The sequence below is a fragment of the Rhodococcus sp. WB9 genome, from assembly GCF_007558985.1.
Taxonomy (GTDB): domain Bacteria; phylum Actinomycetota; class Actinomycetes; order Mycobacteriales; family Mycobacteriaceae; genus Rhodococcus_F; species Rhodococcus_F opacus.
Map to the genome: position 1 here is coordinate 3,580,405 of NZ_CP041769.1, position 56,285 is coordinate 3,636,689.

56 protein-coding genes and 1 pseudogene (2 of these 57 only partly in view) are annotated in these 56,285 nt (G+C 67.9%); 36 read left to right on the forward strand and 21 right to left on the reverse strand.

The genetic code is table 11. The features are described from left to right. The 7 genes from FND50_RS16630 to FND50_RS16660 all read left to right on the forward strand — a co-directional run. Window positions 1-455 carry the 3' portion of an HIT domain-containing protein gene (locus tag FND50_RS16630; RefSeq protein ID WP_005240964.1) on the forward strand. The gene continues 121 nt to the left of window position 1, outside the view, so the window shows 455 of its 576 coding nt (coding positions 122-576); its start codon lies off the left edge, out of view; the stop codon is at window positions 453-455. A 79-nt stretch (window positions 456-534) separates the two neighbouring features. Beyond that, window positions 535-1,200, forward strand: coding sequence for a phosphatidylinositol phosphate synthase (gene pgsA, locus FND50_RS16635; protein ID WP_005565703.1), 666 nt, complete (start codon window positions 535-537; stop codon window positions 1,198-1,200). After that, on the forward strand, window positions 1,197-2,102 hold the full coding sequence (locus FND50_RS16640) for a phosphatidylinositol mannoside acyltransferase (RefSeq protein WP_144286397.1): 906 nt from the start codon (window positions 1,197-1,199) through the stop codon (window positions 2,100-2,102). Before pgsA ends, FND50_RS16640 begins: the two co-directional genes overlap by 4 nt. Then, complete coding sequence (locus FND50_RS16645; RefSeq protein ID WP_005565693.1) at window positions 2,099-3,226, forward strand: glycosyltransferase family 4 protein; 1,128 nt, start codon at window positions 2,099-2,101, stop codon at window positions 3,224-3,226. Before FND50_RS16640 ends, FND50_RS16645 begins: the two co-directional genes overlap by 4 nt. Further along, complete coding sequence (locus FND50_RS16650; RefSeq protein ID WP_144286398.1) at window positions 3,223-4,245, forward strand: NUDIX domain-containing protein; 1,023 nt, start codon at window positions 3,223-3,225, stop codon at window positions 4,243-4,245. The genes FND50_RS16645 and FND50_RS16650 overlap by 4 nt, the downstream gene beginning before the upstream one ends. Before the next feature lie 150 nt (window positions 4,246-4,395). Then, window positions 4,396-5,298 (forward strand): pyridoxal 5'-phosphate synthase lyase subunit PdxS, encoded by a 903-nt coding sequence (pdxS, locus tag FND50_RS16655; protein WP_144286399.1) that lies wholly within the window; start codon window positions 4,396-4,398, stop codon window positions 5,296-5,298. A 159-nt stretch (window positions 5,299-5,457) separates the two neighbouring features. Further along, window positions 5,458-6,279: an acyl-CoA thioesterase II gene (locus FND50_RS16660; RefSeq protein ID WP_144286400.1), complete on the forward strand. Its 822-nt coding sequence runs from the start codon at window positions 5,458-5,460 to the stop codon at window positions 6,277-6,279. Between the two features lie 6 nt (window positions 6,280-6,285). Here the strand turns inward: FND50_RS16660 and FND50_RS16665 are convergent, their stop codons facing one another. Further along, complete coding sequence (locus FND50_RS16665; RefSeq protein WP_144286401.1) at window positions 6,286-6,909, reverse strand: hypothetical protein; 624 nt, start codon at window positions 6,907-6,909, stop codon at window positions 6,286-6,288. Window positions 6,910-6,965: 56 nt separating this feature from the next. On the opposite strand from FND50_RS16665, the gene tesB reads away from it, so the two are divergent. Both tesB and pdxT read left to right on the forward strand, forming a co-directional pair. Next, window positions 6,966-7,820, forward strand: a complete 855-nt coding sequence (gene tesB, locus FND50_RS16670; protein WP_005260880.1) for an acyl-CoA thioesterase II — start codon at window positions 6,966-6,968, stop codon at window positions 7,818-7,820. Next, window positions 7,817-8,425 carry a pyridoxal 5'-phosphate synthase glutaminase subunit PdxT gene (gene pdxT, locus FND50_RS16675; protein ID WP_005240983.1) on the forward strand — a complete coding sequence of 203 codons (609 nt, stop codon included), beginning with the start codon at window positions 7,817-7,819 and terminating at the stop codon, window positions 8,423-8,425. Before tesB ends, pdxT begins: the two co-directional genes overlap by 4 nt. A 74-nt stretch (window positions 8,426-8,499) precedes the next feature. On the opposite strand, the gene FND50_RS16680 is transcribed toward pdxT, so the two are convergent. Continuing rightward, complete coding sequence (locus FND50_RS16680; protein ID WP_144286402.1) at window positions 8,500-9,420, reverse strand: hypothetical protein; 921 nt, start codon at window positions 9,418-9,420, stop codon at window positions 8,500-8,502. Continuing rightward, window positions 9,417-9,773, reverse strand: a complete 357-nt coding sequence (locus tag FND50_RS16685; RefSeq protein WP_144286403.1) for a GntR family transcriptional regulator — start codon at window positions 9,771-9,773, stop codon at window positions 9,417-9,419. The genes FND50_RS16680 and FND50_RS16685 overlap by 4 nt, the downstream gene beginning before the upstream one ends. Before the next feature lie 144 nt (window positions 9,774-9,917). Here FND50_RS16685 and FND50_RS16690 point away from each other — a divergent pair, with 144 nt between their 5' ends. The 10 genes from FND50_RS16690 (at window position 9,918) to FND50_RS16740 (ending at window position 21,372) form a co-directional block, all read left to right on the forward strand. Then, complete coding sequence (locus tag FND50_RS16690; protein ID WP_144286404.1) at window positions 9,918-10,670, forward strand: YebC/PmpR family DNA-binding transcriptional regulator; 753 nt, start codon at window positions 9,918-9,920, stop codon at window positions 10,668-10,670. Window positions 10,671-10,805: 135 nt separating this feature from the next. Continuing rightward, window positions 10,806-11,375, forward strand: a complete 570-nt coding sequence (gene ruvC / locus FND50_RS16695) for a crossover junction endodeoxyribonuclease RuvC (RefSeq protein WP_144286405.1) — start codon at window positions 10,806-10,808, stop codon at window positions 11,373-11,375. Beyond that, window positions 11,372-11,974: a Holliday junction branch migration protein RuvA gene (gene ruvA, locus FND50_RS16700; RefSeq protein ID WP_144286406.1), complete on the forward strand. Its 603-nt coding sequence runs from the start codon at window positions 11,372-11,374 to the stop codon at window positions 11,972-11,974. The genes ruvC and ruvA overlap by 4 nt, the downstream gene beginning before the upstream one ends. Further along, window positions 11,971-13,068: a Holliday junction branch migration DNA helicase RuvB gene (gene ruvB / locus FND50_RS16705; protein WP_005564209.1), complete on the forward strand. Its 1,098-nt coding sequence runs from the start codon at window positions 11,971-11,973 to the stop codon at window positions 13,066-13,068. Before ruvA ends, ruvB begins: the two co-directional genes overlap by 4 nt. A gap of 136 nt (window positions 13,069-13,204) precedes the next feature. Continuing rightward, window positions 13,205-13,582, forward strand: a complete 378-nt coding sequence (gene yajC / locus FND50_RS16710) for a preprotein translocase subunit YajC (protein ID WP_144286407.1) — start codon at window positions 13,205-13,207, stop codon at window positions 13,580-13,582. A gap of 143 nt (window positions 13,583-13,725) precedes the next feature. Further along, the gene (gene secD / locus FND50_RS16715; RefSeq protein WP_144286408.1) at window positions 13,726-15,396 is read left to right on the forward strand and encodes a protein translocase subunit SecD; all 1,671 of its coding nucleotides are present in this window, start codon (window positions 13,726-13,728) and stop codon (window positions 15,394-15,396) included. After that, window positions 15,393-16,625 (forward strand): protein translocase subunit SecF, encoded by a 1,233-nt coding sequence (gene secF / locus FND50_RS16720; protein ID WP_144286409.1) that lies wholly within the window; start codon window positions 15,393-15,395, stop codon window positions 16,623-16,625. The genes secD and secF overlap by 4 nt, the downstream gene beginning before the upstream one ends. Before the next feature lies 1 nt (window position 16,626). Then, the gene (locus tag FND50_RS16725) at window positions 16,627-18,363 is read left to right on the forward strand and encodes an ABC transporter substrate-binding protein (RefSeq protein ID WP_144286410.1); all 1,737 of its coding nucleotides are present in this window, start codon (window positions 16,627-16,629) and stop codon (window positions 18,361-18,363) included. Next, window positions 18,360-18,893 (forward strand): adenine phosphoribosyltransferase, encoded by a 534-nt coding sequence (locus FND50_RS16730; protein WP_051055384.1) that lies wholly within the window; start codon window positions 18,360-18,362, stop codon window positions 18,891-18,893. The genes FND50_RS16725 and FND50_RS16730 overlap by 4 nt, the downstream gene beginning before the upstream one ends. Before the next feature lie 103 nt (window positions 18,894-18,996). After that, window positions 18,997-21,372, forward strand: a complete 2,376-nt coding sequence (locus FND50_RS16740) for a bifunctional (p)ppGpp synthetase/guanosine-3',5'-bis(diphosphate) 3'-pyrophosphohydrolase (RefSeq protein WP_005241006.1) — start codon at window positions 18,997-18,999, stop codon at window positions 21,370-21,372. Window positions 21,373-21,442: 70 nt separating this feature from the next. Here FND50_RS16740 and FND50_RS16745 read toward each other — a convergent pair whose 3' ends face one another. Together FND50_RS16745 and FND50_RS16750 are read right to left on the reverse strand one after the other, a co-directional pair. After that, window positions 21,443-22,237 carry a peptidylprolyl isomerase gene (locus tag FND50_RS16745; RefSeq protein WP_144286412.1) on the reverse strand — a complete coding sequence of 265 codons (795 nt, stop codon included), beginning with the start codon at window positions 22,235-22,237 and terminating at the stop codon, window positions 21,443-21,445. Between the two features lie 22 nt (window positions 22,238-22,259). After that, complete coding sequence (locus FND50_RS16750) at window positions 22,260-23,138, reverse strand: peptidylprolyl isomerase (protein ID WP_144286413.1); 879 nt, start codon at window positions 23,136-23,138, stop codon at window positions 22,260-22,262. A 181-nt stretch (window positions 23,139-23,319) separates the two neighbouring features. Between FND50_RS16750 and FND50_RS16755 the strand changes: the two genes are divergently transcribed. Genes FND50_RS16755 through FND50_RS16765 form a run of 3 tightly spaced genes read left to right on the forward strand, consistent with a single transcriptional unit; the run spans window position 23,320 to window position 25,909 of the window. Beyond that, the gene (locus FND50_RS16755; protein ID WP_186301295.1) at window positions 23,320-24,000 is read left to right on the forward strand and encodes an MBL fold metallo-hydrolase; all 681 of its coding nucleotides are present in this window, start codon (window positions 23,320-23,322) and stop codon (window positions 23,998-24,000) included. Window positions 24,001-24,015: 15 nt separating this feature from the next. Beyond that, window positions 24,016-25,287: a histidine--tRNA ligase gene (hisS, locus tag FND50_RS16760; protein WP_005260893.1), complete on the forward strand. Its 1,272-nt coding sequence runs from the start codon at window positions 24,016-24,018 to the stop codon at window positions 25,285-25,287. After that, on the forward strand, window positions 25,250-25,909 hold the full coding sequence (locus FND50_RS16765) for a hypothetical protein (protein ID WP_186301296.1): 660 nt from the start codon (window positions 25,250-25,252) through the stop codon (window positions 25,907-25,909). Before hisS ends, FND50_RS16765 begins: the two co-directional genes overlap by 38 nt. A 4-nt stretch (window positions 25,910-25,913) precedes the next feature. On the opposite strand, the gene FND50_RS16770 is transcribed toward FND50_RS16765, so the two are convergent. Genes FND50_RS16770 through FND50_RS16780 form a run of 3 tightly spaced genes read right to left on the reverse strand, consistent with a single transcriptional unit; the run spans window position 25,914 to window position 28,407 of the window. Continuing rightward, window positions 25,914-27,314, reverse strand: a complete 1,401-nt coding sequence (locus FND50_RS16770; RefSeq protein WP_144286416.1) for a hypothetical protein — start codon at window positions 27,312-27,314, stop codon at window positions 25,914-25,916. Next, window positions 27,311-27,640 (reverse strand): type VII secretion target, encoded by a 330-nt coding sequence (locus FND50_RS16775; RefSeq protein WP_005260896.1) that lies wholly within the window; start codon window positions 27,638-27,640, stop codon window positions 27,311-27,313. Before FND50_RS16775 ends, FND50_RS16770 begins: the two co-directional genes overlap by 4 nt. A 59-nt stretch (window positions 27,641-27,699) precedes the next feature. Continuing rightward, window positions 27,700-28,407, reverse strand: coding sequence for a TetR/AcrR family transcriptional regulator (locus FND50_RS16780; RefSeq protein WP_144286417.1), 708 nt, complete (start codon window positions 28,405-28,407; stop codon window positions 27,700-27,702). A 221-nt stretch (window positions 28,408-28,628) separates the two neighbouring features. On the opposite strand from FND50_RS16780, the gene FND50_RS16785 reads away from it, so the two are divergent. From FND50_RS16785 to FND50_RS16800, 4 genes are read left to right on the forward strand one after another with little or no spacing between them, the layout of a single operon-like run. Further along, the gene (locus tag FND50_RS16785) at window positions 28,629-30,173 is read left to right on the forward strand and encodes an amino acid permease (RefSeq protein ID WP_144289079.1); all 1,545 of its coding nucleotides are present in this window, start codon (window positions 28,629-28,631) and stop codon (window positions 30,171-30,173) included. A 1-nt stretch (window position 30,174) separates the two neighbouring features. Next, complete coding sequence (locus tag FND50_RS16790; RefSeq protein ID WP_144286418.1) at window positions 30,175-31,020, forward strand: urea amidolyase associated protein UAAP1; 846 nt, start codon at window positions 30,175-30,177, stop codon at window positions 31,018-31,020. Further along, the gene (locus FND50_RS16795; RefSeq protein ID WP_144286419.1) at window positions 31,017-31,673 is read left to right on the forward strand and encodes an urea amidolyase associated protein UAAP2; all 657 of its coding nucleotides are present in this window, start codon (window positions 31,017-31,019) and stop codon (window positions 31,671-31,673) included. The genes FND50_RS16790 and FND50_RS16795 overlap by 4 nt, the downstream gene beginning before the upstream one ends. Further along, complete coding sequence (locus tag FND50_RS16800) at window positions 31,670-33,655, forward strand: 5-oxoprolinase/urea amidolyase family protein (RefSeq protein WP_144286420.1); 1,986 nt, start codon at window positions 31,670-31,672, stop codon at window positions 33,653-33,655. Before FND50_RS16795 ends, FND50_RS16800 begins: the two co-directional genes overlap by 4 nt. A 6-nt stretch (window positions 33,656-33,661) precedes the next feature. Here FND50_RS16800 and FND50_RS16805 read toward each other — a convergent pair whose 3' ends face one another. From FND50_RS16805 to FND50_RS16820, 4 genes are all read right to left on the reverse strand, one after another. After that, complete coding sequence (locus FND50_RS16805) at window positions 33,662-33,973, reverse strand: dihydrofolate reductase family protein (protein ID WP_144286421.1); 312 nt, start codon at window positions 33,971-33,973, stop codon at window positions 33,662-33,664. Between the two features lie 29 nt (window positions 33,974-34,002). Beyond that, window positions 34,003-34,479 (reverse strand): SRPBCC family protein, encoded by a 477-nt coding sequence (locus FND50_RS16810; RefSeq protein WP_144286422.1) that lies wholly within the window; start codon window positions 34,477-34,479, stop codon window positions 34,003-34,005. Further along, window positions 34,476-34,832, reverse strand: coding sequence for a helix-turn-helix transcriptional regulator (locus FND50_RS16815; RefSeq protein WP_144286423.1), 357 nt, complete (start codon window positions 34,830-34,832; stop codon window positions 34,476-34,478). The genes FND50_RS16810 and FND50_RS16815 overlap by 4 nt, the downstream gene beginning before the upstream one ends. Window positions 34,833-34,911: 79 nt before the next feature. Continuing rightward, a complete protein-coding gene (locus FND50_RS16820; protein ID WP_144286424.1) occupies window positions 34,912-35,997 on the reverse strand; it encodes a dihydrodipicolinate reductase in 1,086 nt (361 codons plus the stop codon). A gap of 451 nt (window positions 35,998-36,448) precedes the next feature. Between FND50_RS16820 and FND50_RS16825 the strand changes: the two genes are divergently transcribed. Continuing rightward, complete coding sequence (locus tag FND50_RS16825) at window positions 36,449-38,041, forward strand: HD domain-containing phosphohydrolase (protein ID WP_144286425.1); 1,593 nt, start codon at window positions 36,449-36,451, stop codon at window positions 38,039-38,041. 35 nt (window positions 38,042-38,076) lie between these two features. Here the strand turns inward: FND50_RS16825 and FND50_RS16830 are convergent, their stop codons facing one another. After that, window positions 38,077-39,804, reverse strand: a complete 1,728-nt coding sequence (locus FND50_RS16830) for an ATP-binding cassette domain-containing protein (RefSeq protein ID WP_397494073.1) — start codon at window positions 39,802-39,804, stop codon at window positions 38,077-38,079. 137 nt (window positions 39,805-39,941) lie between these two features. Here FND50_RS16830 and FND50_RS16835 point away from each other — a divergent pair, with 137 nt between their 5' ends. The 3 genes from FND50_RS16835 to FND50_RS16850 all read left to right on the forward strand — a co-directional run bounded on the left by FND50_RS16835 (window position 39,942) and on the right by FND50_RS16850 (window position 42,675). Next, window positions 39,942-41,066, forward strand: a complete 1,125-nt coding sequence (locus tag FND50_RS16835; RefSeq protein ID WP_186301297.1) for a serine hydrolase — start codon at window positions 39,942-39,944, stop codon at window positions 41,064-41,066. A gap of 405 nt (window positions 41,067-41,471) precedes the next feature. Next, window positions 41,472-41,618 (forward strand): hypothetical protein, encoded by a 147-nt coding sequence (locus FND50_RS36115; protein ID WP_186301298.1) that lies wholly within the window; start codon window positions 41,472-41,474, stop codon window positions 41,616-41,618. A gap of 709 nt (window positions 41,619-42,327) precedes the next feature. After that, entirely contained in the window at window positions 42,328-42,675 is a 348-nt protein-coding gene (locus tag FND50_RS16850; protein ID WP_144286428.1) for a hypothetical protein, read from the forward strand. A 272-nt stretch (window positions 42,676-42,947) separates the two neighbouring features. On the opposite strand, the gene FND50_RS16855 is transcribed toward FND50_RS16850, so the two are convergent. Beyond that, entirely contained in the window at window positions 42,948-43,598 is a 651-nt protein-coding gene (locus tag FND50_RS16855) for a ScbR family autoregulator-binding transcription factor (RefSeq protein ID WP_260850999.1), read from the reverse strand. A 494-nt stretch (window positions 43,599-44,092) separates the two neighbouring features. Here FND50_RS16855 and FND50_RS16860 point away from each other — a divergent pair, with 494 nt between their 5' ends. Continuing rightward, window positions 44,093-45,274: an alpha/beta hydrolase gene (locus tag FND50_RS16860; RefSeq protein WP_144286430.1), complete on the forward strand. Its 1,182-nt coding sequence runs from the start codon at window positions 44,093-44,095 to the stop codon at window positions 45,272-45,274. A 38-nt stretch (window positions 45,275-45,312) separates the two neighbouring features. Here FND50_RS16860 and FND50_RS16865 read toward each other — a convergent pair. Beyond that, window positions 45,313-45,721: pseudogene (locus FND50_RS16865) on the reverse strand (PAS domain-containing protein). 531 nt (window positions 45,722-46,252) lie between these two features. Here FND50_RS16865 and FND50_RS36775 point away from each other — a divergent pair. After that, complete coding sequence (locus tag FND50_RS36775; RefSeq protein ID WP_257237409.1) at window positions 46,253-46,378, forward strand: hypothetical protein; 126 nt, start codon at window positions 46,253-46,255, stop codon at window positions 46,376-46,378. A gap of 201 nt (window positions 46,379-46,579) precedes the next feature. Here the strand turns inward: FND50_RS36775 and FND50_RS16875 are convergent, their stop codons facing one another. From FND50_RS16875 to FND50_RS16895, 4 genes are all read right to left on the reverse strand, one after another. Then, window positions 46,580-47,209, reverse strand: coding sequence for an antibiotic biosynthesis monooxygenase (locus tag FND50_RS16875; RefSeq protein ID WP_007298715.1), 630 nt, complete (start codon window positions 47,207-47,209; stop codon window positions 46,580-46,582). Window positions 47,210-47,407: 198 nt separating this feature from the next. Further along, the gene (locus FND50_RS16880) at window positions 47,408-48,781 is read right to left on the reverse strand and encodes a wax ester/triacylglycerol synthase family O-acyltransferase (RefSeq protein ID WP_144286431.1); all 1,374 of its coding nucleotides are present in this window, start codon (window positions 48,779-48,781) and stop codon (window positions 47,408-47,410) included. Window positions 48,782-48,910: 129 nt separating this feature from the next. Next, on the reverse strand, window positions 48,911-49,192 hold the full coding sequence (locus FND50_RS16885; RefSeq protein ID WP_007298717.1) for a hypothetical protein: 282 nt from the start codon (window positions 49,190-49,192) through the stop codon (window positions 48,911-48,913). Between the two features lie 357 nt (window positions 49,193-49,549). Then, window positions 49,550-49,816, reverse strand: coding sequence for a YdeI/OmpD-associated family protein (locus FND50_RS16895; RefSeq protein ID WP_144286432.1), 267 nt, complete (start codon window positions 49,814-49,816; stop codon window positions 49,550-49,552). A gap of 183 nt (window positions 49,817-49,999) precedes the next feature. Between FND50_RS16895 and FND50_RS16900 the strand changes: the two genes are divergently transcribed. Next, complete coding sequence (locus FND50_RS16900) at window positions 50,000-50,437, forward strand: hypothetical protein (protein WP_144286433.1); 438 nt, start codon at window positions 50,000-50,002, stop codon at window positions 50,435-50,437. A 67-nt stretch (window positions 50,438-50,504) separates the two neighbouring features. On the opposite strand, the gene FND50_RS16905 is transcribed toward FND50_RS16900, so the two are convergent. Both FND50_RS16905 and FND50_RS16910 read right to left on the reverse strand, forming a co-directional pair. Beyond that, window positions 50,505-50,891 carry a VOC family protein gene (locus tag FND50_RS16905; RefSeq protein WP_005562489.1) on the reverse strand — a complete coding sequence of 129 codons (387 nt, stop codon included), beginning with the start codon at window positions 50,889-50,891 and terminating at the stop codon, window positions 50,505-50,507. Between the two features lie 13 nt (window positions 50,892-50,904). Further along, window positions 50,905-51,660, reverse strand: coding sequence for an ArsR family transcriptional regulator (locus FND50_RS16910; RefSeq protein ID WP_144286434.1), 756 nt, complete (start codon window positions 51,658-51,660; stop codon window positions 50,905-50,907). A 324-nt stretch (window positions 51,661-51,984) separates the two neighbouring features. Here FND50_RS16910 and FND50_RS16915 point away from each other — a divergent pair, with 324 nt between their 5' ends. The 3 genes from FND50_RS16915 to FND50_RS16925 all read left to right on the forward strand — a co-directional run. After that, a complete protein-coding gene (locus FND50_RS16915) occupies window positions 51,985-52,695 on the forward strand; it encodes a thioesterase II family protein (protein WP_144286435.1) in 711 nt (236 codons plus the stop codon). Continuing rightward, window positions 52,692-53,522, forward strand: a complete 831-nt coding sequence (locus FND50_RS16920) for an SDR family oxidoreductase (protein ID WP_144286436.1) — start codon at window positions 52,692-52,694, stop codon at window positions 53,520-53,522. The genes FND50_RS16915 and FND50_RS16920 overlap by 4 nt, the downstream gene beginning before the upstream one ends. Window positions 53,523-53,627: 105 nt before the next feature. Further along, a protein-coding gene (locus FND50_RS16925) for a non-ribosomal peptide synthetase (protein ID WP_144289081.1) crosses the window boundary here: on the forward strand, window positions 53,628-56,285 show its 5' portion. 141 nt of this gene lie beyond the right edge of the window; 2,658 of the gene's 2,799 nt are visible here — the first part of the coding sequence; its start codon is at window positions 53,628-53,630; its stop codon lies off the right edge, out of view.

Below are 56,285 nucleotides of genomic sequence, written 5' to 3' on the forward strand. Positions count from 1 at the left end.
ACATCGCCGAGGCGCCGAAGTCGCGGGACACCCCGAACGAGCCGTTCATCGACATCCCGAAGATGGACGACGAGGACGGGTTGATCGTCGCCCGGGGTGAGCACGTCTACGCCGTCCTCAACCTGTACCCGTACAACCCGGGGCACCTGATGGTCGTTCCCTATCGCAAGGTCGCGGCGCTCGAAGACCTGACGGAAGAGGAGAGCGCCGAGTTGATGTCGTTCACGCAGCAGGCTCTGCGTGTGATCAAGCGGGTGTCGCGGCCGGACGGTTTCAACGTCGGCCTCAATCTCGGTGCGGCGGCGGGCGGTTCGCTTGCCGAGCACCTGCATCAGCACATCGTTCCGCGTTGGGGCGGGGACGCGAACTTCATCACGGTCCTCGCCGGGGTCAAGGTCATGCCGCAGTTGCTGCGCGAGACCCGGGGGCTGCTGGCGAAGGCCTGGAATGAATGACTCGATAGATGAATGACGCGCGAGTCGTTGACTCACGCGTTCGGGGTTCCTGGCAGGAAGTGAAGAACGGGGTGGAGAGGTGCTGAGCTTCTTCGGACGGGCATCCGTGTCCAAGGTGACGGCGCCATTGGGGAAGGCCCTGGTGAAGACCGGGCTCACTCCCGATTCCGTCACCGTCATCGGCACCGTGGCGACCGTGGCCGGCGCGGTCACGCTGTTTCCCAGCGGACATCTGTTCTGGGGAGCGATGTTCATCTGGCTGTTCGTCATGTTCGACATGCTCGACGGTGCCATGGCCCGCGCCCGCGGCGGTGGCACCCGGTACGGCGCCGTTCTCGACGCCACCTGCGACCGGGTGGCCGACGGTGCGATCTTCGCCGGTCTCGCCTGGTGGGCGGTTTATCACGAGAACAGCAAGCCGCTGCTGATCGCGACCCTGCTGTGCCTCGTCACCTCGCAGGTGATCTCGTACGCGAAGGCGCGCGCCGAGGCGAGTGGATTGTCCGCCGACGGCGGACTCATCGAACGACCCGATCGGCTGATCATCGTGCTGGTCGGAGCCGGCGTCACGGGGCTCGGAGTCCCGTGGGCCATTCATGTCGCGATGTGGTTGCTGTCGGTGGGCAGCATCATCACCGTGTTCCAGCGGGTATTGGCGGTCCGCCGGTCGCCGGGCGCGCGCGACGTGCTGCCCCTGCCGCCGACGGACACGACGCCGGCAGACGGACAGGCGAGCGAGCAGTGAGCGGCGTGTCGGAACGCATCAGTGACCTGGGGTACGCGATCGGCTGGCGGCTGGTTCGCGCGTTGCCGGAGAAGGTCGCGGTCGCCCTGTTCGACAGGGGAGCCGACTTCGCCGTCCGGAACGGCGGACCGGAGCAGCTGCGCCGCAATCTAGCCCGTGTGCTGGGTGTGCCCGCCGCGGAGGTGCCGGACACCCTGATGCAGGCCTCGATGCGGTCCTACGCGCGCTACTGGCGGGAAGCTTTCCGGCTGCCTTCGATGGACCTCGTGAAGACCGGCGCGGCCCTCGACGAGCTGATCGAGGGGCAGAAGCACCTCGACGCCGCGAAAGAAGCCGGCCGGGGCGCGATTCTGGCGCTGCCGCACAGCGGAAACTGGGACATGGCGGGTGTGTGGTGCGCCCAGCACTGGGGCGGTCTGTCCACGGTCGCCGAGCGGTTGAAGCCCGAGTCGCTGTACCAGCGGTTCGTCGACTACCGCGAAGGGCTCGGTTTCGAGATCTTTCCGCTCAGCGGGGGAGAGCACCCACCGTTCGTGGAACTGTCGGCCCGACTGCGGGACAACGGGATCGTGTGCCTCCTCGGGGAACGCGACCTGGCGAAGAAGGGTGTCCCCGTGACGTTCTTCGGGGAACAGACGCGGATGCCCGCCGGTCCCGCCAAGCTGGCGATCGACACCGGCGCGCCGCTGCTGCCGGTGCACTGCTGGTTCACGGACGGCGGGTGGGGTTTCCGCATCGACCCGCCGATCGACACCACCGCGGGGGTGGCCGCGGCGACCCAGGAACTGGCGGACCGGTTCGAGGCCAACATCGCGGCACATCCGGAGGACTGGCACATGCTTCAGCCGCTGTGGCTCTCCGATCTGTCCCAGGCAAGGCTCTCCCGCATGGAGAACTCGTGAAGATCGGAATGGTCTGCCCGTACTCGTTCGACGTCCCGGGCGGAGTGCAGGCTCACGTCGTCGACCTCGCGGAGGTCCTGATCGAGCGCGGGCACAAGGTGAGCGTCCTGGCGCCGGCCTCCGACGACGTCGACCTGCCCGACTTCGTCGTCTCCGCGGGCCGCGCCCTCGCCATTCCCTACAACGGCTCGGTGGCCCGGCTGAGTTTCGGCCCCGCCGCGAGCGCCCGCGTGCGGCGCTGGATCTCGGACAACAACTTCGACGTCCTGCACATCCACGAGCCCAACGCGCCGAGCCTGTCGATGCTCGCCATGCGCGTGGCCGAGGGACCCATCGTGGCCACCTTCCACACGTCGACCACGAAGTCGTTGGTGCTGAGCACGTTTCAGGGTGTGCTCCAGCCCTACCTCGAGAAGATCAGCGGCCGCATCGCGGTGTCGGAACTCGCGCGACGCTGGCAGGTGGAATCACTCGGCTCCGATGCGGTCGAAATCCCCAACGGCGTCGACGTCTCGGCGTTCGCGAACGCCGAGCCGCTGCCCGGCTACCCGCGTCCCGGAAAGACCATCCTCTTCCTCGGACGCTACGACGAGCCCCGCAAGGGCATGGCGGTGCTTCTCAAGGCGCTGCCCACCCTGGTGGAGAAGTATCCCGACCTCGAGGTGCTGGTGGTCGGCCGCGGCGACGAGGACAAGCTGCGCCGGGAGGCCGGCCCGGTCTTCGGGCACCTGCGTCTGCTCGGCCAGGTCGACGACGCCGAGAAGGCGTCGGCGCTGCGGAGCGCCGACGTGTACTGCGCACCCAACCTCGGCGGTGAGAGCTTCGGCATCGTGCTGGTCGAGGCGATGGCCGCGGGTGCCGCCGTCGTGGCGAGCGAACTGGACGCGTTCCGCCGCGTCCTGCGGGACGGGCAGGCGGGCGTCCTGGTGCCGGTCGGGGATGCGGCGGCGCTGGCCGCCGGGATCGACTCGGTGCTCGGTGACCCCGAGCGGAGCGCTGCGCTCACCGACTTCTCTCGGACGGTGGTCACCGAATACGACTGGCCGGTGGTGGCCGAACAGATCCTGCGCGTCTACGAGACGGTCACTGTCGGCCGCGACGGCGTCCGGGAGGTCGGCTCGTGACGTTTTCCGCCCTCACGATCCTGGTTCTCGCCCTGGTCGCAGCCGTCGTCCTGGCGATCGGCCTGTGGGCGTACGGGACGGCCAACCGCCTCGACCGACTGCACGTCCGCTCCGATCTGTCCTGGCAGGCCCTCGACGCGGCCCTCGCGCGCCGGGCGGTGGTCGTGCGGGCGGCCGCCGCGGCGATGGACCCACCCGAGGGCAGGTCGCTGGCCGCGCTGTCGGCCCGGGCGGAACGGTCGGACCGGGCAGACCGCGAGATCGCCGAGAACGCACTGTCCAGTGCGCTCTCGTCCCTCGACCCGGACACCCTGCGCCCCCAGCTGGTGGCGGAACTCGCCGATGCGGAGGCGCGGGTACTGATCGCCCGCCGATTCCACAACGACGCCGTCCGCGACACCCTCGCACTCCGCGCCCGGCGACCCGTCCGATGGCTGCACCTCGGGGGCACGGCCCCGCTACCGACCTACTTCGAGATCACCGAACGCTCGTCCGCCGCGGCGGTCACCGAGGGTCTGTCACTCGACTCCGTCCGGACCTCGGCCCGGGTGGTGCTGCTCGACGGCCAGGGCCGGGTCCTGCTGCTCCGGGGTCACGACCCCACCGTCCCCGACGTCTACTACTGGTTCACGATCGGCGGCGCCGTCGAGAAGGGGGAGAACCTGCGGGCGGCCGCTGTCCGGGAGATCGCCGAGGAGACCGGGCACACCGCGTCGCCCGAACAGCTGCGCGGACCCATGTGGCGGCGGGTGGCCATCTTCTCGTGGAACGGGCAGCTCATCCGCTCCGAGGAGCTGTTCTTCGCGCTGCGCACCGACGGGTTCGAGCCGCACCACGGAGGCTTCACCGAACTCGAGAACCGCACCATCACCGGTCACCGGTGGTGCACCGCGGACACGGTTCGTCAACTGGCGGCGGCAGGTGAAGCCGTGTACCCGCACGACCTCGCGGATCTCCTCGACGAAGCCGGCGCGGTGGCCTCGGCCGCGGACGAACCCGAGGTGCGCGCGATCACCTGAGCCGCCCGGGAGTCCGAAGAAAGCCAGCAATCGCGGACTGGCTACGGAAGTGGACTGCCGCTCGTCCTAGAATCGGGTACTGCAGCGTGAACGTCGTCGTTCACGCGTGCCGCTATCGAATCAATCCACGCCACAACCCAGGAGTTCGCTGTGAGCACCCCCGACACCACCCCCACCACCGGTACGGCGCGCGTCAAGCGTGGCATGGCCGAGATGTTGAAGGGCGGGGTCATCATGGACGTCGTCACCCCCGATCAGGCGAAGATCGCCGAGGACGCCGGTGCGGTGGCGGTGATGGCGCTCGAGCGGGTGCCCGCGGACATCCGGGCGCAGGGTGGGGTGTCCCGGATGAGTGATCCGGACATGATCGACGGCATCATCTCCGCGGTGTCGATCCCGGTGATGGCCAAGGCCCGGATCGGGCACTTCGTGGAGGCGCAGATCCTGCAGTCCCTCGGTGTCGACTATGTCGACGAGTCCGAGGTGCTGACCCCGGCCGACTACGCGAACCATATCGACAAGTGGCAGTTCACCGTCCCGTTCGTGTGTGGTGCCACCAATCTGGGTGAGGCGCTGCGGCGGATCACCGAGGGTGCGGCGATGATCCGGTCCAAGGGTGAGGCCGGGACCGGTGACGTGTCGAACGCGACCACGCACATGCGGACGATCGGTGGGGAGATCCGCCGGTTGACCTCGCTGAGCGAGGACGAGCTGTATGTGGCGGCGAAGGAGCTGCAGGCGCCGTACGACCTGGTCGTCGAGGTGGCCAGGGCCGGGAAGTTGCCGGTCACGATGTTCACCGCCGGTGGCATCGCCACCCCGGCGGATGCGGCGATGATGATGCAGCTCGGTGCGGAGGGTGTGTTCGTCGGGTCGGGCATCTTCAAGTCCGGTAACCCGGCGGAGCGGGCCGCGGCGATCGTGAAGGCGACCACGTTCTTCGACGACCCGGACGTGCTGGCGAAGGTCTCCCGCGGGCTGGGTGAGGCGATGGTCGGGATCAACGTCGACGACATCCCGGTCCCGCACCGGCTCGCCGAACGCGGCTGGTGATCCCCACGATCGATCTGTGATCGATCGCGGCGCTCCCGGCGCCGCACTGCTTCCGTTCGCACCGCACGAGGCCCTCACAGGGGCCTCGTGCGGTGCGGTGCGCCGGTGCCCGGGACCCGTGTGAGAGTGTCAGCGGACGAGCATCGGAAGGGGCCGTGGATGGCGACGATCGAAGAGATCCTGGAAGTGGAACGCCTCGAGGAGAACATCTTCCGAGGCATAGCGACCGATACCATGCTTCCCCGGACGTTCGGCGGGCAGGTGGCCGGTCAGGCGCTGGTGGCGGCGGTCCGCACCGTCGACCCCCGCTTCATGGTGCATTCGCTGCACGGATACTTCCTCCGCCCCGGAAACCCCACGATGCCGATCGTGTACCTCGTGGACCGCATCCGGGACGGTCGGTCGTTCGTCACCCGGCGGGTCAGCGCCGTCCAGGACGGTCAGGCGATCTTCACGATGTCGGCGTCGTTCCAGGTCGAGGACGAGGGCATCGAGCACCAGGACGAGATGCCCGTGGTGCCGCCGCCCGATACCCTGCCGTTCGCCAGTGACTCCGAGGACCCGGAAATCGCCTGGCTCGCCCAGGAGTGGTCCGACTGGGACATCCGGATGGTCGGCCACGGGGAGGTCGACCGCCGGCGCGGTGCGGCCGCTCAGCAGCAGGCGTGGTTCCGGTCCCGCAAGACGCTGCCCGACGACCCCGTCTTCCACGTCTGCGCACTGGCCTACATGAGCGACATGACGCTGATCGGTTCCGCCATGACCCCGCACCCCGGTGTCGAGATCAACGGTGCCTCACTCGATCACGCGCTGTGGTTCCTGCGACCGTTCCGGGCCGACGAGTGGCTGCTGTACGACCAGACGTCACCGTCCGCCGGTTTCGGTCGGGCGCTCGCGCAGGGCCGGATCTTCGACCGGAAGGGCAACCTGGTCGCTGCCGTCGTGCAGGAAGGGCTGACCCGGTTCCTGCGCACGACGTGAGCGGACTCAGCTGCCCGCCCGGACCGCGGGCCTCGGCGGATGGTCGTACCGCACCATCAGGTCGGGTTCGACCGTGACGTCGGCCGCACGGCGCAGCAGGGCGGGCACGGTCCATCGTTGATCGGCCGGGGTGCGGCGCATCAGGGCTCCCTCGCCCAGATGGAGTTGCACCGTGACGTCGAAGTCGAGGTCCCGGCCGAGCAGCATCGGGCCGGCGACGAGAAGCACCTGACCGTCGGCCGCGGGAACGCGGGCGCAGCGGGCCGAGCGATCCTCGTCCTCGTCCCACAGGCGCGGCAACCACCGGCGGTCGGTGCGGACCGACCGCACCACCTCGCGGTTCAGGGCGTCGTAGTCGAACCAGAGGGTGCGGTAGCTGAGTTCGTCGTCGCGTCCGTGCTCGAACCGCTGGGAGGCGGGACGGACGTAGTCGTGGAGGGACACGACGTCACAGGGGCGGCCCTGCTCCCGCAGCGACGCGCATACCGCGTCCGCGAGGGGCAGGGGCTGCGCGCCGTCGGGCGCGTCGATCGCGACGACGGCGGTGCCGTGAACGGCGAGGCAGCGTTCGGTGACGAGGGCGACGAGACCGTCCGGGCTCGTCGGTGTGAACATCGTCATGGCACCCATCGTGCCTCGAGCCCGAACCGGGCGGATAACCTTGACCAGGCACAGAAGGAGGGCTCATGGCGAGCATCGAGGACGTTCTCGAACTCGAAGCGCTGGAGAAGGACATCTTCCGCGGCGCGGTTCATCCGTCTGTTCTGAAGAGGACGTTCGGCGGGCAGGTCGCGGGTCAGTCGCTGGTGTCCGCGGTCCGTACCGTCGACGAGGCGTTCAAGGTCCACTCTCTGCACGGGTACTTTCTGCGCCCCGGAAATCCCGCGAAACCCACCGTGTACCTGGTCGACCGGATCCGGGACGGCAGATCCTTCTGTACGCGGCGCGTCACCGGAATCCAGGACGGCAAGGCGATCTTCACCATGTCGGCGTCGTTCCACAGCGAGGACGAGGGCATCGAGCATCAGGATACGATGCCGTCCGTCCCCGCCCCCGAAGAGCTCGTCGACGCACAGACCCTCGAGGAGTTCGCCGCCACCGATCTCTACCGGGAGTGGAAGGAATGGGACGTCCGCATCGTTCCGGCCGACTCCACCGGGAAGACGCCCGGAATCGCCGCGCAGCAACGGGTGTGGATGCGGTACCGCAGCAAGCTGCCGGACGATCAGGTCTTCCACATCTGCACCCTCGCCTACCTCAGTGACATGACGCTCCTCGGCGCGTCGAAGGTCCCGCACCCGGGAGTGGTCACGCAGACGGCGTCGCTCGATCACGCCATGTGGTTCCTGCGCCCGTTCCGCGCCGACGAGTGGCTGCTCTACGACCAGACCTCACCCTCCGCCGGCTTCGGACGCGCCCTCACCCAGGGCCGCATGTTCGACCGGAACGGCACCATGGTCGCCGCCGTAGTCCAGGAGGGGTTGACCCGCATCCAGCGCGATCAGGACAAGCGCGACATCGAGACAGGAAACATGGCATGACCCGTCCCCTCGTCGGAGTACTCGCCCTGCAGGGCGACGTCCGTGAACACCTTGCTGCACTGAACGATTCGGGTGCCGACGCCGTCGGCATCCGGCGCCCGGAGGAGCTCGAGAAGATCGACGGGCTCGTCATTCCGGGCGGCGAGTCGACGACGATGAGCAAGCTGCTGCAGATCTTCGAACTGCTCGAACCGCTGAAGGCGCGCCTGCACGACGGGTTGCCTGCCTACGGGTCCTGCGCCGGGATGATCCTCCTCGCGAGCGAGATCCTCGACACGAGGCCCGACGCGCAGCACCTCGGTGCGATCGACATGACGGTGCGCCGCAACGCCTTCGGTCGTCAGGTCGACTCCTTCGAGTCCGACCTCGAATTCGAGGGCATCGTCGGCGACCCGATGCGGGCCGTGTTCATCCGGGCACCGTGGGTGGAGCGCGTCGGCGACGACGTGCAGGTCCTCGCCCGCGTGCCCGAGTCGGGTGGCGCGGCCGCCGGACGGATCGTGGCCGTCCGGCAGGGCTCCGTGGTGGCCACGTCGTTCCACCCGGAAGTGACGGGCGACCGGCGGGTGCACGAGTTGTTCGTCGACATCGTCCGCGGGGTCTAGGGCATCTCTCCCGATCCCCGTTTCGGCGCTCCCGAGTTCGCCAGGTGCATCCGAGAGGGATCGGGAGACACGCCCTAACCCGCCGGGCGGGGCGCGACGAGTGTATTGAGGAGCGCCGCACCCTGCGCGGCGCCGTCCACGGTGACCGCGAACGGGCGGCCGCCGGTGCGGGTCACCACGATGCCCTCGCCGGCGCGGATCACGACCGCGGTCCCGCGCGGCGTGAAGCGGTAGCCCCAGCCGCCCCATTCCGCGGGGCGGATCTCGGTGACCCGGGCCTCGTCGATGGCGTCGAGCGGGATCTTCCGCCAGCGGACGTTCCACGACGAGAGGGTCAGTCCCGTGCGGTCGATCTGCACGGTCACCGAGGCGAAGCCGCCGCCGGCGATCGTCAGGACGAGGAACAGGACGGCGAGCCAGAGCGCCCCCACCAGCGCGGAGACGACGGCGGCCACGGCCATGGCGAGAGCGAGCACGCCCGCCCACCGTCCCCGGGCATATCCGGTCCAGGCTGCCCGCTCGCCGGGCGTCAGGGGGACGGGCAGCGTCGGCGCTGCACCGTTCTCTGCGGAGTGCGACGTCCGGGGGAGCAGGGCGAACGTGGCGATCGCCCACACAATTCCCAAGAGGGGAACGATGATCCACCAGCCCAGCGTCGCCGCTTCGGGCGAGCCGCCCTCGATCGTGGCGGCGACGCTGACGATCCAGGCCGTGGCCACCGTCCACCCGATGAGAACGGTGGCGGGAAGCCAGAGCGCGGCGTCGGTGCGGACCCGCGCCGCCACGGCGCCGGCGATCGCGGTGGCGGCCGCGCAGACGGCGGCAGCGATCCAGAAGTAGGTGGTCGTGTCGCTGAATCGGTCGGGTTCGGTGCCGGACCAGTGGCTGGCCACCACCGGTGGCAGTTCGCCGCTCCAGGCGAGTCTCGCGATCACGAGCGCGAGGAGGGGCACCGCCGAGGTTGCGGCGAGGAGGCGCGTTCGGGAGGTCGTCATTGTCTGGTGGTCTCCTTGATCACGTCGAGCATCTGTTCGGTGTCGAGTCCGAGACGTCGTGCCTCGGACACGAAAGCGCGTGCGGCTTCGGTCAATCCGGTGTGTACCGGGTCCGTGTCGGCGCGGACGACCGCACCCCGGCCCCGGCGGAGGTCGATCAGGCCCTCGTCGCGCAGCGCGGCGTACGCGCGCAGCACGGTGTGGAGGTTGACGTCGATGGACTCGGCCAGCGCCCGGGCGGAGGGGAGCCGATCGCCCGCGCCGATCTCGCCGCGCAGGAACGCGCCGCGCACATTGGCGGCGATCTGTTCACCCAGCGGGGTGGTGGAGCTGTGGTCGACCCGCATCAACATGTTTGCATTCTATGCAAACAATGCCGACTTATGCGAGTTGTTACCCCGGGAACGCGCAGGGGCGGCCGGGCTGCGGGTAACATCGTCAAAGCTGAAACCGCGCATTCGGCGTGCCAAAGGCAGCAGGAAAGGGGCTTGAATCGCATGAGCGGCCACTCCAAATGGGCCACCACCAAGCACAAGAAGGCTGTGATCGATGCCAAGCGTGGCAAAGCCTTCGCGAAGCTGATCAAGAACATCGAGGTGGCGGCCCGTACCGGCGGTGGCGATCCTGCGGGAAACCCCACCCTGTACGACGCCATCCAGAAGGCCAAGAAGACATCGGTCCCCAACGACAACATCGAGCGCGCCCGCAAGCGCGGCGCCGGTGAAGAAGCGGGCGGCGCCGACTGGCAGACCATCATGTACGAGGGCTACGGACCCAACGGTGTCGCCGTCCTCATCGAGTGCCTGACCGACAACCGCAACCGTGCGGCCGGCGAGGTACGTACCGCGATGACCCGCAACGGCGGCAACATGGCCGACCCCGGTTCCGTGTCCTACCTGTTCACGCGCAAGGGCGTCGTCACTCTGGAGAAGGGTGACCAGACCGAGGACGACGTGCTGGTGGCGGTCCTCGATGCGGGTGCCGAAGAGGTCACCGACCTCGGCGACACGTTCGAGATCGTGAGCGAGCCCACCGACCTCGTCGCCGTCCGGAGCGCACTGCAGGAGGCGGGAATCGACTACGACTCCGCCGAGGCAGACTTCCGCGCGTCCGTCGAGGTTCCGGTCGACGCGGACGGAGCCCGCAAGGTGTTCAAGCTCGTCGACGCGCTCGAGGAGTCCGACGACGTCCAGAACGTCTACACCAACGTCGACCTGTCCGACGAGGTGCTCGCGGAACTCGACGACTGATCGCACGACGCACGGGGCGGGGCGGGGGAGCGGTGCTCGCCAGCCCCGCCCCGTCCTGCGTGTTGATGCGCCGACTCGTCCGACCCCACGGCTAAGCTATCGAACAGCTGTTCGGCGTGGGAGAGGTGGCTTTGCGTGCGTGTGCTGGGTGTGGATCCCGGTCTGACTCGGTGCGGATTCGGGGTGGTGGACGGCGGGAGCGGCCGCACCGTCACCCCGATCGCCGTCGACGTGGTCCGGACCCCGGCCGACCTCGAGTTGGCGTCCAGGCTGCTGCGCATCTCCGAAGCGGCCGAATCGTGGATCGATCTGCACCGGCCCGAGGTCGTGGCGATCGAGCGGGTGTTCTCCCAGCACAACGTGCGCACCGCGATGGGCACCGCGCAGGCGGGTGGCGTCGTCGCCCTCGTCGCCGCGCGCCGCGGCATCCCCGTGTGTTTCCATACCCCCAGTGAGGTCAAGGCCGCCGTCACCGGGAGTGGCTCGGCAGACAAGGCTCAGGTGACGGCGATGGTGACGCGCATCCTCAAACTGGCGGCCGCACCCAAACCGGCCGACGCGGCGGACGCGCTGGCACTGGCGATCTGCCATTGCTGGCGGGCTCCGATGATCGAACGCATGGCCCGCGCCGAAGCCGCGGCCGCCGAACAGAAACGTCGCTACCAGGCCCGACTGGCCGAAGTGAAGAAGGCAGGTACACGATGATCGCGTCCGTCCGCGGCGAGGTGCTCGAGATCGCCCTCGACCATGCGGTGATCGAATCCGCCGGAGTGGGATACCGCGTGAACGCGACGCCGGCCACCCTCGGCGGACTGCAGCGGGGAACCGAGGCCCGGCTGGTCACGGCGATGATCGTCCGCGAGGACTCGATGACGCTGTACGGGTTCCCCGACTCGGAGTCCAAGGAGTTGTTCGGGCTGCTCCAGACCGTGTCCGGAGTCGGCCCGCGCCTGGCGATGGCGACCCTCGCCGTCCTCGAACCCGACGCGTTGCGGGCGGCACTGGCCGAGGGCAACGTCACGGCGCTCACGCGGGTGCCGGGCATCGGCAAGCGCGGGGCGGAGCGAATGGTCGTCGAACTGCGCGACAAGGTCGACGCCGTCGCGTCCACGGCCGGGGCGGTGCCGCTCGGTGCGGGCGGCGGCGGATCGGTCCGTGACCAGATCGTCGAAGCCCTGGTCGGGCTCGGATTCCCGGGCAAGCAGGCGGAACAGGCCACCGACGCCGTCCTCGCCGAGGCGCCCGAGTCGACCACCTCGTCCGCGCTGCGCTCCGCCCTCTCCCTGCTCGGGAAGACCAGATGAATCCCGAACCCGGCGGCGACTACGACGAGGAGTCACCGGTCTCGGCCGATCTCGTCGCCGGTGACGGCGACATCGAGGCCAGCCTGCGGCCGAAGAACCTCCACGACTTCATCGGGCAACCGCGGGTCCGGGAGCAGTTGCAACTCGTCCTGACCGGCGCCAAGATGCGCGGCGGCACCCCCGACCACATCCTCCTCTCGGGCCCGCCCGGGCTGGGGAAGACCAGCATGGCGATGATCATCGCCGCCGAACTGGGATCCTCGCTGAGGCTGACGTCGGGTCCGGCGCTGGAACGGGCGGGCGATCTGGCCGCCATGCTGAGCAATCTCGTCGAGGGCGACGTGCTGTTCATCGACGAGATCCACCGCATCGCCCGGCCTGCCGAAGAGATGCTCTACCTCGCGATGGAGGACTTCCGGGTCGACGTCGTGGTCGGCAAGGGGCCCGGTGCCACGTCCATTCCCCTCGAGGTCGCGCCGTTCACCCTGGTCGGGGCCACCACGCGCTCCGGGGCACTCACCGGGCCGCTGCGCGACCGGTTCGGCTTCACCGCACACATGGACTTCTACGAACCCGCGGAACTGAAGCAGATCCTCATGCGATCGGCGGGCATTCTCGGAGTGCAACTCGGCGAGGAGGCCGGCGCCGAGATCGCGAGCCGGTCCCGGGGCACGCCCCGCATCGCCAACCGCCTCCTCCGCCGCGTTCGCGACTACGCCGAGGTCCGGGCGGACGGCGTCGTCACCCGGGAGATCGCCCATGCTGCCCTCGCCGTCTACGACGTCGACCAACTGGGACTCGACCGTCTCGACCGGTCCGTTCTCAGTGCCCTCGTGCGCAGCTTCGGCGGCGGCCCGGTCGGGGTGTCCACCCTGGCCGTCGCGGTGGGTGAGGAGCCCGCCACCGTCGAGGAGGTGTGTGAGCCCTTCCTCGTCCGCGCCGGAATGATCGCCAGGACACCCCGCGGCCGTGTCGCCACGGCCGCCGCGTGGACGCAACTGGGCCTGACCCCGCCGCCTGACGCTGTGACCGGCGGAATCGAGGTCCGCGTCAACGAGCCGCAGGCCTCCCTGTTCGATCCGGAAGATCCCTGATCGACCCCCGGAGAAACGCCCGCGTCGTGCCGAGCGAACCGGTGTCCGGGCCGGTGATGGCACACTGGTGTATTGCATCGGTCCAACCGGGACCAGTGCTTCGGACCGTGCGACATACCTCGAGGTTGACTTACAGATGGATTTTCTCTTCCCGCTCCTGATTCTGGCGCTGCTCGTCCCCATGTTCCTGGGGATCCGCCGACAGAAGAAGGAGGCGGCCAAGGTGAGCGCTCTGCAGGACTCGCTCTCGGTCGGCGACCGCGTCCTCACGACCGCCGGTCTGCACGGCACCGTCGTCGCAATTGGTGACGAGACGATCGACCTCGAGATCGCTCCCGGCGTGGTCACCACGTGGTCGCGTCTCGTCGTCCGCGAGCAGATCGTCGACGCCCCGCTGCAGGGTGACGGTTCCATCGACCACGAGTCGATCGACGCCGAGGCCCCCGCCACCGACATCGTGCGCGAGGATCGTGAGAACGGCGGCGACAGCACGCCGCGGCTGAACAAGGATTGATCGACGCTTCCGCGGCGTAATTCCGCAGCCGTCGCGTCGCAGGCGCCCCGGGCGCGGCAACCGGGGCACAGCCCTGCGTTGCCGGTTCGGTGCGCTGTGAACGTTCCCACCCGAACTGCACGTACTGAGGAGACATAGAGATCGTGGCACCTTCCACAGGATCGGTGCATCCCGTCCGCTACCTCACCGTTTTCGCGGTGCTCGTGGCGGTTCTGTATGCCCTGGTGTTCTTCACCGGCGACAAGTCCGCGACACCCAAGCTGGGCATCGACCTGCAAGGTGGGACCCGAGTCACCCTCACCGCACGCACCCCGGACGGCAGCAAGCCGACGCCGGACAGCCTGCGGCAGGCCCAGGAGATCATCGAGACCCGTGTGAACGGACTCGGCGTGTCCGGCTCCGAGGTGGTCATCGACGGCGACAACCTCGTCATCACCGTCCCCGGCGACGACAGCGCACAGGCGCGTTCGCTCGGCCAGACGGCGCGGTTGTACGTCCGTCCCGTCCAGACGTCGCAGGCCGCGGCTCCTGCCGGCACGCAGGCACCCGCCGCCGGTGAGACGCCGGCCCCGACTCCCGCCGGAACCGAGACTCCCGCGCCCCAGAACCGGCCGTTCCCGGCTCAGGATCCGTCGACCTCTCCCGAGCCGGCTCCGACCGCGGAACCGGCGCCCGCCGACGCCTCCGGTACCGAGACCGCCGAGGCGGCCGACGAGATCGCGGCAGCGCGGGCCACGCGTCAGAGCACCGACCCGGCCGTACAGCAGCAGGCCATGGCGACACTCGACTGCAGCGTGCCCGACCCGCTGCGCGGCAACGACGACCCGGCCCTGCCGCTCGTCGCGTGCTCCACCGACGGTCAGGCCGTGTACCTGCTCGAACCGGCGATCATCGACGGACAGGAGATCGCCGACGCGACGTCCGGCTACAACTCCCAGCAGTCGCGGCACGAGGTGAGCCTGACGTTCAAGTCCGAGGGCAGCAACACCTGGGCCACGTTCACGTCGCAGAACATCGGCAAGCAGGCCGCGTTCACGCTCGACTCCAAGGTGGTGAGCGCACCGGTCGTCCAGGGCGCGACACCCGCAGGCAGCTCGACGTCGATCACCGGCTCGTTCACCGCGGAAAGCGCGAAAGAACTCGCGAACACCCTGAAGTACGGCTCGCTGCCGCTGTCGTTCGCGGCGTCGGAGGCGGAGACCGTGTCGGCGACGCTGGGTCTCGCCTCGCTGGAGGCCGGTCTCATCGCCGGTCTGGTGGGTCTGGTCCTGGTGCTGCTCTACTGCCTGCTCTACTACCGCATGCTCGGGGTGCTGACGGCGCTGTCGCTGGTGCTGTCCGGTGTGATGGTCTACGCGATCATGGTGCTGCTCGGCCGGTACATCAATTTCACCCTCGACCTCGCGGGCATCGCCGGTCTGATCATCGGTATCGGTATGACCGCCGACTCGTTCGTGGTGTTCTTCGAGAGAATCAAGGACGAGATGCGGGAGGGACGCAGTTTCCGGTCCGCGGTTCCGCGCGGCTGGGCCCGTGCACGCCGAACCATCCTGTCCGGTAACGCGGTCAGCTTCATCGCCGCCGCGGTGCTGTACGTCCTCGCAATCGGCCAGGTGCGCGGCTTCGCGTTCACCCTCGGCCTGACCACCGTCCTCGATGTCGTCGTGGTGTTCCTGGTGACGTGGCCGCTGGTCCACCTGGCCTCGAAGTCGCCGTTCTGGTCGAAGCCCAGTGTCAACGGGCTGGGTGCCGTGCAGCAGATCGCCAAGGAACGCAAGGCTGCCGCAGCGTCGGCGAAGGAGTCACGAGTATGAGCGAATCGACCACGTCCCAGTCTGCGTCGCAGACGGACCCCGAGTCTTCGCTGTCCGATTCGGGCGTCAACCAGTCGTCGATGCCCCAGCACAGCCTGCTGTCGCGGCTCTACACCGGAACCGGCGCCTTCGAGGTGGTCGGGCGTCGGCGCTTCTACTACATCCTGACCGGCACGATCGTGTTGATCTCGTTGCTGAGCATCCTCGTCCGCGGGTTCACCCTGGGTATCGATTTCGAGGGTGGATCGCGGATCCAGTTCCCCGCCGGTGGCGGGGTGGACACCGCGCAGGTGGAGGAGGTCTACTCCGAGGCGCTGGGCATGGATCCCGTCTCGGTGCAGACGGTGGGCTCGGGTTCGAGCGCGACCGTGCAGATCCGCTCCGAGGCACTCGACGCGGCGCAGGTTGTGACGCTTCAGGACGCGTTGTACGACGAGTTCCAGCCGAAGGACAGTGACGGCAACGTCAGCAAGAACGTGATCAGCATCGCCGACGTCAGCGAGACGTGGGGCGGGCAGATCACCCAGAAGGCGCTGATCGCGCTGCTTGTGTTCCTGGTGATCGTGAGCGTGTACATCGCAGTCCGGTTCGAGCGTGACATGGCGATCGCCGCGATCGTCGCGCTGTTCTTCGACATCGCCGTGACCGCCGGGGTGTATTCGCTCGTCGGCTTCGAGGTGACCCCGGCGACCGTCATCGGTCTGCTGACGATTCTCGGTTTCTCGCTCTACGACTCGGTGGTGGTGTTCGACAAGGTCGAGGAGAACACGCGCGGGATTCTGCACCTGACCCGTCGCACCTACGCCGAGCAGGCGAACCTGGCGATCAATCAGACGCTGATGCGGTCCATCAACACCACGCTGATCAGCGTGTTGCCGGTGCTCGCGCTGATGGTGGTCGCGGTCTGGATGCTCGGTGTCGGAACGCTGAAGGACCTGGCGCTGGTGCAGCTCGTCGGCATCATCGTCGGCGCCTATTCGTCGATCTTCTTCGCGACCCCCCTGCTGGTCACGCTGAAGGAGCGGTGGGGTCCGGTGGCCGCGCACACGCGCAAGGTCCTCGCTCGCCGGGCGACCCTGGCACAGGGCGGTGCCCAGAAGGCCGGTACCCCGGCGGCCGAGGTCGCAGCATCCGCGCCGCTCGCCGCCGTCCCGCGCCGCCGGTCGGCGGCGACCGCTCCCACTCCGGGCTCACGTCCCACCGGGAAGCGCAACAAGAAGAGGCACTGACATGCCCGCATCGCACAGCACCCGGCGCGGTGCGCACACCCGACGCGGCCGGATTACGGCCGTGTCGGGTGCCGGCCTCCTCGCGACCGTGGTCCTCGCCGGATCGCTCGTCGGATGTTCCGAGGAGGGTGAGCAGATCCCGTCGATCGGGTACGCCATCGACAACACCGTCACCACCTACAACGCCAACAGCGTCGCGGGTGCGGTGTCGGGGGCGCGTCAGGCGTTCGCGCGGGTGCTGCCCGGGTTCAACTACACGGGGCCGGAAGGCGGACCGGTGGCCGACACGGACATCGGCACCGCCAACGCGATGCCCGGGGACGCCCTCACCATCCAGTACAAGCTCAATCCGAACTCCGTCTACTCCGACGGCGTACCGATGTCCTGCGACGATCTGGTGCTGACGTGGGCGGCGAACAGTGGCCGTTTCCCGATGTTCGATGCGGCGAGCACCGCCGGCTACTCGGATATCGACCGGGTCGACTGCCAGACGGGCGCGAAGGATGCCGTCGTCACGTTCAAGGCGGGACGCACTGTCACCGACTGGAAGTCGCTGTTCGGCGCGACGTCGATGATGCCGGCGCACGTGGTCGCCGGTGCTGCCGGCGTGCCCGACATCGTGGCCGCCGTGCAGAATTCGGACGCGGGCGCATTGACGCGCGTCGCGGACTTCTGGAACGACGGATGGACGATGGCGCCCGGCGACCTCGACCTCGCCAAGTTCCCCGCGTCCGGCCCCTACAAGGTCGAATCGTTCTCCGAGGACGAGGGCCTCGTGCTGGTGGCCAACGACCGCTGGTGGGGGAACCGTCCGGCCACGTCCCGGATCGTGGTGTGGCCCAAGTCTTCCGACGTGAGTGCGCGGATCGGTGACGGTTCGGTCGAGGTGGTCGACGTCGCCGCCGGATCGGCACCGGACCTGGATCTCGGCGGGTTCGACGTGACGGAGGTGCCGTCGCGCAGCGTCGAGCAGTTCGTCCTGTCCACCTCGGGCCTGTTCGAGAACGCGGCCGGACGGCGGGCGTTCGCGGCGTGCCTGCCCCGGGAGGAGCTGGCGTCGAAGTTCGGGATCGCCACGGAGCCGGACGAGGCAGGCGCGGCGTCCGGGGGCCCGGTCGACACCCGGGTCACCGCCCCCGACAGTCTTGTTCACGAGTCGGTGGCCGGTGCCGTCGGCGGGCGGTACGAGACGGCGGACACCGCAGCGGCGGCGGATGCACTGGCCGACACCGGCAACACGTCGGCGACCGTCCGTGTCGGATACCTGGGTCCGAACCCGCGTCGTGCCGAGATCGTGGCGGCGGTGGCAGCGGCGTGTGCCCCGGCCGGTATCACCGTGCAGGACGTCGCGTCGCCCGAGTTCACGCCGTCGATGCTGCGCGAGGGGCAGGTGGACGTGGTCCTCGCTGGCACGGCCGCCGCTCCCGGCGCCGCAGGCACGGCGGCGGCCACGACCGCGATGTACGCCCTCCGCAGCGGTATCCGATCGAACTTCGGGGACTACAGCAACGGCCGCGTCGATCAGATCGTCGATCAACTCGCGGTCGACAGCTCCACCGCCGCCCAGCTGTCGTTGTCGACGGAGGCGGAGAACATCCTGTGGTCGGACGTGCCCACGGTGCCGCTGTTCGACCAGCCGCGGACCGTCGCGTTCGCAACAGGTTTGCAGGCGGGAGCAGTCAATCCGACGCGTTCGGGCGCCGGCTGGAACATGGACAGGTGGGTTCTGCGCAGGTGATCGACCATTCTTCGGCGCGTGACGCCGTCAACCGGCTCACCCGGTGGGCCGACGACTTTCCGCAACCCGGGGTGCGGTTCGCCGATCTGACGCCGGTCTTCTCCGACGCGGACGGTTTCCGCGTCGTCGTCGACGCGCTCGCCGCCTGCGCCCCGGAGGCGGACGTGATTGCCGCCGTCGACGCGCGGGGGTTCCTCCTCGGCGGCGGCGTCGCCCGGGAACTGGGCTCCGGTGTGGTGGCCGTGCGGAAGTCGGGCAAACTGCCGCCGCCCGTGCTGTCGCAGTCGTACACCCTCGAATACGGAACGGCCACGCTGGAGATTCCGAGCGGATCGATCGGTCTGGACGGGCGCTCGGTGCTCGTCGTCGACGACGTCCTGGCCACCGGCGGAACCCTCGACGCCACGGCGCGACTGGTGGAATCCGCAGGTGCCCGGGTGATCGGTGTCGCCGTGGTCCTGGAGATCGCCGCGCTGGGTGGCCGGGAGCGGCTCGGAAAGTACCCGCTCACGTCCCTCGTCACGGTCTGAGTACTAAAGTTGTGCCTGGTGGTCGTCACGGCCACCGGGGCACATGCCCGAGACCAACCAGGGCCGCACGGCCCGAGCCATTTCAGTGGTAGGAGGTGACGGCATGACTTCGAATCTTGATCGGTCGCAGAACACGGGATCAACCTCGTCTGCGCAATCCGATGCCGAGTCACCTGCAGCGAACCCGGCTTCCGGCAACAACCGTGGAGCACAGGGATTCGCCGTTCCGGCGTCCGCATCGCGCCGGGTACGAGCGCGACTCGCCCGGCGCATCACGGGTCAGCGGAACACGACCATCCGGCCGGTTCTCGAACCCCTCGTCAGCCTGCATCGCGAGCTCTATCCGAAGGCGGACCTGGCGCTCCTGCAACGCGCCTACGACGTCGCGGAGGAGCGGCACGCCAGCCAGCGCCGCAAGTCGGGCGACCCGTACATCACGCATCCGCTCGCCGTCGCCAGCATCCTCGCCGAACTAGGGATGGACACGACCACGCTGGTCGCGGCCCTGCTCCACGACACCGTCGAAGACACCGGCTACTCCCTCGAGCAGTTGACCGACGAGTTCGGCGAAGAGGTCGCCCACCTCGTCGACGGCGTCACCAAACTCGACAAGGTGGTACTCGGCAACGCCGCCGAGGGCGAAACCATCCGCAAGATGATCATCGCGATGGCCCGCGACCCCCGCGTGCTGGTGATCAAGGTGGCCGACCGGCTCCACAACATGCGGACCATGCGGTTCCTGCCGCCCGAGAAGCAGGCCCGCAAGGCCCGCGAAACGCTCGAGGTGATCGCGCCCCTGGCCCACCGGCTGGGCATGGCGACCGTGAAGTGGGAACTCGAGGACCTGTCCTTCGCGATCCTGCATCCCAAGAAGTACGACGAGATCGTGCGGCTCGTCGCAGACCGTGCGCCGTCCCGCGACACCTACCTCGCGAAGGTTCGCGCGGAAATCAACGCGACGCTGACGGCCTCGCGCATCAACGCCGTCGTCGAGGGCAGGCCCAAGCACTACTGGTCGATCTACCAGAAGATGATCGTCAAGGGCCGCGACTTCGACGACATCCACGACCTGGTCGGCGTGCGAATCCTGTGCGACGAGGTCCGCGACTGCTATGCGGCCGTCGGCGTCGTCCACTCGCTGTGGCAGCCGATGGCGGGCCGGTTCAAGGACTACATCGCGCAGCCGCGCTACGGCGTCTACCAGTCGCTGCACACCACCGTGGTCGGGCCGGAGGGCAAACCCCTCGAAGTGCAGATCCGCACCCACGACATGCACCGGACCGCCGAGTTCGGTATCGCCGCGCACTGGCGGTACAAGGAGACCAAGGGCAGGCACTCCGGTGACGTCGCCGAGGTCGACGACATGGCGTGGATGCGTCAGCTCCTCGACTGGCAGCGTGAGGCCGCCGACCCGGGGGAGTTCCTCGAGTCGCTCCGCTACGACCTCGCGGTCAAGGAGATCTTCGTCTTCACCCCCAAGGGCGACGTGGTGACGCTGCCCGCCGGGTCGACACCCGTCGACTTCGCGTACGCCGTGCACACGGAGGTCGGGCACCGGTGTATCGGCGCCCGGGTCAACGGCAGGCTGGTGGCGCTCGAACGCAAGCTCGAGAACGGCGAGGTCGTGGAGGTCTTCACGTCGAAGGCCGTCAACGCAGGCCCGAGCCGCGACTGGCAGACGTTCGTCGTCTCCCCGCGCGCCAAGACGAAGATCCGGCAATGGTTCGCCAAGGAACGTCGTGAAGAGGCGCTCGAGGCGGGCAAGGACGCCATCGCGAAGGAGGTGCGGCGGGTCGGGCTGCCGCTGCAGCGCCTGATGAACGCCGAATCGATGGCGTCCATCGCGCACGAACTGCACTACACCGACGTGTCGATGCTGTACACGGCCGTCGGTGAGAGCCACGTGTCGGCGCAGCACGTCGTCCAGCGTCTGGTGGCCCACCTGGGCGGTGTCGGCGACGTCGAGGAGGAGCTGGCCGAGCGGTCGACTCCGTCCACGATGCCGATGCGCCCTCGGAGCACCGGCGACGCGGGTGTGCTGGTTCCCGGCGCAGAGGGCACGGTCGCCAAGCTGGCCAAGTGCTGCACACCGGTTCCCGGCGACGAGATCATGGGTTTCGTGACCCGGGGCGGCGCGGTCAGTGTTCACCGCACCGACTGCACCAACGCGGGCTCTCTGCAGGAGCAGTCCGAGCGCATCATCGAGGTCAAGTGGGCGCCGTCGCCGTCGTCGGTGTTCCTGGTGGCCATCCAGATCGAGGCACTCGATCGGCACCGGCTGCTGTCGGACGTGACGAAGGCGCTCGCGGACGAGAAGGTCAACATCCTGTCCGCGTCCGTGACGACGTCCGGCGACCGGGTGGCGATCAGCAAGTTCACGTTCGAGATGGGCGACCCGAAGCACCTCGGGCACGTGCTGAACGTGGTCCGCAACGTCGAGGGCGTGTACGACGTGTACCGGGTGACGTCCGCCGCGTAGCACCGACGAACGGGACGGTCGCTCGATCTGATCGAACGACCGTCCCGTTCGTGTAGCCGGGGGGAGAGGGTCAGCCGACCTTCACGGTCTCGATCTGGACCGGGGTGTTGGGCTTGCCGCCGCCTGCGGACATGGATCCGTCGTCGCCGTCCGCCGCGATCTTCTCGACGGTCGCGAGGCCCTCCTCGGAGATCGTCCCGAACACGGTGTAGTTGGGCGGGAGCACCGAGTCGGCGTAGACGAGGAAGAACTGGCTGCCGTTGCTGCCGGGTGTCCCGCTGTTCGCCATCGCGACGGTGCCGCGCGGGTAGACCACCGGATTCGCGAGTGCCGGATCGTTCGGCGCGAACGCCGTCTCCGGGTACTCGGTGGTGAATCCGTAGCCCGGTCCGCCGGTGCCCTTCCCGCTGGGATCGCCGCACTGCAGGACCTGCAGGCCGAGCTCCGTGGTCAGCCGGTGGCAGGGTGTGTCGTCGAAGTAGCCCTGCTGGGCCAGGCTCGTGAAGCTGTTGACCGTGCACGGGGCTTCGGCGCGGTCGAGGACCAGGCCGATCGGTCCGGCGCTGGTCTGGAGGTCGACCGGGACGGTGCCTTCGGTGGAGACCCCGGAAGTGGGCGGCGGGGTGACGTCCTTGGCGGCGGGCTGCCCGGCCGGATACGTGCAGTCCACGGTGGCCGCGGCCGGCGCCGGGACCGGCGGCAGCGTGCCGAACTTGGACAGATCGAGCGACTGTTCCGCCGCGCTCGTGGGGGCCGCCTTCGACGAGGTGCCGGTCGACGAGCCGTCGGAGTCGGACGAATCCGAACAGCCGGCGAGGAGGACCGCGAGGCTCACGCCTGCGACGAGGATCGAGGTGCGTTTCATCGGTCCATCCTCACACGAGACCTCAGTCCATCCGGACGGATGTGATGTCGATAGGCAGGTTCGGCTTGCCGCCGCCGGCCTGCATCGATCCGTCGTCACCGGCCGCCGCCACCTTCTCGATGGTCGCGAGACCGGTCTCGTCGACCTTCCCGAACGCGGTGTACTGCGGGGGCAGCTGCGAGTCGGCGTAGACGAGGAAGAACTGGCTGCCGTTGCTGTCGGGCTGACCGCTGTTGGCCATCGCGATGGTGCCGCGCGGGTACGTCACCGGCACCTGCAGGGACGGATCCGATGCCTCGTACTGGTCGGTGGGGAATTCGTTGGCGAAGCCGTAACCGGGACCGCCGGTGCCTGCGCCCGTGGGATCACCGCACTGCAGGACCTTCAGTCCCTCGGACGTGACGAGCCGGTGGCACGGGGTGTTGTCGAAGTAGTTCTGGCTCGCCAGGCTCAGAAAGTTGTTGACGGTGCACGGGGAGTCGGCGTTGTCCAGGATCAGGCCGATGTTGCCCTGCGTAGTCTGCATGCTGACGCTGACTTCCTGGAGGGTGGTGTCGATGTCGTCGGTGCGCGGCGGGTTCACCTGCTTCGCCGGCGGCTGAGTGCCGGGGGTGTACGTGCAGGACACCTTCTCGGGCAGCGGTTCGGACCGGCCCGCCGGCATCACACCGGGCGACTGCGGCGACGCCGACACCGACTCGGCCGCCGACGCATCCGTCGCGTCGTCGTCGCTGCTGGTGAGGGCGAAGACGACGGCGCCCGCCGCCACCACGAGCACGACACCGAGCACCGAACCGGCGATGGTCAGCTGCTTACGCTTGCGTGCTCTGTCGGCGCGGCGTTCGAGCTGACGCTCGAGCTTTCGTTTGGCTGCTTCCCGGCGCTGCTCGTTGCTCGGCACTGCGGTGGTCCTCCCGTATCGGTCTGTCTGGCAGTCGGTCGATCGATATAGCAGTTGGTCGGTGCAAACTACCCCCGGCACACGACCTCCAGAGTCTGCCATCCGAACCTGAGAACATCCTGCCGGGGCGGCGGCTTAGGCTGTAGCGACTGCAATGTCCACTCGAACAGGAGCCTCACAGGTGCTCGTCACAGGATTCCCGGCCGGGATGTTTCAGACCAACTGCTACATCCTCGCGCAGGACGATGCCCAGGAATGCGTCGTCGTCGACCCAGGACAGGACGCCGCCGAACCGTTGTTCGAGTTCCTGGACCAGTCGAATCTCACGCCGACCGCGGTGCTCCTGACCCACGGTCACCTCGACCACGTCTGGAACGCCTACGACGTCTGCGAGAAGTTCGGTATCCCCGCGTACATCCATCCCGAGGACCGGTACATGCTGTCGGACCCCGGCCGCGGCATCGGACCGACGATGAAGCCGTTCATCGAGGGCATGACGTTCGTCGAGCCCGGCGAGGTGATCGCGCTTGCCGACGGCGACGTGATCGAGCAGGCCGGGATGTCGTTCGCTGTGGACCACACCCCGGGGCACACGCAGGGGTCCGTGGTCTTCCGGACCCGCGTGGCCACCGAGAACGGCCCCGTCGAGATCGCCCTCACCGGTGACACGCTGTTCCAGGGGTCGATCGGTCGTAGCGACCTGCCCGGCGGCAACCACGAACAGTTGTTGCAGTCCATCGCCGACAAGCTTCTGATCCTCGCCGACGACACCGCGGTCCTGCCCGGGCACGGCGGGTCGAGCACCGTCGGTGCCGAACATGGGTCGAACCCCTTTCTCGTTGGACTCTCGGGATCGAAATAAGGAAAAGTAACGACAGTGAGCAAAGCCAGCACCTTCTCCGCCCCCAAGGGCGTCCCCGATTACGTCCCGCCGCAGTCGTCCGAGTTCGTCGCGGTCCGTGACGGACTCACGCGCGCTGCGCGACTGGCCGGATACGGCCACATCGAACTTCCCATCTTCGAGGACACCGGGTTGTTCGCCCGCGGCGTCGGCGAGTCCACCGACGTCGTCAGCAAGGAGATGTACACGTTCGCCGACCGCGGTGATCGTTCGGTGACCCTGCGGCCGGAGGGCACGGCGGGCGTCATGCGGGCCGTGATCGAACACGGCCTGGACCGCGGCCAGTTGCCGGTGAAATTGAGCTACGCCGGACCGTTCTTCCGTTATGAGCGCCCGCAGGCCGGTCGTTACCGCCAGTTGCAGCAGGTCGGGGTGGAGGCCATCGGTGTCGACGACCCCGCCCTCGACGCCGAGGTCATCGCCATCGCCGACGCCGGTTTCCGCGGCCTCGGCCTCGACGGGTTCCGGTTGGAGATCACCTCCCTCGGAGACGACACGTGCCGGCCGCAGTACCGGGAACGGTTGCAGGAGTTCCTGTTCGCGCTTCCCCTCGACGAGGAGACGCGTCGGCGGGCGGAGATCAACCCGCTGCGCGTGCTCGACGACAAGCGCAAGGAGGTGCGCGAGATGACGGCGGACGCACCGCTCATGCTCGATCACCTCTCGGACACGGCGAAGGCGCACTTCGACGAGGTGCTCGCACACCTCGACGCGCTGGGTGTGCCGTACGTGGTGAACCCGCGAATGGTCCGCGGCCTCGACTACTACACGAAGACGACGTTCGAATTCGTCCACGACGGTCTCGGCGCGCAGTCGGGTATCGGTGGCGGCGGACGGTACGACGGTCTGATGGCTCAGCTCGGCGGTCAGCCGCTGTCCGGCATCGGTTTCGGGCTCGGTGTCGACCGGACCGTCCTGGCGCTCGCTGCCGAGGGCAAGACCGCAGGCTCGACCGCTCGCTGTGAGGTCTTCGGCGTCCCGCTGGGCGAGGAAGCGAAGGCGAAGCTGGTGGTGATCGCACAGCAGTTGCGCGCCCAGGGGATTCGAGTCGATCTCGCGTACGGCAACCGCGGGGTGAAGGGCGCGATGAAGGCCGCCGACCGATCCGGCGCCGCGCTGGCACTCGTGCTCGGCGACCGCGACATCGCCGACGGGACGGTGGGAATCAAGAATCTCGCCACCGGAGATCAGGAATCGGTCTCCTCGGCGGATGTCGTCGCACGCGTCGGAGCCATCCTTGGCGCGTGACGACACCGCGTCGGTGTCACTCGACCTCGTTCCGATCGAGTTGATCGCGCCGCGACTCAAGCGGGTCGCGGCGATCGCCGTGCTGATCGGTGTGGTGGTCGGCGTCATCGTCGGGTTCTTCGGGCCCGTGTGGGTCGGTGTGACGGTCGGGGCCGTGATCGCGGTCCCGACCGCCGCCTCCGCGCTCCTCACGTTGCGGCGTCGAGTCACACTGCAGACCGGGCGAATCCGGTCGACCGGGGGACTGCGCAGCCGGCACGTCGACGTCACGAGGGCGGTCGCGGCGGAACTGGTGGTCCGTTCGGCTCGGGTCAGCGAGGTGAGCGTGCGGATCACGGACCCCGACGGGAGCCTCGCGATACCGCTCGCCCTCTACACGACCGACGGCGGCCGTGAACTCGAGATCCTCGGGCTCCGCAGGCTGGCCGACGCCCTGACGACGAGCGAACTGGTGCCGGCCGCCGCGATCGCGTCGGTGCTCATCGAGCAGCTCCGTGCGGAAGCGCGCGGCGCGGGCCTTCCCGAACGCCCCCTGTTCCGGGCCGTGGAACTGGTGCGTTCGGAAGGCCGCGTGCCCACCACCACGCTCACCGATCACGAGGTGGCAGCGCTCCTCGACTGAGCGATCAGCTCTGGTCGCCGAACGGAGTGTCGTCCAGGTCTTCGCCGCCGATCACGGCGGGCGCGACCATGGGGAGGTCGCCGACGAACGCGTTGTTCTCGCCGGCGTTGACGAGGTGGCTCGGTGTGGACCGCCCGCTCAGCTGGTCGTCGCCGCCGCGCCCGGCGCCCGCCATCCCCGCCCCGCCCATCCCGCCCATGGCTCCGCCGGGTGCGAGAGGGGACGAGGCGGCGGCCGGAGCGGCGCCGGGTGCGGGAGCGGTCCCCGGTGTCGCCGGGGGCACAACCGGCCCGGTGATCGTTCCGCGGGGTACGGAACCACTGCCCGCGGAGACGCTTCCGCCCGCGCCGCCGCCGTACATGCCGATGCCCGCGCCGCCGGCGATGCCCACAGCACCCGGAACTCCGCCCGCTGCCCCGTGTGCGGGGGTGACCGCGGATTTCGCCGACCGGGCGTCGGCAGGCAGGTCCGACGAGGAGACGCTCGCCGCCTGGGTGCTCGCCGACACCAGGTCGCCGACACCGTCGGTGACGGTGGAGATCATCGGTTTGCCCACACCCTCGATCACGGTGGACGCGATGGCGAACGGTGACGTCGGTGCGGCTCCCGCCACGGCTCCGGGCGCCGGGGGCGACGGTACCGGAACCGGGGCGGCCAGACCGTTCATCGTGAGGGTCTGTTCGTTGAGTTCGGTGCGCGTCTGCGTCACGACCCCGATTGCAGCCTTGAGGTGCTCGGCCGCGGACGCGAGCAGCATCGCCTGCCCGGGCGGCGTCATCACCATCGGCGCGGCGGCGACCGCGGTGGCCGCGAACGACTCCGAAATCGTCATGAGGTTCGCATTGCCCCGCGCCACGGACGCGGCGGCGGTCTGCGTCGTCGTGGAGATCTCCGTGCCGCGTTCGCTCAGTTCCGTGCCGCTGGACTGAGCCTGCAGGCCCTGCGACTGCGCCGCCTGTGCTGCCTGGCTCTGCCAGACCTGGTCGAGCACCTTCAGCCCCGACATGCTCATCGACATCGCTTGGTCGATCATGCCCGAGGACATGTCGAGGAGGGAAGTCGGATCGAACGAGCCGAACGTGCCGGTGCCGAAACTCCCGGCGAGATCGGTGAGCGGCTTGAACAACTCGTCCACGCCCGGCAGTCCGGGCAGCCCGTGACCCTGCAGCAGCGCCTCCACGGGGTTCGGCGGCAACGGCGGCAGTGGAGGTAGCGGCGGAAGGGCAGGCAGCGGCGGCAGGTCACCGAGCGTATCGAGGAACGGACCGAGCGGTGAGTTCTGCAGGGCCTCGAGTGGAGTGCTCGGCAGTGGCGTGGCGAGGGCGTCGCCGACGGGCGTTCCCTGGATCAGGTCGAGGATCGACCCGTGCTCCCCAGGATTTCCGGTGGATTCGGGGGACGTCATGCGAGACCTCCGATCCCGTCGCCGACGCCGCCGAGCGCAGCGCCGTTGGCGCCGTCGACGGAGTCGTAGGAATCGGCGGTGGCATGGGCCGCGACCGCGGTCTGCGCGTAGTGAGACGCGAGTTCGGCGACCGACTTGGCGTGATTCGCCTGTGCGGCGGCGAAGGATGCGAGAAAGTCGGCGCCGATCGGGCCGAACACGGGCGCGAGTGCCGCGAGATTCGCGCCGAGGTCGAGTGCGGCGGCCCCGCTGATCTGTTCGGCGGCCTGCGCAGCGGTGGCGCCGTAGTTCCTGATGCCGTCCGTGACGACAAAGACATCGCTCAAGATACCCCCCCAGTGATAAGCGTTCTCCAGACTTTATCTCACGGGACCGACGTGCACGGCTAGAGGCGAACGGGTGTTCCGCCTGCCGCCTCGGCGAGCAGTGCCCGCGACTTCGCCCGGATTTCGTCCATCGGCTTCGTCCATCCGAGAGCGCGGAGGCAGGCGTCGGCGAGGAGTCCGGCGGCGCCCTCGTTCTCGGGTCCGGGGAGCAGTCCGCGTTCGATGTCGGCGCGGGTTGCGATGGCGCTCTCGACTATTCGGAACGGCAGGTCGGTCAGGGCGGGGGAGGTGTCGCCGGAATCGTCGGTGATTTCCGTGAGGGCCCGGTCCGCCAGCTGCCGGTAGTGCCACCGCAGCAGGGTTCGCTGGGCGCGGAACGGCTCGAACCGATCGGTCAGCAGTTCCGGAAGAAGATACAGCGCACCGAGATTCCATTTGGTGGTGGTGAGTTGCGTGACGTCGTAGGTGGCCAGCGCGTGCAGGCGCACCGTGGCGGGCGCCGCGGCGTCTGCGAGCCGTCCGGCGGCGGCGAGCGCTGGGGACACCGTCTCCTCGAGGAGGGCCACCAGGATCTCCTCCTTGTTGGGGAAGTGGTGGTAGAGCGATGCCTGCCGGATGCCGACCATCTCGGCGATCTGCCGAGTGGACGTGGCTGCGAAACCCTTGGTGGTGAACAACTCTCCGGCGGCGTCGAGTATCTCCTCGGGCGTGGTCTGCCCTGGTCTGCGCTGACTGGTCAGTCGGGGTCGTCCCGGCCCTGTGGTCACCGCTCCATGATGTCAGGTCGCTCTCGGGGCCGGCGGTCTCCACCCGCCGTGAGGGTTTCGTCATGCTCCCGAAACGTAGGCAACGATGCTGTTACGGCCGGCCGCGATCTGGATACGCGGGCGTCACCCATCGAGGCCTCTCCCCGAGAAAACTATCGAGCGACAGATATTGCTCTCGCCGAAGGAGTAAGCCCTTGAGTACACCCACAAGGACTGCGCAAGTGCTGACCGCGCCTGCCGCACCTCCCCGCCCGTCCGGCGGAACCGGCGTCGACGACACGGGCGATCTCGGCGAATTCGGCTACGAACAGCAACTTCACCGTTCCCTCGGCAAGTTCGCGTCGTTCGCCGCCGGCTTCTCATTCGTCTCCATCCTCACCACCATCTTTCAGCTCTTCGGGCTCGGATTCGGATTCGCCGGCCCCGCCTTCTTCTGGACGTGGCCGGTGGTGTTCGTCGGCCAGTTCATGGTTGCGCTCAATTTCGCCGAACTGGCCGCCCGGTACCCCATCTCGGGGGCGATCTACCAATGGTCACGCCGGATGGGCGGTGAGGTGGTCGGCTGGTTCGCCGGATGGTTCATGATCCTCGCGCAGATGGTGACGGCCTCCGCCGCGGCCATCGCCCTGCAGGTCGTGCTCCCGAACGTGTGGAGCGGATTCCAGATCATCGGTGAGGACAGCACGTTGACGTCCGCGAGTGGCGCCGCCAACGCGGTGCTGCTGGGCTCGGTCCTCCTCGTGCTGACCACGTTCATCAACTGCATCGGCGTCAACTGGATGTCCAGGATCAACAACATCGGTGTGACCTGCGAGATCGTCGGGGTCATCGCGGTGATCGGCATGTTCCTCACCCACGCCCAGCGCGGACCGGAGGTCGTGTTCGACACGGGCACGGCCGGGGCGTCACCCGGGTACGGATGGGCGTGGATCGTGTCGGGTCTGATGGCGGCCTACGTCATGGTCGGATTCGGTTCCGCGGGCGAACTCGCCGAGGAGACGCGGAATCCGCGCCGGGTGGCGCCGCGCACGATCCGCCTCGCGCTGTCCGTGTCTGCGCTCGGCGGTGGACTGATGATCATCGGCGCGCTGATGGCCGCGCCGAGCCTGACCGACGGCCGGCTCGCCGCCGAGGGCCTGCCGTACGTGCTCTCGTCGATCCTCAGCTCGCCCTGGGGCACCCTCCTCCTCGTCGACGTCGCGATCGCCGTGTTCGTCTGCACGCTCGCCATCCAGACGGCGGCGTCCAGGCTGGTGTTCTCGATGGCCCGCGACGGACGGCTGCCCGCCTCGCAGATCCTGTCGACGGTGAATACCCGCACCGGAACGCCCATCGCGCCGTCCGTTCTGATCGGCCTGGTCTGCATCGGCATCCTCGCGGTCAACGTCGGGAACTCTGCGATCTTCGCGACCCTGTCGAGCGTCTGCATCATCCTGATCTATCTCGCCTACCTGATGGTCACCGTGCCGCTCCTGCTGCGCAGGCTGAAGGGTTGGCCGCACGGTGGACCGCAGGTCGATGCGGACGGCCGGACGCTGTTCTCGCTCGGACGGTTCGGACTGCCCGTCAACATTCTGGCGGTCGGCTACGGCGCGCTGATGGTCGTCAACCTGTCCTGGCCGCGCGCCGAGATCTTCGACCCCAGCGGCGACTACCCCCTCCTGCGGTGGGCCGCCCCCGTCACCGTCGCCGCCGTGGTCGCGCTCGGAATCGCATGCTTCCCGCGCGGCCGTACGACCCCCAACCCCGTCACGATCGGAGCCTGACATGACCTCAGTGGACACCTCGACCACCAGCGCCGCGAAGGAACACGCGCGTGCCCAGTCGGGAGTGGTCACCGACTCGATGCCGGTGGTCCCGGCGTCGTCCTGGCCCACTCCACCGGCCGACATCGATCCGGCACTGCTCACGTGGGCGGAGACGGTGCCCGGTGGCCGGTACACCACGAAGGTGCTGGGCCGTGGCACACGACTGCGACTGCGTGACCTCGACGGCCGGGCCTGCGCCCACCTGCTGCTGTACCGGGCGGACGCGCCGTGGGAGCGACTCAACGTCGCGGACACCGTGAAGGTGCCATGGCAGGCGTACCTGGGGGCGGGGCATCCGTTGCTCTCCGATCAGGGGCGCGTGCTCGCGACGCTCGTGTCGGACGGGTCCGGGCGGCACGACGCCCTGTGCGGCACCACGTCGCTCGTCTCGAACACCGCGAGATACGGTGACGGCAGCCTGCATTCGGCGTCCCCGGCCGGCCGTGAACTCTTCACCGTGGCGGCGGCGAAGCACGGACTCGAGCGGCGCGACCTCCCGCCCTCGCTGTCGTTCTTCCACGGGGTGCGGGTGGGGGAGGACGGGTCGCTGAGCAGCATCGGATCCGCCGGCGCGGACGCCGCGATCGATCTCGTGATCCACCTCCCGGTGATCGTCCTGATCGCCAACACGGCGCACCCGCTCGATCCTTCCCCGACGTACGACACGACCGCGCTCGAAGTGCTCGCCTGGACCGGCGCCGACGTGGCCGAGCCCATCGACGCCGATCCGGAGTACCGACGCGCCTTCCTCAACACCGAAGACGTCTGGGCTGCAGCGCAGCGCCAGGGACGGGAGCAGGCATGACCACCACCATCGAGACCGCACCGCTGGTACCGGGAACGGTGATCCTGGACGAGGAGGTCGGCGCCCGCGGACCCTGGTCCACCGTCGTCGTGGCCGGTGACGTCCTGACCATCGTGGATCTGTGCGGCAACCAGGCCGTGGACACCCTGATCTATGCGGCCGACGATCACCGGCAACGCTACTCGGCCGCCGCGACGGTGTCGGCGCAGCGCAATCTGTTCCTGACCACGGGAAGTGTCCTCCGCACCGACGATCACGACGCGCTGATGACGCTCGTCGCCGACGAGGTCGGTTCCCACGACACGGTGGGCGGCGCCTGCTCGCAGGAGTCGAACACCCTGCGGTACGGCCACCACACCAAGCACCAGCACGCCTGCGTCGAGAACTTCCTCGCCGAAGGATCCCGGTGGGGGATCGGCAAGCGGGACCTGGTGTCGAACATCAACTTCTTCATGAACGTTCCCGTCGACGCCGACGGCACGCTCGGAATCGTCGACGGCCTCTCCGCACCCCGCCGCCGTCTGGCACTCCGCGCGGAGCGTGATGTTCTGGTACTCGTGTCCAATTGCCCGCAGATCAACAACCCCTGCAACGGTTTCGACCCGACCCCGGTGCGGATGATCGTGACCCGGCCGGCGGGAGCGCAGGCATGAGCGCCAAGATCACCGTGCACCGGCCCGGAATGCTCACCACGGTGCAGGACTTCCCCGGACGGACCGGGTACTGGCACGTCGGTGTGCCGCCGTCGGGGCCGATGGACGACCTGTCGTTCCGGCTCGGCAACACCGCACTGGGCAACGATGAGGGCGCCGCCGGAATCGAATGCGCCATGTCCGGTCCCGCACTGCAGTTCGACGAGGACACGGTGGTGTGTGTGACGGGCGCGCCCGCCCCGGTCACCGTCGACGGAGTGCTGCAGGCGCAGTGGCGTCCGGTGCGGGTTCCGGCAGGCGCAGTCCTGGACGTCGGCGCGGTGGCAGGACCCGGTCTCCGCATCTACGTACTCGTCCAGGGCGGACTCGACGTCGACGACTTCCTCGGCAGCGCCTCGACGTTCACGCTCGGTAAGTTCGGCGGATATCAGGGCCGCACGCTGCGGCAGGGCGATGTTCTCGCGGTCGGCGAGCACACCGGCGCCCGCGCGGCCGCCGTTCCCGCCGAATACGTTCCGGCCCTGTGCAGTCGCTGGGAGATCGCGGTCACCGAGGGCCCGCACGGCGCACCCGAGTTCTTCACCCGCACCGACATCGACACGCTGTACCGGACCGACTACGAGGTGCACTTCAACTCGGACCGCACCGGGGTGCGGCTGATCGGACCCAAGCCCGACTGGGCCCGCACGGACGGCGGCGAGGCGGGACTGCATCCGTCCAACATCCACGACAACGCGTATTCGGTCGGCGCTCTGGACTTCACGGGGGACACCCCGATCCTCCTGGGCCCGGACGGACCGAGCCTCGGTGGGTTCGTCTGCCCTGTCACGGTCGTCTCCGCGGAACGCTGGAAGCTCGGACAACTGGCCCCCGGCGATACGGTGCGTTTCGTGCCGATCAAGGCCGACCGGGCCGCGTCCGCCCGGACGCTGGGGCCCGCACGGCGGGCGGCGCACTCGACGGTCTTCTCCACCACCGGTGACCGCGACGACGGCGTGATCGCCCGGCGCGACGGCGAGACCGCCGTGACGTACCGGCGGTCCGGCGACGACAACGTCCTGGTCGAGTACGGCGACATGACCCTCGACCTCGCACTGCGGGCCCGCGCGCACGCGCTGCACCAGCGTCTCGAGGTCGAGAAGCCGGCCGGGCTCCTCGACCTGACGCCGGGCATCCGCTCGCTGCAGGTCCGGGTCGACCCCGACGTGCTGCCGATCCCGAAGCTCATGGGGCTGCTCGGCGAGGCGGAGGACGCCCTGCCCGCGGCGAACGAACTCGTGGTGCCGAGCCGGTCCGTGCGGATGCCGCTGTCGTGGGACGACCCCTCGACGCGTGAGGCGATCCAGCGTTACATGCACGGTGTCCGTTCCGACGCACCGTGGTGCCCGTGGAACATCGAGTTCATCCGCCGCATGAACGGGCTCGGCAGCGTCGACGACGTCTTCGACACCGTCTTCGGAGCGGAGTACATGGTGCTCGGGCTCGGTGACGTCTACCTCGGCGCACCCGTCGCGACACCACTCGACCCGCGGCATCGGCTGGTTACCACGAAGTACAACCCGGCCCGCACGTGGACGCCGGAGAACGCGGTCGGTATCGGCGGGGCATACCTGTGCATCTACGGAATGGAGGGTCCGGGCGGCTACCAGTTCGTCGGCCGAACCACCCAGGTGTGGAACCATCGGCATCCCGAGAAGTCGGGCCCGTTCGAGGACGGTACCCCCTGGCTGCTGCGCTTCTTCGACCGGATCTCCTGGTACCCCGTGGAACCGGACGAGTTGATGGACCTGCGATCCGACGTCGCAGCCGGTCGCGGCGGCGGCATCGAGATCACCGAGGGCACGTTCTCGCTCGCCGAGCACCAGCAGTTCCTCACGGCGAACGCCGAATCGATCGGCGACTTCCGAGCCGAGCAGACCGTCGCGTTCGCCGCCGAGCGGCAACGATGGTCCGCGGCAGGGGAGTTCGCGACGGTGGGCTGATCCGCGTTACGCGAGCATGTCGGTGAAGCTGTCCGGCCTGGGTGCGTCCGCGCGTTCCCTGGGCACGTAATGCAGTTCGACCACCCCGTTGCCGTACGACTCGGAGCCCACTAGTCGGAGGTCACGCTGGTCGGATATCTCCGAGAACCAGGGAACGCCGGGCGACACGACCGGATAGACGAAGAAGTAGAACTCGTCCACCAGCCCCAGCGCGAGGACCGATCGCGCGAAGGACGATCCGCCGGACAGGTGAATGTCCTTGCCCGGCCGGCTCTTCAGATCCTCGAGGTACGCCGCCAGCTCGTCGTCGTTGGCCACGACGGCCTGTTCGTTGTCGGCCTCCTCCGTTACGCCTGTCGCTCGGCCAGTTCGGCGAGCTGCTCCATGACGGTGCCCCAGCCGTCGTAGAAGCCCATTTCCTCGTGGGTGTTGCGGTCGGCGTTGTTCTTGTGCATCACGTGGGCGACGTACTCCGTCCCCGTCGGATGGTCGTTCAACGTGATGATCGCGGTCATGAACGGCTGTTCGGCGGGTCGCCAGCCACCGACCAGCGAGTTGGTGAACACGATGCGTTCGAGTTCGTCGACGGCGAGGAAGCAGCCACTGATGTGCGGCACGAATTCTCCACCGTCCTCACTGATCTGGGTCGTGAACGCCCCGCCCGGGCGTAGTTCCATGTCGACGACCCGGCACCGCGACGGCGCGGGGACCCACCATTGCTCGAAGCTGGCGGGGTCGGTCCAGGCGCGCCACACGACCGGACGGGCTGCCCGGATGATGCGCGAAATCGTGAGGTCGAGATCGGGTCTCACAGTGTCGGTCATCGCGGTGTGTCCTTTGCGGGTGTCGTGACGGTGTGTTCGGTGATGAATTGTTCGAGTCGGTCGGTGCGGCTCTCCCACAGTTCCTGTTGCTCCGCGAGCCACGCCTCGACGGCCGTGAACGGTTCCTTCTCGATCGCGCACGTCCGTACGCGACCCTCCTTGTGCGTCCGGATCCATCCGCTGTCCTCGAGGAAGTGGATGTGCTTCATGAAGGAGGGCAGGGCCATGTCGAACGGTTTCGCCAATTCGCTGACCGTCACCGGGCCCCGGCTCAGACGGCCCAGCACGGCCCGCCGGGTGGGGTCGGCGAGCGCTTGGAAGATGCCGTTCAGCTGCTCCGGATACTGAGCCATAAGGCAAAGTATCCACCGCGACAATGGTTAGCGCAAGGGCTAAGTGTGGCCCTCTGGGTGGTGTCCCCTCTGGGTGGTGTCAGCCGAGCTTGCCGTGACCGGGGGTGAGCGGGACGTCCAGGGCGTCGTAGAGCCCCGGCGCGGCCGTCCGCAGCCACGGGATCGCGTTGACCAGGCGCCCCACCGCGGTGGCGTTGCCACCGGCCGCTCGGTTGCCGCCCTCGTCGGTGGCCTCCACGTTCACCTCGATGCGCGGTCGTCCCTCGATGATCACCTTGTGAGCGCCGTCCCCGCCGTCGGGCGGCACGGGCCAGTCCGGGGCGCACGAGGGGTGGATCCGCGTGACGTGCTCGATGACGATCAGAGCCTCGCCGTCCACGATGCCCTGGACTTCGAAACGCAGCGCCCCCTGGGTGCCAGCCTCGAACTCGCCCATGAGATCGGTGGTTATCGTCTCGTCCAGCGGCCGGCGCAGCAGGGTCTCCCGGATCTCGTCGAGCTCCACACCGAGGGCCCGGGCGATGAGCCGAATCTGGCCGCCCCACACCATCGTCGGTACCGTCGCCGCGACCATCGGCGGTTCGTAGTCCATCGGCTGGCCCATGCCGACGAGGTACCGCACGGAATCGTGCTGGTCGTACGTGGTGTAGTCGAAGATCTCCTGGCAACGGATCTGATCGATCGTGCCGGCCAGGCCTGTCAGCAGGATCGGCAGGATGTCGTTGCCCCATCCCGGATCGACGCCCGACACGAACAGGGCGCCGCCGCCGGACTTCGCGGCCGCCTCGATCGGGTCGCGCAACTCGGCCGGCGCGTTGCGCTGGTCGTAGAGCGCATAGATCGACGGGGTCACGACGACGGCCCCGGCGGAGAGTGCGCGGGTGATGTCCGCCGCCGCACCGTCCGGGCGGATGTCACCCGACGCGGCGTAGACGACAGCGGCGGGGGACGTCGCGAGCACGGCATCGGCGTCGTCGGTTGCTGCCACCCCCACCGAGCGTCCCAAGCGGGCGAGGTCGCCGGCATCGCGTCCGACCTTCTCCGGGTTGGCGACGATCACCGCCGTCAGCTCTAGTCCGGGATGTGCGTCGACCGCGCGGATCGCGGCCCGCCCCGCATTCCCGGTGCCCCACACCACGGTCCGGATCTTCCCCTGGTCAGCCATGGAATCGGACCCTACCCAGTTTGCGAGGTGGGCATTGCCCGAATGGGGCAACATCGGGTCCCCTGGAACTGTACGAAAGGGCTGGAGGGTGAGCTTCGGGCTTGCCGAGGCGGTAGACACGGAGTGGGCCCGCCCGTGGGGGTGCTTCGCACGGGCGGGCCTTTCCCCGACACGCACCGGTCGGCGGTGCGTCCTTGGGTGCAGCACTGATCCCTCATAAGGGGGCGCATGTTGCCTGTCTGCGCGGGTGTGCTGCCTGCGTGACTGCGAGTGAAGTTGTGGGTCGGAAGCTTTGTCCGGCGGCCTCCTTGCTGTGGTTCGGTGTATCGGTTGGTCATAATTGTGGGTTGACCTGTGCGCTTTCACATGGGTCGTTCGGCGGATGTGGGTACCTGTCTTTCGCGTTGCTTCCAGGTGTGGCCGTGTTCAGGTTCAGGTGGACAATGGGGAGATGCACCCGCACGGGACGCTGCCCGGTTCGGAAACCGGTCTGAGCAGAGCTGAACTGCTGGCCGCGGTATCGCTGGCGATCGACCTCGGTCTGGGTCAACCGATGGAACACATGCTTCGGTCGTCGTTGATCGCGACACGGATCGCGGAGCGGATGGGACTCGGCCCGCAACAGCGAGCTACCGTGTACTACGCCAATCTGGTCGGTTGGATCGGTTGTCACGCCGACTCCCACGAACTCTCGGCGCTCTTCGGCGACGACATTGCCTTCCGGGCCGACACCTACGCGGTGGACATGACCGGCCTGCCGTTTCTGCGCCTGATGATGAGTCACGTGGGACGCGGATTGCCGGGCTGGGAACGCGGCATCCGTGCCGCCGGCCTTCTGGTCGCGGCTCGCAGCCAGGTTGCCACACTGATCCATTCGCATTGCAGTTCCGCCGGGGTCCTTTCGGATCGGATGGGCTTGGACGGGCAGGTCGGAAAGGCGCTGGCCTACGTCTTCGAGCGCTGGGACGGCCGGGGGTTGCCCAACGGTTGTCGCGGAGAGGGTATCCCGGTCGAGATCCACATCGCTCACGTTGCAGATGTCGTCGAGGTGCATCTGCGGACGGGCGGGCTCGAGCACGCGAAGGGCGTTCTCCGTTCCCGGCGCGGCAGTCAGTTCAGCCCGGCCGTGGCGGACGTATTCGAACGTGACGCGGCGGCGATCGTGGACGGATTGCTCGAAATAGACGTCTGGGTTGCGGCGTTGGCTCGAGCACCCGATCGTGATCGAACCCTGAAGACCGACGAGAGCGACGAGTTGCTCAGGGCCATGGCCGATTTCGTCGATCTCAAATCTCCGTTCACTCTGGGGCATTCGCGTGGTGTCGCGAACCTGGTGGCCGGGGCGGCCCGCCACCTGGGCATGTCACCGTCGGACATCACGCATCTCTACCGTGCCGGCCTCGTGCACAGCCTCGGCAAAATGGGAGTGTCCAACCAGATCTGGGAGAAGAAGGGGCCGCTCACCACGGCTGAATGGGAACGGGTGCGGATGTATCCGGATCTGACCGGCCGGATACTGAGCCGGGTCAACGGCTTGGAGTCGGTGGTGTCCGTCGCGATGAAGCACCGGGAACGGATCGACGGGTCCGGCTTTCCCCGGGGGATCGCCGGCGCGGAGCTGACCGCGCAGGACCGGCTGCTTGCCGCGGCGGAGGCTTATCAGGGATTGCTCGAGCCACGTCCGCACCGGCCGGCGCTCGATCCTCGCGGCGCTGCCGATCGGTTGAGAGAGGAGGCGCGCGCCGGACGCCTCGACGCCGCGTCGGTGGCAGCCGTGCTGTCGGCGGCCGGGCAGCGGCTGTCGCGGCGGACGCCCTGGCCTGCCGGGCTGACCGACCGCGAGGTCGAGATCCTGCGACTGGTCGCGCAGGGCCGGTCGAACCGAGAGATCGCCGCCGAACTGTTCATCGCCGAGAAAACGGCACGCAACCACGTCGAACGTGTCTACACCAAGCTCGGGGTGAACAACCGCACGCAGGCCAGTCTCGCCGCGATCGATCGGGGTCTGGTGGGCTTCCCGGTCAACGCGGCCGTGGGGAAGTGACGCATCCGCCATCCGGGACCGGCCGTGCGGGGTCGTCATCGCCGGGATGCGCCGGGCCGGGACCGCCGGTCCAGGACCCACACCGTGGCGAGCGTGAGGGCGACGGCAAACGAGGCGAGCGCAATGAGGCTGGCGCCGGTGCCTCCGTGGAAGGTGTCGCCGTATGCGGACATCGCCGGAAGCGTGGCGCTGTACCGGTCGAGATCCAGGTCGCGACCCAATGCTTCGAATGCGTGGCGGTTGGATAGGCCGAGGCTCATCAGGCGGCCCGGGATGGCCATCTCGTCGACGGGGACGATGGCGCCACCGAACAAAACCTGAGGAAAGCAGAGCATCGGCAGGGCGAGGGCGGCCTGTGCGGCGTTGGACACCGCGGCCGAGGCGAGCAAGCCGAGGGCCAGCGCCGAGGTCGCCTCGATCACAATCGTCACGAACAGGAAGGCGGACACGTCCCATCCGACGGCGGGGAGCCGACCGAGCGCCCGCAGAACACCGAGCAGCAGCGCGCTCACTCCAGCCAGCACCGGAAGCAGCGCTGTCACCTTGGATGCCACGTAGGCGCCCACGCTGAGCCCGGCCAGTCGTTCCTGCCGGAAGACGGCCATCTCTCCGACGATCTGGAGCAGGCCGTACGTGAGGCCGAAGAAGAAGCCTGCGAATGCTATCCAGAACACGATCTGGGCCGGGCCGAGGTCGGCTGCGCTACGCGGGTCGAACGCGCCGCGCTGGAACAGCGTCGCCATCATCGCCGTGACCAGCACCGGAGAGCCGAGCAGGACGGCGAGGGTCAACCGGTTGCGAAGGAGGACATCAACATTGCGTCGTGTGAGTAGCCACCATTGCCGCACCATGCCTGTGCGGTTGAGGTCTGATCGGGTGGCCGGGACAGACGGTAGCGCCGATCCGGGCGGGGCTTCCGACGTTCCAGCACTGTCCGCGAATCGCTCGGCCCAGATCTGAGGGGTGTGCTCACGAGCCAGCCGGTCGTACACCTCGGCGAGATCCTCCACACCGAAGTAGCGCCGAGCCTCGGTCGGGCTGCCGGTGAAGGCCAGGTGGCCGTCGCGAGCCAGGAACACCACCCGGTCGCACCGGTCGATGCCGGCCGGTTCATGCGTCGTGAGGACGACCGTGACCCCGCGCCGGCTGAGTCGGCGCAGCAGGCGCATCACGTCGGCTGCGGTGGACGGGTCGAGCCCGGAGGTGGGTTCGTCGAGGAAGAAGAGGTGTGGCCGGGTCAGTAGCTCCACGGCGATACTGGCCCGCTTGCGCTGGCCGCCGGACAGCGCACGGACCGGCACCTCGGCCCGATCGGCCAGGTCGAGGTCCTGCATGGTCTCCTCGACTATCAGGTCCGCTTCGGCCGCCGATGTGCCCGCGGGCAGCCGGAGCCGCGCCGCATACCGCAGCGTGCGGCGCAGGGGCATTTCGAGGTGGATGATGTCGTCCTGGGGCACGTAGCCGATACGGGAATCGGCGCTGACTCGGGCACCGCGAACGACGCCGTCGTGTCGAACCTGCCCGGCGGACGGTGGTTGCAGTCCCGCGAGGATTTCCAGCAACGTGCTCTTTCCTGCTCCACTGCCGCCGGCAATGGCGACCAACTCGCCGGGTTCGACCGACAGCGACAGCTCCTGGAGGATCCGCCGCGCCCCGACCTGCCGGCTCACGTCGACTGCATCGACCCGCCCCACGGTCGGTGGTTCCAATGTCGATGCGGCCGTGTCGGGTGATCTCAGTGATTCCTGAACTCGCTTTGTCATGCCCTGATCATCGGCCCGCCGGTTCCGTGGCCGCATGGGGCGTTTGCCTCAAATCGGACTCCCGAAACCGATCCAAGGCGGAGCCGATGAGGCAAGCTTCAAGAGATCGATACCGAACGCACGGATTGGGGAGAGGGGTGGCACGAACATTCTCGGGGCGGCAGATCGTCGCCGTCTTGGCGCTCTCGATGACAGGACTCGCGGGATGCGGTGAGTCGGCAGTTCAACCAGCCGGGCCCGGTGCACAGCTCAGCGAGACGATTCCGGGGGCGATGGAGCACGCCTCGATTCCCGGGGCCATCGTCGGTGTCTGGCAGGACGGCGCCGAGCCCTACGTCCAGGCGTTCGGGGTGCGCGAAACGGCCACCGGCGACCCCATGGCGCCCGACCTGTTCATGCGCATCGGCAGCGTGACCAAGACCTTCACCACCACCGCCGTGCTGCAACTGGTCGATCAGGGAAAGGTCGGCCTCGACGATCCGATCGACAGATATGTGCCCGACGTCCCCAACGGAGACACGATCACCATCCGCCAGTTGGCGGCCATGCGCAGTGGGCTTCCCGACTACTCGGACGTGGTGATCCCGGCGCTCCCGAGTCAGCCGCAGCGCCAATGGACGCCTCAGGAACTGCTCGAGATCAGTTTCAGCCGTCCACCTCTGTTCGCACCGGGCACCGAGTTCGACTACTCCAACACCAATACCGCGCTCCTGGGTCTCCTGGTCGAGAAGGTCTCCGGCCAGTCGCTGAACGCGTATATCGACGAGTACATCGCGCGACCCGAGAATCTCGGCCACACATCGGTCCCGACCGATGCGGCCTTTCCGTCACCGCACGCTCACGGATACACGAAAACACCTGACGGCGAAACGGTGGACGCGACCGACTGGAATCCGTCCTGGGGATTCGGTGCGGGAAACATGATTTCCACCCTCGACGACCTGCGTGTGTGGGTGCGCGACTTGGCCACCGGAACGTTGGTCTCGCCGGCAACTCAGCGCGAGCGGGAGCAGTTTCAGCCGGCACCGTCGGAAGGTACGGGTTCGATGTACGGACTGGGGGTCGAGTACCAGAACGGCTGGATCGGCCACAACGGAAATATCGCGGGCTACCAGACCTACGCCTATTATCTTCCGCCCGAGGGCAAGACGATGGTAATGCTGGTCAATACGAACGTCGACCCGCTGGGCGTGTGGAACTTCTTCGCTGAGATCGTGAAGATCATCAGCCCCGACCATCCCTGGCCGGCGCCTCCGTCGTAGAGGTCGGATGAAATGGATTGCGGCCGCGCAGATCAGATACGTCTTCGCATTCGAAGTCGGGCTCTCCGACAGGTGGCAGGCAGTGGTGGCGCGGACGGCGGACCTGCCTTCAACCAGCTGACATCAGCAATCCGACGAGTGCAATCGCAATCGCCGAGGCGGCACCACAGATTGTCCAGGCCCGCACAGCGGTCCGGCGCCAGCGGGGATGGCGGAGCTGGGTGGTCGGCCCGGGGGCAGAGCCCCGCCCACCGACACTCGACGGTTCGGGTTCATATCCGTGACGGTGCGACATCGCATCCGCGGCGAGCGCTGCGCTGAGAGAGGCGACCACCACGATCAACGTCACGGCGATGACCACAACAGTCCAAGGCATATTTGTACCGGGCCTTTACGATTCCTGGGATGTCGGCGGGATGTCGGCGGGATGCGGTCGACGTCGGCCTGTTTCCGGTCGCCGTCATCCGTCGACGCGGAATGGGACGCCGCGCGGGCGGCGTCTTCGGGGCGTGGGTCATGGAGAAGGTCGGAGCATCACAGCTGCCGCGATGAGGCCGGCGAATGTCGCGGCGACGATCGCCGCGGTGGCCCACAATGAGTTGGTGACCATCCACGCGGGCATGGCTACGGATAATGAGGCACCGGCACCGATGACTGGCTGTGTGAGGCGTTCTGTACCGCCGGGTATCCACTCCTTCGTGGGTAGCGAGGGATGCATTCCATGCTCCTTTCGCAAGGGATAGATGCAGGCGGTGGCGATGTCGGGTCGGATCGGCAGGGGCCGCCTGTGAGGTTTGTCTGTCTCCTCCGGTAACGATAAAGAGTGATTTGGATCACAATTGCGTTGCAGAGCTCGTTTGTACCGCATTCCTGTCGGGAGCGCCACTGGGCAAGCGTCCATGTTCGGGTAAAGCCCCGAAACCGTCCGGTGTGACTCGCGGTCACCGACATCGACCGCGAGCGGGAGTTTCTCCGCGTTGCCGGGGTGCTGTGATCTGGATCGGAGAGTCGGACGATGAAGTGAGCTGCTGACATCCCTGGTCGAGGTAGGGCTCCATGTGGGGGAGGGGCTGGGGCCCAATCCGACTGGCTACGGCGCCTGCTCGACGAGGTCGCCGGTGGGCTTCGGGGCCGATGGCTCATGGCATGGCGATCCAGACGGTACCCACACGGCATGAGCGCTCCGCGGAAGGCGCGGATAACAACAACGGGACTAAAGACCCTATCCGCAAGTGCTTTCGCCGAGCTTACGATTCCGCGTGTGACACTCGGCTCCCTGTCCTTGGCCCTTCTACGCGTGAACTACCGCCTTGCGCGGCTTCCGCTGCAACTGATCGAAGACGTGGCGGTGTCTCGGCTCGACCAACGGGAGCCGGTACGGCTCGCCTACGAGCAGATCCTGATCGACTGCGACCGTGCCGCAGGGAACCTGCTCGACGATGAGAACGCGGCCGGGCGCGCGGCCGAGCTGGAACGGCGGACCACGTCGGTACGACTGCTGATTGCCCGTGAACATCACCGCGTCCAGCGTCGTGGTGTGATCTTGCTCGATGAGCAGCGCGAGCGGTTTCATCAACGCCGTCAGCAGGACGCGGGTCCGCCGACATGACTGCATGACGTCCGTCGATCACTGACCATCGGTCCCCATTTCGGTGGTGCGAGAAAAGTGGCGTTGATGGTGGTTTTGGGCGGGGCGGAGCGTACGGCGGGTCGCCGGAGCGGAACGCGGTACGGAAGTGAAGTCGGATCGAGTGCGATCAACCTAAGTTACTGGAATGTACCAACTGTCACGGTCGCACCCGAATCGCGGTCGGTGACCATGGCGTCCTCTCGGCCGGGATCACAGAGCGGAGAAGCTGTCGATCGTTCTCGATGTCTCACTCACTGTTTGAGTGATGCGTGACCCCATCTGCGGTGGACATACTCGCGAAAGTAATCGACGTGGGGGGCGTCGACGATCCCGGGCAGGACGAATGTCCACAGTTGCTCGGTACGGATCGGGAGATCTCGAGTTGTGTTCCCGTGGGTGGACCACATTCGGACGCCGTCGAATGCGGCGACGAGGAAGTTGGCGAAATCTTCGGAATCTGTGTCCGGGAGGAGGTCTCCGGCATCGATCGCTCGATCGGCGATCGTCGCCACCAGCTCCACCCACTCCCGATGGGGATCGGTTACCGTCCCGCGTGCATCGCCTATCTCGCCGGTGAGCCTCACGCCGGCCCGTGCGAGGGGGCTCGTCAGCAGTTGGTCGACCATCAGGAGTGACATGCTGATCAGCGATTCGAGTGGCGGAAGAGCAGTGTCCAACAGGTTCCGGCACGCCGCCATCGACATCGCGTGTTGTTCGTCGATCGTCGCCCGCGCGAGCGTCTCCTTGGAGGCGAAGTGGAAGTAGACTGCGCCTTTGGAGATTCCCGGGTGGCTGATGATGTCGGCGAGGTTGGTGTTCGCGTATCCGTTCGCCGCGAACAACTCCGCGGCCGCCTCGATGGTCGCGCGGCGTGTCGCCTCGGCGCGGGACTGTTGTGTCATTCTCTCAGACTCCATCGGCCCGCCCCTCGATGCGACCTGCGTCCCCTTGCGTCATGAGCAATACCGGCACAAGGGCATCGCGGCCCGGGCCGCGGAGGTGCTGATTCCTGCGGAATGCGCGGCGGTCCTGTTCCGATGGCGGTGTCATCCTGGGATTCATCCGATACCTCTCGATCCCGGATCTGCCTGTAGCCCAATGGCAGATCTTTGGCCCAGCTGCACACTCTGCCTGATCGCTGACATCTGATGACTCCACGGTCCTGTGTGGCTTCACGATTGCTTTACAAACAATCTTACGGTATGTAACATCGCGAAGATACAGACAAGCAGTTTGTTTCACTGGCAGGTCGACGGGCTCGAGGCATTGCGTCCCCGACGCACAGTGGTCGCGACGGGCCTGGCACCAGGTCGGCGCGTCACAGCACGGATTTCCTGATGCCCGGGGGAGCGTTGCGGCTTGCACGCGCCTGACACAGTAGACGGTGGGCCCGCCCATGTATGGTGATGCGTTGTTTCATTCCGTCCTAGCGCATTTCGCGTCGGTGCAGGACTGCGGGGACGAGGTCCCGGTGACGTTCGACGAAGTAGTCGAAGGCGCGGCGGCCCGGACTCCCGCGCCCTCGGGCTCGAAGCCCGACTTCTTCCCCGGGGCCAGCCTCCGCTCACAGGTTTTGGCGCACGCACTGCGGGTGACGGTCAAACCGCTGCTCGCGGTGTGGGCCCAGTGGCCGAGTCCCCTGTGGCCGGCCGGACTGATAGACCCCGCCGCCCGAATCGTCCCGCCCCTCCGGGGGGTCGGCCGCCAATCCGTGCGCCTCGAGAACTGCGACGCCGAATTGATCGACGCCGGCAACACGGGAACAGCGACAGTGGTGTTGTACCTGCATGGTGGCGGCTTCCTGACCTGCGGGTTGAATACCCACCGCCGGCTGGTTTCACGGATCTCCGCGTCCGCCGGGGCAGCGGTGCTCAGTGTCGGCTACCGGATGATGCCCAGACATCCGATCCGTGATGCCATTGCCGACGGGGTCGACGGTTACCGCTGGCTGCTCGGGCAGGGGTTCGACGCGGAGAAGATCGTGATTGCCGGTGATTCCGCCGGCGGCTACCTGACCTTCATGACGGCGTTGACGCTTGCCGACCGGGACCTGCCGTGTCCGGCGGGCCTGGTCGCGCTGTCACCGCTGACGGACATGGATCCCGCGGGGAAGCTTGCACACCCGGGCGCCGACCGGTGTCCGGTCTTTCCGCGTTCGGTCCTCATCACGTTCGCCGGCTTGCCCGATCAGGGCGCTCGCCGCCGCACTACCGGTAAACCGCGCATCTCGCCGGTTGACTGCATCCTGGCCGGCCTGCCGCCGGTGTTGATCCAGGTCGGGTCCACCGAGATGCTCTACCCGGATGCGGAGCTGATGGCCGAGCGCCTCGCGGCCGCCGGGGTGCCGGTCACCCTCGAGGTGTGGGACCGCCAGGTCCATGTATTCCAGGCGGCCGCCGACCTCATTCCCGAGGCGGACCATGCGATCCGGCAGATCGGCAACTTCATCCGCACGGCAACCACCGCACGTACCATTCACGGCGATCGCGCCGACGAAATGGTGGCATTGCGAAATATCCGCGGCCGCCACGTCATGCGCACCACGCCCGTACGAATGCCGGTGAGACATCTCGGGTAAAGACGACGAGGGCCGGCCGACAGCGTGGCGCTGGCACATCACTCGAAGTGCGGGGCGCTGCCGCCGCCCCACAGTTGTTCGGTCACATCCTGGAAGCAGACGAGCATGACCGGGTCGTCGTGTCGCTCGAGCGTTGACCGACTGAGTGCGGCGCGCACGGTGGAACCGTCCCGATGCGTGAGCGCGACGATCTTGCCGGCCGACTCGTGCAGTTCCGTCACGGCCGATCGAGGCGGAGACACCGTGTGGACCAGGTCTCCGATCGCACTCGCGGAGCGCGCCCTGCGGATACCCCAGCATGTGTTCGAAAGCCCGATTCATGTAGATGACGAGACCGTCCTGAGCCACAGCCAGGACCGGCACCGGCAGCCTGTCCAGAAGCACGAGGACGGGGAGCTGCTCGAGGTAACCCAGCGTGGTGTCGGGATTCGGGCGTCGTCTGTCCATGCTCGATCTATCGAGCGCAGAACTTCCCTGTTACGCCGACCCTCCGCAGGCACGCGATGAGGGCGGTGGACGGGAGACTCGGTGGAGGCGTTCGCGGATCCGGCGTGTGCGGGGGCAGTCCGATGTTTCGGGACGGATGGCGACGGGCACGCCGGGAGTATGACGACCGAACACGGAACTACGCATGCCTCCGCATCCGGCTCGGCGGGGGATTGTCCGCTTCCGCCGCTGAGGTCCGGTGGCCGGTTGCACATCGTCGAAGGTCGGCCCTGGCGTCGGGCGCTCGACTGTGTTGCAGTCGGAGGTACGGAGGGGAAAAGGCCATGGCACGGGGTGACGCAACCTCACGATATGGATTTGCTGCTTGTCGTGCTCTCGACAGATCCCCGCATGGTGTTGTGTCTGGAGGTTGTGGACGGAGGTGCGGCCGACCGCGGCGGGAACATCGTGGTGCGCCCTTCCTCGACGGTTCTGTTCCGTCACGGCATTTTGTTCGATGCAGTGAAAAAGCGTTCAGGACTTCATGTTCGAATGTACGAGAGCTACCGCGGGGCGGACGCGCATGCGATCTTGGACGCCCTCGACAAGGAGTACCACCTCGATACACCGTGGTTCACCCCCGCGCGGTGGCTCGAGGGCCACGGGGTCGACTTCTAGCTGTGTGCCCAGTCGGGGACCGGCGGCGGTACGAGCCGTCGCCGATCCGCTGGACCGACCGGGCAGTAAGGGCGCACGTGCCCCGTCCTGTGCCCTGAAGCTTCTCGTCGTCGGTGTCCGTCTCGAATGACGGCCACCGGTGCGGCAGCCGCAAGAACAGGATGGGGTTGTCCTTCTCGACAGTTCGGCAGTTCGACAGTGTCACGCCATCTCGGGGACGTGCAGATGCGCGATGGCCAGCTCGAACTCGCAAGTATCGAGCACCTCGGAGTTCGCCTCGCGAACTCCTTCGTCCCGGATGCGGTCGATGCGGTCCCTATTGCGTTCCATCGCCTCGGCGCTGTCGAATGTCAGCGATGACACCCCGCGACCCGCGGCGTGGTCGAGCATCAGGCTGGCGCTGCAGAAGCCGTCGAGTTCTTCCATCTTGGGTAGTGCGGCCATCTTCCACACGTCGACGGCGCGGTCCATGTGGGCCGGCTCGGTCTTGATCCACGTGACCCGGCAACAGGCTCCGCGATCCGAATGGTGGTCGCGATGCATGACAGCGATGTCCCACCGCGACACTTCCGTGGTGCCGTGGAAGACCTTGGCTGCGTCGTCACGCAGCTTCAGCACCGGTCCCTCGCTGGCGCGTAGCGATTCCTCGTCCCGCCACGAACTGGTCGCGATGCACCGGCCCGAGTCGCGATCGACCAGCAGGGACATTCCGAGGCAGCCCTCGGTGTCGGCCAGCGCCGGCATCACGGTGTCACGTACGTGCTTGATCCCGGCGTCGATGTACGACGGATGCGCTTGAATTGTGGTTGAGCGTGCGAACACGATCGGCACCCTTCTCCTCTGGGCGGCGCCGACGCGGCGTCGCCGGTCATTTCCCCGTGTTTCACACTGCTCCCCCTGTCCGTCGGAGGCAATGGGGGTGGCCGATGTCGGCGGCGAGGATCCGCCGCAGCTGTGCGGTTCCGACCCCTGACATGAGGTCGCGATTGAGGCTGAAACGAATTCGTGCCCTCGCGAACGATCCGGGTGTCAGGGGGAGGCGGTGCGGGCCGCGATGTCGAGGTCGGTCAGGGCGGTGTCGAGGTGACCGATGATCCGATGCAGGTGAGGGACCGCGGTGCGGTCGCCGACGACCGTGACGTGCAGCTGCCCGGACCGGCTGGTGAGGGTGATGCTCAACGCCTGGCCGCGCGCGAGGGTCGGGATCGGGTAGACGGAGTCGAGATGGGCACCGTTCCAGTACCGCGGGCGGGTCGGTCCCGGGGTGTAGGAGATCATCACGTTGAACGGCGGCGGGATGTCGTCGAGGACCCGGCGGACCGGGTCGAGCATGATCGGACTCAACATCAGGGCACTGACCAGTTGGAATTGGGTTCGGCTCAGGGCGGCGACAATGCCACTGGTATGGGCCACGGAGTCGGCGATCCGCGCCAGGCGGGTGAGTGGGTCGTCTTCGTCGGTGGCCAGGGACACCACCATTGCGCCGATCCCTCGGTTGCCGCCAGGCCCGATGCTGGGCGACTCACCGAGGTCGAGCGGGACGGGGAGCATCGCGGTCAGCGGCGCCTCGGGGAGGGCGTACTGCTCGAGCAGATATGCGCGGAGGGCTCCCGCGCACATCGTCAACACGACCACATCCAATGGGGCGCCGGTGCAGGCGGCGAGGCGGCGCAGTTGGTTCAGAGGCCAGGATCGGGCGGCGACCTTGCGGGCGCGGCCGGTCGGGGCGTTGAAGATCGTCGGCGGGGACTGCAGTGGCAACGTCAGGTGTTCTTCGGTCAGGCCGTGGTAGCCGGCGCGGATCAGAGTGGGGACGGTTGCCGTCAGCTCCCGCGTGGTGACCAGGCCGGACCGCAGCACCCCGCGGGGGTCGCGGGAGGGATGGCGAGTGGGGGCCGCGACCGACGGGCTCCACGGCGCCGGGCAGTCCTGGGGGTCCGGTTCGACTGTGAGTGCGCGGTGCAGCAGCCGCATCCCGGAGGCTCCGTCGGTCAGCGACAGGTGAAACTTCGTGTACACCGCGGTGCGCCCGTCTGTCAGGCCCTCGATGACGTGCATCTCCCACATCGGGTGCTGGGGATCGAGCGGCATCGAATGCATCTGCGAGACGAGCGACAGCAGCTCGGCCATCGTGCTCTCACCGGGAACGGCAGTGTGCCGCACGTGATATCCGAGATCGATGTGCTTCTCGAGCCGCCACCACGGATACCCGTGCAGCGGACGGGAGGGACGTTTGCGGAACAATTCCGCCACCTCGGCGTGGGCGCGCAAGCGCTCGACCATCTCGGCGGCGTGGGCACCGGGTGCGGTGCCGCGTGGGGGATCGAACAGGGTCAGGGTAGCCACGTGCATCGGGTGCGATGGGGATTCGAAGAGCACGAACATCGCCTCGGTCGGGCTCATCGGCACCAGTCCACCGACCCCAGCTCGCACACCGCACCTCCCCGCTTCCGTGTGGTCTCAGCAGAGCACACCGCACCCGCGATGACCGTGCTTCCGGGATTCCACACCTTCGAGTAGGTCCGCGGGCTCTCAGGTGGTCGAGGGCCGGCCGAGTACCTGGTCCCACCAGTCGGCGAGCGGGCTGGGGTCGGGCCAGATGATCGGATCGTCGGGTATCGACGAGGATGTGCTCGGGTCCGTGTCCACTGGTTGTCGATCCGGATCGGCGTCGGCCAGGGGTCGCCGCACGGCCCCGCACTGGCCTGTGGCAACGGTCGGTGACCGGTCCGGGCGAGTCGCTTGTCGGATCGGCGGCGGATCGGCGGGCGGGGACGGGATGCGGACCACGGGGTGGATTTCGTTCTCGAGCACGAACGTTTGCTCCTTCGCTGAACGCATCGGCCACCGGACATGTGGTGTCTGCCGGTCCCATCGCGAGGGTGATCTGCCCGCTTCAGTGTCGATGCCCTCTCAGTTGTATCCGACCCGGCTCGCCCTGTCAGCCAAACTGCAGACACCGCCGAGGGCAGGGCATTCCCACTTCGGGCGAGCCGCGGATTCAGTGCGAGCGTTTGTCATGCTGTCAGCGGGGTGATGTCGGCGATGGCGAGTCCGTAGTGGTTCTGGAGATTGCCACTCGGCGTCACACAGAGCCGCCTCGCCACCCGCATCGGCGTTCCACCGCGACAGACCAACGGGATCGACCACGGGAAACGGTCGATCACGGTTCTACCTACCGGTCTTTTCCCGGTGGCTGCATCCAGGCCAGCAACACGGGCGCCGCTTGCCTTCAGCCAGTTCGGTGTGCGTCCTTCTGATGCGACGCGCTCTGGTTTCATCGAGCTTGGCATCCTCGACCCAGCAGATCCACTCATTGCGTGCCAGTGGTGTGATGTCATTCCACGCGGCCAGCGCCGGGCCGTCGTCGGCCAACGCCGTTCGTAGATCCGCCGGCACTCTGTGCACCGTGCCGCTCGGGACCGTGGGCTTGCCCATGTTTCGAGGATACCGACGCTCGTCCAGGTCTGGCGCCCGTAGCCAACCGCGGTTCGGTGTCGATCCAAAAGCAGGCCTCCTGCATCCGGCGGCGCGGTCGCCGCATGCGAGATCGGCTGACGGTGCGCCACCTGCGATGGAGGACGGCCGGAGTGAGTCCGAAGTCTGGTTTAGGTTGATGCGATGAAGGTGCTCACGAGCGTATCGGTCGTCTCGGTGCTGTGCGGTGTGTCGGTGTGGCTGTTCGTCGTGCCGCAACTGGTAGGAACGGGGATGGTCGAGCCTGGACCACTTCTCGGTCCGATGGTTCTGCTCCCGACGCCGGTCGGGCTGATCGCCGCGCTGGTAGGGACGGTCGCGGGCACGATCGGGCTCGTCCGACGCACCGATCTGAGGTGGGCCGGCGCGTTGATGACGGTGGGACAGGTTCTGACGTGGATTCTGGCCATCGCGATCGTGGTGTGGTCGCAGGCCTATGGTTCGACGGGGTGGGAGTTGTTGATACTGCCGGCGTCGTTGATGTTGGGGCAGGTTGTGGTCGCATCCGGCCTGATCTCGGCCGTGGTGACCCGCCGCAGAGGCATCGACGCCGAGTCGGGGCAAGGATGTCAGGTCGTGTGACACGCTGTCCCGACGTTCCTCTGGAAGCGGTTGTGCGTGACGATTCGGTTGACGATGGTGTGGAGGCCTACCGATGGGCGGTGGGCTGGAACAGTTCGATCAGATTACCGGCGGGGTCGGCGAGCAGGATCTGGCGACCACCCGGCCCGCTGACCACATCACTACGGAAGGCGACACCGGCAGCGCGCAGTCGGGTGATCTCGGCGTCGAGGTCGCTGACGACGAGGTGGATACGGTTGCCGCCCGGCCCGGTCACGTCGGTGGGGGTGGCGCGCGCACCCGAACTGGCTGGGCCGGACAGCAGTAGTCGCAAGGGGCCGCGGATCACGTCGGCGAAGGCGGGGGCGGGGTTGGTGTGCAGGGTGAAGCCGAGGTGGCTGGTGTAGAAGTCGATGGCTGCGGGCACGTCGTCGACGAGGTAGCGGACGCTGGCGTATTCGTCGGGTGGGGTCATCGGGCACTCCTTTTCACGGTTCGGTGGTGAGGGTCGGAAGCAGGTACCGGATGCGGGTGTCGATCTCGGCTGCGGTGGCCTGGAAGGTCGGGTAGGTGTCCTCGCCGGTGCCGCATTGGGTCGGGTCGGGGATGCTCCAGTGGATCCAGTGCGTGTCGTCGCCGAACTCCGGGCAGACTTCGCGGGCCTTGTCGCACAGGGTGACTACCGCTTGGAACCGGCGGTCGGCGAGTGTGTCGAGGTGGCGGGGATGCTGGTCGGAGATGTCGATCCCGAACTCTTCTCGCAGCACCTGAACCGTATTGGGATGCATGCCCGGTTTGGGGCAGGTGCCGGCGCTGATTGCGTCGACTCGGCCGCTGGTGTGCTCGCGCATCAGAGCTTCCGCGATCGCGGAGCGGGCACTGTTGCCGCTGCACACGAACAGCACGGCGAGGGGTGTCTTCGGGTCGAACGGCGGGGGTGTGGAGGTCCGGCCGAGTGTCGGGTGTAGTGCGGTGCCGGTACCGGCCAGCATCTCGGTGCAGCGATCCAGATCCAGGTGGTAATAGCTGTCGCGGCCGTCAAAGGTGCTGCGTGTGGCCGTCACCAGCCCACCGTCGCGCAGCAGGCGCAGGTGGTAGGAGATCAGGTTCTGCGACTCACCCACCAGCGTGACCATCTCGCGGACCCGGTAGTCGCTGCCGGACAGCACCGCCAACAACTGCCACCGCAGCGGATGAGCGGCCAGCTGCACGAATGACGGGACGGGTTGACGCAACAGCACCACCTCACGAGGGTAACACCAGATGCATCAAATCAGTTTGATTCAATTTGCCGACCGGGCTGGATCGGGAGAGTGTCCGACCAGTTCTCCAGGTGCTTCGCTCCGCACATGACGACGGGCAACGCTCTGCTCGGAAATGCTGGGGGAGGGCGGCATTGGGGCCGAACGTCATCTGAACTCGTGCGCCAGAGATAATTTACCGAAATTCGGATTGTTCCACGGTCGCGACGCAGCACCGGGGGTGCACACGAATCCCCACACCGGGAGGGAGCGCGGCCTAGGGTCGAAGGTAACCGGTCTTCCTCGGCGTCGTGGAAGGAGGCGACAATGGTACCTGCGACACTGGTGTGCCTGCCGTACGCGGGCGCGGGCGCCTCGTTCTTCCGCGATTGGCAGGGTTATGCGCCGCGGGGGCTGGACATCCTCCCGGTGCAGCTTCCCGGCCGTGAGGAACGCTTCGGTGAGGACCTGCTCACGACGGTCGATGCCGCCGTCGACGACATCGCGCCGCGCGTGCTGCCGGTCGTTCGGGAGTCTGCCGGGGTGGCTGTGTTCGGGCACAGCTTGGGTGCGGTCCTGGCCTACGAGCTGGCGCACCGCCTGACCGCCGACGGGGGCGTCGCTTTGACCCGCCTGTTCGTGAGTGGATCGCCCGGACCGGCGACCGTGCGGGAAATCCGGGCGTCGTCGTTGGCGGATGCGGAGTTCCTCGCCCAGGTTGGTGATCTGGCCGGGTACTCCCATCCCGCGCTGGCGAACCCGGAACTGCGGGAGCTGCTGTTGCCCGTCGTCCGCGCCGACGTCGAGATGCACGAAAACTATCGGCCGCCACCGCATCCGCCGCTGGACGTCCCGATCACGGCTCTGCGTGGGCGTAGCGATCACCTCGTCGGCGTCGCTCAGGTGGCGGAGTGGGCGACGGCGACGACCGCCGGGACTTCGGTGCTCGACGTGGACGGCGGGCACATGTATCTTGCCGAGCACCCGCACGCGCTGGTACGACTGCTTGCCGCGCAACTCGGCGAGGGCGCTCGGTGAGCGCCGACCTCGCCGGGAAGACGGCCTTCGTGACCGGCGCGGCGCGGGGGATCGGCCGTGCGTGCGCCGTCGAGTTCGCAGCGGCCGGGGCTGATCTCATGCTCGTCGACATCACCCGGAACTTGCCCGGGGTGCCGTACCCACTCGGTTCGCAGAGTCAGCTCGACTACACCGCCGAGTTGTGCCGCGAGCACGGTGCGACGGTGGTGACCCAGGCGGTGGATGTCCGTGAGCTCACGGAGATCAGGGCCGCGGTGCAGGTGGCCCACGAACGATTCGGTCGTCTCGACGTGCTGCTCAACAATGCGGGCATCGCCGCACCGTCCGGGAAGGTGGCGCACGACATCGCCGAATCGGAGTGGCGTCTGATGCTCGACGTCGACCTCTCCGGGTCGTGGCGGACGATCGCGACGGTCGGCCGGATCATGGTGACCCAGCGAAGCGGAAGCATCGTCAATGTCGCCTCGACGGCCGGGCTCGTCGGGTATCGCCACTTCGCCGGGTACGTCGCGGCCAAACACGGCCTCGTCGGACTCACCAAGGCCGTCGCCCTCGACTACGCGCCGAACGGGGTCCGGGTGAATGCACTGTGCCCGGGATCGGTGCGGGACAGCAGCGAGTACGAAGGGCGGATGCTCGCAGAGATCGCGCGCTCCCTGGGAGTCGGCGTCGACGAGCACGAGTCGGTCTTCGTGCAGGCCCAGCCGACCAACAAGCTCGTCGAACCCGGTGAGGTCGCGGCAGCGGCGCGGTGGCTCGCGTCCGACGATGCGCGTGGAGTCACGGGTGCCGTGGTGACGGTGGACGGCGGTTTCACGGCACGCTGAGGGCGACTCGCGCGCGTTCGCGGTGGAGGCACAAGCTCCGGTCGGCGCGCGTTTCTCGACTAGGATTGCTCTATGCACCAATCCCGTTGGGGGAGGTCCGGGCCGGTGCGCACGTCGTTCGGCCATGCGATGACGGTGCGCCTGCCCAGCGGGGTGCGGTCGGAGACGCTCGCGGCGCGGTGGGACACGGCGTCCCGTCGCTGGTGGGAGCCCGCGACCCGGCCGACTCGTTTATGGGTGGAGGACGTGCCCGCCGTCTCGGCTTCGGAGGAGGCACGGCGCCGGCTCGTCGCCGAGTGCCGGCGGCCCGTCGCGGTCGACGGTCCGGTGGTGCGTGCAGTCCTGGTGCGGTACACCGACCAGGTAGCCGATCTGGTCGTGGTCGCCGACCGGCGTGATCTCGACACGGCCTCGCTCACGCTCCTGTGCGACGTGCTCGTTGGTGCGATCGGCGCCGACACGGTGATCGCGAATCCCGTTCGCCGTCATCGGCACGGTCGGACACTGCGTGGATGGAGCGCGGCAGTATTGCATTCCACTCACCCGCTGAGCCGGGCCCGCGAGGACGTGACAGCGACGGTGGCCGCCGCCGCCGCGGTCGTCACCGGCAGATGCCAGGGCCTCCGCTCGGTGACGATTCCGGTGTGGCGGGGCGACCGGACGCGGCCACCGCGAGTGCTCGGCGGGTTCGAGAACCGGGTCGACCTGACGTTCGACACCTCCGGGAACCGTTCACCCGCCGAGCTGATCGACGAGGTGAAAAGCGCACGGCGACAGGAATTGCCCCGGTATTCCGCGGAGATCGACGAGATGAGCAATGCGACTACCGGTGTGCTGGAGACGGTTCTGCGTGACCCCGGACATACGTACCTCCCCTGCCAGTCGGCGCCGTTCCCGCTGACACTCGTGCCGATAGTCGAGACCGGCGGGCACACCACCCTGGAGGTCTACGCCGACTCTGCATCTGTGGACGCCGATACCGCCAGGCGGTTCGGGCAGTGGGTCGCCCGCGTGGTGAACGGACTTCGCGACCCGTCCCCCCGACGACGTGGTGTGTTCGGCGAGGCGGTGGCGCCGCTGGGTGCCGGTGTGCGAGCGCCTGTCTCCGGTGGGCGGATCGAGCACCTCGTCGCCCGGCACGCGCACGAGCGTCCCGATGCGGTCGCGGTGACCCACGGCCGGCGCACACTGACCTACGGTGCACTCGACGAACAGTCGATCTGGGCGGCACAGGGTCTTCACGATCGCGGAGTCGGGCCGGGAGACCGGGTCGGAATCTGCCTGGATCGGTCGGTCGATCTCGTCGTGATGATGCTTGCGGTGTTGCGCAGCGGTGCGGCGTTCGTTCCGATGGATGTGCGGCATCCTCCGGATCGTCTCGTGTACACGGCGCGTGACGCCGATGTCCGATTGGTCGTCACCGAACTCGAGATCGGAGGCGGGTGGGACGGCGTACCGGTGGTGACGCCGGCGGAGCTGTCGGTGTCGGCATCGGTGCCGGGTGACGTGGATTGGGCCGTAGGCGGCGACGGCGCCCCCGCCTACGTGGTCTACACGTCCGGGTCGACCGGCCGGCCGAAAGGCGTGGTGGTTCCGCATCGCGCCGTTCCGGCGCTGATGGCGTCCACCGCAACCGAATTCGCGCCGACACCCGGCGACACCTGGTCGATGTTCCATTCGCCCGCCTTCGACTTCTCGGTGTGGGAGATCTGGGGCGCGTTGTCGTCCGGTGGCCGCCTCGTGATCGTGCCGTACTGGATCTCGCGGTCCCCGGTGGAGTTCCACACCGTGCTCGCCGACGAACACGTCACGGTCCTCAGTCAGACGCCGTCGGCGTTCGTGCACCTGGCCGCGGCCGACCGGGATCTCGAGCCGCTGTCCGCGCTCCGCCTGGTCGTCTTCGGCGGCGAGACCCTCGATCCTCGTGTGGTACTGCCGTGGCTCGATCGGTATCCGGAATCGCGATGCCGGCTGGTGAACATGTTCGGGACGACGGAAACCACCGTGCACGTCACCGCGCACACCGTGACACGGCGCGACGGCCTGACCGGAACACCAACGGTGGGGCATCCACTACCCGGCTGGGAGGTGGTGGTCGCGGACGAGAACGGTTATCCGCTGCCGCCCGGCGTGGCCGGCGAGATCTGCGTCGGCGGAGCCGGTGTCGCGCTGGGGTACCTCGACCGTCCCGGATTGACGGCCGGCCGCTTCGTCGCGGCACCCGGCGGGGCCCGGTGGTATCGCACGGGCGATCGCGGAAGGATCCGTGACGACGGCCGTCTCGAGCATCTCGGTCGACTCGACTTCCAGGTCCAGATTCGCGGGTTCCGTGTAGAACTCGGCGAGGTGCGGTCCGTGCTTCTCGACGACCCCGTCGTCGCGGCAGCGGCCGTGGTGCCGTCGGGGAGGCCGGAGGACCCGGCCGGACTCGCGATCGACGCCTACGTCGTTGCGGCCGGGTCGGCGACGGAGACCGAGACGGTCGCGGCGATACGGGAACGCGTAGCCCGATTCCTACCCGAGCATATGGTGCCCCGCACGATCACGGTGGTCGACGCGTTGCCGCTCACCCTCAACGGAAAACTCGACGTGACAAGGCTTCCCGCGCCGGTCCCGCGGTCCGTGTCGCACACTGCCGTCGAACCGCAGGACGGCCCGCTCGCCGAGGTGGGAACGGCGCGGACGCTCACCGACATCTGGGAGTCGGTGCTGGGGGTCCCGGTGTCGCTGGACGACAACCTCTTCGAGCTCGGAGGTAACTCG

What these genes read in the sequence shown, in the direction of transcription:
- FND50_RS16660 (WP_144286400.1), top strand. Translation starts at nt 5,458, where the DNA reads ATGGCGACGATCGAAGAGATCCTGGAAGTGGAACGCCTCGAGGAGAAC.
- FND50_RS16665 (WP_144286401.1), bottom strand. Translation starts at nt 6,909, where the DNA reads ATGGGTGCCATGACGATGTTCACACCGACGAGCCCGGACGGTCTCGTC.
- tesB (WP_005260880.1), top strand. Translation starts at nt 6,966, where the DNA reads ATGGCGAGCATCGAGGACGTTCTCGAACTCGAAGCGCTGGAGAAGGAC.
- pdxT (WP_005240983.1), top strand. Translation starts at nt 7,817, where the DNA reads ATGACCCGTCCCCTCGTCGGAGTACTCGCCCTGCAGGGCGACGTCCGT.
- FND50_RS16680 (WP_144286402.1), bottom strand. Translation starts at nt 9,420, where the DNA reads ATGACGACCTCCCGAACGCGCCTCCTCGCCGCAACCTCGGCGGTGCCC.
- FND50_RS16685 (WP_144286403.1), bottom strand. Translation starts at nt 9,773, where the DNA reads ATGTTGATGCGGGTCGACCACAGCTCCACCACCCCGCTGGGTGAACAG.
- FND50_RS16690 (WP_144286404.1), top strand. Translation starts at nt 9,918, where the DNA reads ATGAGCGGCCACTCCAAATGGGCCACCACCAAGCACAAGAAGGCTGTG.
- ruvA (WP_144286406.1), top strand. Translation starts at nt 11,372, where the DNA reads ATGATCGCGTCCGTCCGCGGCGAGGTGCTCGAGATCGCCCTCGACCAT.
- ruvB (WP_005564209.1), top strand. Translation starts at nt 11,971, where the DNA reads ATGAATCCCGAACCCGGCGGCGACTACGACGAGGAGTCACCGGTCTCG.
- yajC (WP_144286407.1), top strand. Translation starts at nt 13,205, where the DNA reads ATGGATTTTCTCTTCCCGCTCCTGATTCTGGCGCTGCTCGTCCCCATG.
- secF (WP_144286409.1), top strand. Translation starts at nt 15,393, where the DNA reads ATGAGCGAATCGACCACGTCCCAGTCTGCGTCGCAGACGGACCCCGAG.
- FND50_RS16725 (WP_144286410.1), top strand. Translation starts at nt 16,627, where the DNA reads ATGCCCGCATCGCACAGCACCCGGCGCGGTGCGCACACCCGACGCGGC.
- FND50_RS16740 (WP_005241006.1), top strand. Translation starts at nt 18,997, where the DNA reads ATGACTTCGAATCTTGATCGGTCGCAGAACACGGGATCAACCTCGTCT.
- FND50_RS16745 (WP_144286412.1), bottom strand. Translation starts at nt 22,237, where the DNA reads ATGAAACGCACCTCGATCCTCGTCGCAGGCGTGAGCCTCGCGGTCCTC.
- FND50_RS16765 (WP_186301296.1), top strand. Translation starts at nt 25,250, where the DNA reads ATGTCGTCGCACGCGTCGGAGCCATCCTTGGCGCGTGACGACACCGCG.
- FND50_RS16770 (WP_144286416.1), bottom strand. Translation starts at nt 27,314, where the DNA reads ATGACGTCCCCCGAATCCACCGGAAATCCTGGGGAGCACGGGTCGATC.
- FND50_RS16790 (WP_144286418.1), top strand. Translation starts at nt 30,175, where the DNA reads ATGACCTCAGTGGACACCTCGACCACCAGCGCCGCGAAGGAACACGCG.
- FND50_RS16795 (WP_144286419.1), top strand. Translation starts at nt 31,017, where the DNA reads ATGACCACCACCATCGAGACCGCACCGCTGGTACCGGGAACGGTGATC.
- FND50_RS16800 (WP_144286420.1), top strand. Translation starts at nt 31,670, where the DNA reads ATGAGCGCCAAGATCACCGTGCACCGGCCCGGAATGCTCACCACGGTG.
- FND50_RS16810 (WP_144286422.1), bottom strand. Translation starts at nt 34,479, where the DNA reads ATGACCGACACTGTGAGACCCGATCTCGACCTCACGATTTCGCGCATC.
- FND50_RS16815 (WP_144286423.1), bottom strand. Translation starts at nt 34,832, where the DNA reads ATGGCTCAGTATCCGGAGCAGCTGAACGGCATCTTCCAAGCGCTCGCC.
- FND50_RS16820 (WP_144286424.1), bottom strand. Translation starts at nt 35,997, where the DNA reads ATGGCTGACCAGGGGAAGATCCGGACCGTGGTGTGGGGCACCGGGAAT.
- FND50_RS16825 (WP_144286425.1), top strand. Translation starts at nt 36,449, where the DNA reads ATGCACCCGCACGGGACGCTGCCCGGTTCGGAAACCGGTCTGAGCAGA.
- FND50_RS16830 (WP_397494073.1), bottom strand. Translation starts at nt 39,804, where the DNA reads ATGACAAAGCGAGTTCAGGAATCACTGAGATCACCCGACACGGCCGCA.
- FND50_RS36115 (WP_186301298.1), top strand. Translation starts at nt 41,472, where the DNA reads ATGTCGGCGGGATGTCGGCGGGATGCGGTCGACGTCGGCCTGTTTCCG.
- FND50_RS16855 (WP_260850999.1), bottom strand. Translation starts at nt 43,598, where the DNA reads ATGACACAACAGTCCCGCGCCGAGGCGACACGCCGCGCGACCATCGAG.
- FND50_RS16860 (WP_144286430.1), top strand. Translation starts at nt 44,093, where the DNA reads ATGTATGGTGATGCGTTGTTTCATTCCGTCCTAGCGCATTTCGCGTCG.
- FND50_RS36775 (WP_257237409.1), top strand. Translation starts at nt 46,253, where the DNA reads ATGTACGAGAGCTACCGCGGGGCGGACGCGCATGCGATCTTGGACGCC.
- FND50_RS16880 (WP_144286431.1), bottom strand. Translation starts at nt 48,781, where the DNA reads ATGAGCCCGACCGAGGCGATGTTCGTGCTCTTCGAATCCCCATCGCAC.
- FND50_RS16895 (WP_144286432.1), bottom strand. Translation starts at nt 49,816, where the DNA reads ATGGGCAAGCCCACGGTCCCGAGCGGCACGGTGCACAGAGTGCCGGCG.
- FND50_RS16900 (WP_144286433.1), top strand. Translation starts at nt 50,000, where the DNA reads ATGAAGGTGCTCACGAGCGTATCGGTCGTCTCGGTGCTGTGCGGTGTG.
- FND50_RS16905 (WP_005562489.1), bottom strand. Translation starts at nt 50,891, where the DNA reads ATGACCCCACCCGACGAATACGCCAGCGTCCGCTACCTCGTCGACGAC.
- FND50_RS16915 (WP_144286435.1), top strand. Translation starts at nt 51,985, where the DNA reads ATGGTACCTGCGACACTGGTGTGCCTGCCGTACGCGGGCGCGGGCGCC.